This is a genomic window from Limimaricola pyoseonensis, assembly GCF_900102015.1.
Taxonomy (GTDB): domain Bacteria; phylum Pseudomonadota; class Alphaproteobacteria; order Rhodobacterales; family Rhodobacteraceae; genus Limimaricola; species Limimaricola pyoseonensis.
The window spans coordinates 1-49,262 of record NZ_FNAT01000005.1 but is presented as its reverse complement, the minus strand read 5'-3'; the positions used below and the strand labels follow the sequence as shown (position 1 = coordinate 49,262).

At 66.0% G+C, this 49,262-nt stretch carries 57 protein-coding genes and 1 pseudogene; 46 read left to right on the top strand and 12 right to left on the bottom strand.

All coding sequences use genetic code 11. The features are described from left to right. Nucleotides 1-258 precede the first annotated feature (258 nt). Nucleotides 259-1,515, top strand: coding sequence for a site-specific integrase (locus BLT43_RS12020; protein ID WP_090113194.1), 1,257 nt, complete (start codon nt 259-261; stop codon nt 1,513-1,515). A 601-nt stretch (nt 1,516-2,116) separates the two neighbouring features. On the opposite strand, the gene BLT43_RS12010 is transcribed toward BLT43_RS12020, so the two are convergent. Continuing rightward, nucleotides 2,117-2,995 carry a transglutaminase family protein gene (locus BLT43_RS12010; protein ID WP_090113192.1) on the bottom strand — a complete coding sequence of 293 codons (879 nt, stop codon included), beginning with the start codon at nt 2,993-2,995 and terminating at the stop codon, nt 2,117-2,119. Between the two features lie 327 nt (nt 2,996-3,322). Beyond that, entirely contained in the window at nt 3,323-3,559 is a 237-nt protein-coding gene (locus tag BLT43_RS12005) for a hypothetical protein (RefSeq protein WP_090113190.1), read from the bottom strand. 151 nt (nt 3,560-3,710) lie between these two features. Between BLT43_RS12005 and BLT43_RS12000 the strand changes: the two genes are divergently transcribed. Then, nucleotides 3,711-4,445 carry a Crp/Fnr family transcriptional regulator gene (locus BLT43_RS12000; RefSeq protein ID WP_242652289.1) on the top strand — a complete coding sequence of 245 codons (735 nt, stop codon included), beginning with the start codon at nt 3,711-3,713 and terminating at the stop codon, nt 4,443-4,445. Nucleotides 4,446-4,903: 458 nt separating this feature from the next. Here the strand turns inward: BLT43_RS12000 and BLT43_RS18930 are convergent, their stop codons facing one another. Then, the gene (locus tag BLT43_RS18930) at nt 4,904-5,326 is read right to left on the bottom strand and encodes a hypothetical protein (protein ID WP_131802652.1); all 423 of its coding nucleotides are present in this window, start codon (nt 5,324-5,326) and stop codon (nt 4,904-4,906) included. A 351-nt stretch (nt 5,327-5,677) separates the two neighbouring features. On the opposite strand from BLT43_RS18930, the gene BLT43_RS11995 reads away from it, so the two are divergent. From BLT43_RS11995 to BLT43_RS19450, 4 genes are all read left to right on the top strand, one after another. Continuing rightward, nucleotides 5,678-5,965: a hypothetical protein gene (locus BLT43_RS11995; protein WP_090113188.1), complete on the top strand. Its 288-nt coding sequence runs from the start codon at nt 5,678-5,680 to the stop codon at nt 5,963-5,965. 105 nt (nt 5,966-6,070) lie between these two features. Next, nucleotides 6,071-6,208, top strand: a complete 138-nt coding sequence (locus BLT43_RS19150) for a hypothetical protein (protein WP_165612605.1) — start codon at nt 6,071-6,073, stop codon at nt 6,206-6,208. 74 nt (nt 6,209-6,282) lie between these two features. Next, nucleotides 6,283-6,798 carry a hypothetical protein gene (locus BLT43_RS11990; RefSeq protein WP_242652288.1) on the top strand — a complete coding sequence of 172 codons (516 nt, stop codon included), beginning with the start codon at nt 6,283-6,285 and terminating at the stop codon, nt 6,796-6,798. A 337-nt stretch (nt 6,799-7,135) separates the two neighbouring features. Beyond that, nucleotides 7,136-7,264 carry a hypothetical protein gene (locus tag BLT43_RS19450; RefSeq protein WP_278245656.1) on the top strand — a complete coding sequence of 43 codons (129 nt, stop codon included), beginning with the start codon at nt 7,136-7,138 and terminating at the stop codon, nt 7,262-7,264. 243 nt (nt 7,265-7,507) lie between these two features. Here the strand turns inward: BLT43_RS19450 and BLT43_RS18715 are convergent. After that, a pseudogene (locus BLT43_RS18715) lies at nt 7,508-7,660 on the bottom strand (IS5/IS1182 family transposase); the annotation flags it as partial. 628 nt (nt 7,661-8,288) lie between these two features. Further along, the gene (locus tag BLT43_RS11980) at nt 8,289-8,741 is read right to left on the bottom strand and encodes a cold-shock protein (protein WP_090113184.1); all 453 of its coding nucleotides are present in this window, start codon (nt 8,739-8,741) and stop codon (nt 8,289-8,291) included. A 76-nt stretch (nt 8,742-8,817) separates the two neighbouring features. On the opposite strand from BLT43_RS11980, the gene BLT43_RS19145 reads away from it, so the two are divergent. Together BLT43_RS19145 and BLT43_RS11975 are read left to right on the top strand one after the other, a co-directional pair. After that, nucleotides 8,818-8,994 (top strand): hypothetical protein, encoded by a 177-nt coding sequence (locus BLT43_RS19145; protein WP_165612604.1) that lies wholly within the window; start codon nt 8,818-8,820, stop codon nt 8,992-8,994. Nucleotides 8,995-9,172: 178 nt separating this feature from the next. Beyond that, nucleotides 9,173-9,748, top strand: a complete 576-nt coding sequence (locus BLT43_RS11975) for a Got1/Sft2-like family vesicle transport protein (protein WP_090113182.1) — start codon at nt 9,173-9,175, stop codon at nt 9,746-9,748. A gap of 17 nt (nt 9,749-9,765) precedes the next feature. On the opposite strand, the gene BLT43_RS11970 is transcribed toward BLT43_RS11975, so the two are convergent. Further along, a complete protein-coding gene (locus tag BLT43_RS11970) occupies nt 9,766-10,008 on the bottom strand; it encodes a hypothetical protein (RefSeq protein WP_090113180.1) in 243 nt (80 codons plus the stop codon). Next, complete coding sequence (locus BLT43_RS11965; protein ID WP_131802651.1) at nt 10,005-10,433, bottom strand: hypothetical protein; 429 nt, start codon at nt 10,431-10,433, stop codon at nt 10,005-10,007. The genes BLT43_RS11970 and BLT43_RS11965 overlap by 4 nt, the downstream gene beginning before the upstream one ends. Before the next feature lie 184 nt (nt 10,434-10,617). On the opposite strand from BLT43_RS11965, the gene BLT43_RS11960 reads away from it, so the two are divergent. Continuing rightward, nucleotides 10,618-10,947, top strand: coding sequence for a hypothetical protein (locus tag BLT43_RS11960; protein ID WP_090113176.1), 330 nt, complete (start codon nt 10,618-10,620; stop codon nt 10,945-10,947). 211 nt (nt 10,948-11,158) lie between these two features. Here BLT43_RS11960 and BLT43_RS11955 read toward each other — a convergent pair whose 3' ends face one another. The 3 genes from BLT43_RS11955 to BLT43_RS11940 form a co-directional block, all read right to left on the bottom strand. Next, nucleotides 11,159-11,491 carry a YbjQ family protein gene (locus tag BLT43_RS11955; protein WP_090113174.1) on the bottom strand — a complete coding sequence of 111 codons (333 nt, stop codon included), beginning with the start codon at nt 11,489-11,491 and terminating at the stop codon, nt 11,159-11,161. 201 nt (nt 11,492-11,692) lie between these two features. Continuing rightward, entirely contained in the window at nt 11,693-11,923 is a 231-nt protein-coding gene (locus BLT43_RS11950; RefSeq protein ID WP_090113172.1) for a hypothetical protein, read from the bottom strand. A gap of 308 nt (nt 11,924-12,231) precedes the next feature. After that, the gene (locus tag BLT43_RS11940) at nt 12,232-12,855 is read right to left on the bottom strand and encodes a helix-turn-helix domain-containing protein (RefSeq protein WP_242652287.1); all 624 of its coding nucleotides are present in this window, start codon (nt 12,853-12,855) and stop codon (nt 12,232-12,234) included. Between the two features lie 92 nt (nt 12,856-12,947). Here BLT43_RS11940 and BLT43_RS11935 point away from each other — a divergent pair, with 92 nt between their 5' ends. Further along, complete coding sequence (locus BLT43_RS11935) at nt 12,948-13,181, top strand: hypothetical protein (RefSeq protein WP_090113165.1); 234 nt, start codon at nt 12,948-12,950, stop codon at nt 13,179-13,181. 204 nt (nt 13,182-13,385) lie between these two features. After that, the gene (locus BLT43_RS11930; RefSeq protein WP_090113163.1) at nt 13,386-13,829 is read left to right on the top strand and encodes a hypothetical protein; all 444 of its coding nucleotides are present in this window, start codon (nt 13,386-13,388) and stop codon (nt 13,827-13,829) included. Between the two features lie 19 nt (nt 13,830-13,848). Here the strand turns inward: BLT43_RS11930 and BLT43_RS18925 are convergent, their stop codons facing one another. Continuing rightward, the gene (locus BLT43_RS18925) at nt 13,849-14,097 is read right to left on the bottom strand and encodes a hypothetical protein (RefSeq protein ID WP_131802650.1); all 249 of its coding nucleotides are present in this window, start codon (nt 14,095-14,097) and stop codon (nt 13,849-13,851) included. Between the two features lie 425 nt (nt 14,098-14,522). Between BLT43_RS18925 and BLT43_RS11925 the strand changes: the two genes are divergently transcribed. The 35 genes from BLT43_RS11925 to BLT43_RS11760 all read left to right on the top strand — a co-directional run bounded on the left by BLT43_RS11925 (nt 14,523) and on the right by BLT43_RS11760 (nt 47,810). Continuing rightward, on the top strand, nt 14,523-15,374 hold the full coding sequence (locus tag BLT43_RS11925; protein ID WP_090113161.1) for a ParB/Srx family N-terminal domain-containing protein: 852 nt from the start codon (nt 14,523-14,525) through the stop codon (nt 15,372-15,374). After that, complete coding sequence (locus BLT43_RS11920) at nt 15,371-15,940, top strand: hypothetical protein (RefSeq protein ID WP_090113159.1); 570 nt, start codon at nt 15,371-15,373, stop codon at nt 15,938-15,940. Before BLT43_RS11925 ends, BLT43_RS11920 begins: the two co-directional genes overlap by 4 nt. Further along, nucleotides 15,937-16,272: a hypothetical protein gene (locus tag BLT43_RS11915; RefSeq protein ID WP_131802649.1), complete on the top strand. Its 336-nt coding sequence runs from the start codon at nt 15,937-15,939 to the stop codon at nt 16,270-16,272. Before BLT43_RS11920 ends, BLT43_RS11915 begins: the two co-directional genes overlap by 4 nt. Continuing rightward, the gene (locus BLT43_RS11910; RefSeq protein ID WP_131802648.1) at nt 16,265-16,597 is read left to right on the top strand and encodes a hypothetical protein; all 333 of its coding nucleotides are present in this window, start codon (nt 16,265-16,267) and stop codon (nt 16,595-16,597) included. Before BLT43_RS11915 ends, BLT43_RS11910 begins: the two co-directional genes overlap by 8 nt. Before the next feature lie 13 nt (nt 16,598-16,610). Beyond that, complete coding sequence (locus BLT43_RS11905; RefSeq protein ID WP_242652286.1) at nt 16,611-17,738, top strand: DUF7146 domain-containing protein; 1,128 nt, start codon at nt 16,611-16,613, stop codon at nt 17,736-17,738. Beyond that, entirely contained in the window at nt 17,735-19,591 is a 1,857-nt protein-coding gene (locus BLT43_RS11900) for a DNA primase family protein (RefSeq protein WP_090113151.1), read from the top strand. Before BLT43_RS11905 ends, BLT43_RS11900 begins: the two co-directional genes overlap by 4 nt. Before the next feature lie 405 nt (nt 19,592-19,996). Beyond that, entirely contained in the window at nt 19,997-20,701 is a 705-nt protein-coding gene (locus tag BLT43_RS11895) for a hypothetical protein (protein ID WP_090113149.1), read from the top strand. Nucleotides 20,702-20,972: 271 nt separating this feature from the next. After that, nucleotides 20,973-21,596 (top strand): hypothetical protein, encoded by a 624-nt coding sequence (locus BLT43_RS11890; protein WP_090113147.1) that lies wholly within the window; start codon nt 20,973-20,975, stop codon nt 21,594-21,596. Continuing rightward, on the top strand, nt 21,596-23,599 hold the full coding sequence (locus BLT43_RS11885) for a phage terminase large subunit family protein (protein ID WP_090113144.1): 2,004 nt from the start codon (nt 21,596-21,598) through the stop codon (nt 23,597-23,599). Before BLT43_RS11890 ends, BLT43_RS11885 begins: the two co-directional genes overlap by 1 nt. Further along, nucleotides 23,589-23,804 carry a gpW family head-tail joining protein gene (gene gpW / locus BLT43_RS11880; RefSeq protein WP_090113142.1) on the top strand — a complete coding sequence of 72 codons (216 nt, stop codon included), beginning with the start codon at nt 23,589-23,591 and terminating at the stop codon, nt 23,802-23,804. Before BLT43_RS11885 ends, gpW begins: the two co-directional genes overlap by 11 nt. A gap of 41 nt (nt 23,805-23,845) precedes the next feature. After that, entirely contained in the window at nt 23,846-25,396 is a 1,551-nt protein-coding gene (locus tag BLT43_RS11875) for a phage portal protein (RefSeq protein WP_242652285.1), read from the top strand. A gap of 5 nt (nt 25,397-25,401) precedes the next feature. Beyond that, nucleotides 25,402-26,733 carry a S49 family peptidase gene (locus tag BLT43_RS11870; protein WP_090113138.1) on the top strand — a complete coding sequence of 444 codons (1,332 nt, stop codon included), beginning with the start codon at nt 25,402-25,404 and terminating at the stop codon, nt 26,731-26,733. Nucleotides 26,734-26,801: 68 nt separating this feature from the next. Then, the gene (locus BLT43_RS11865) at nt 26,802-27,176 is read left to right on the top strand and encodes a head decoration protein (protein ID WP_090113137.1); all 375 of its coding nucleotides are present in this window, start codon (nt 26,802-26,804) and stop codon (nt 27,174-27,176) included. Between the two features lie 64 nt (nt 27,177-27,240). Continuing rightward, nucleotides 27,241-28,272, top strand: a complete 1,032-nt coding sequence (locus BLT43_RS11860; RefSeq protein ID WP_090113135.1) for a major capsid protein — start codon at nt 27,241-27,243, stop codon at nt 28,270-28,272. 66 nt (nt 28,273-28,338) lie between these two features. Next, the gene (locus BLT43_RS11855; RefSeq protein WP_090113133.1) at nt 28,339-28,608 is read left to right on the top strand and encodes a hypothetical protein; all 270 of its coding nucleotides are present in this window, start codon (nt 28,339-28,341) and stop codon (nt 28,606-28,608) included. Then, the gene (locus tag BLT43_RS11850) at nt 28,605-28,916 is read left to right on the top strand and encodes a head-tail joining protein (protein WP_090113132.1); all 312 of its coding nucleotides are present in this window, start codon (nt 28,605-28,607) and stop codon (nt 28,914-28,916) included. The genes BLT43_RS11855 and BLT43_RS11850 overlap by 4 nt, the downstream gene beginning before the upstream one ends. Next, nucleotides 28,913-29,557: a DUF6441 family protein gene (locus tag BLT43_RS11845; protein WP_090113131.1), complete on the top strand. Its 645-nt coding sequence runs from the start codon at nt 28,913-28,915 to the stop codon at nt 29,555-29,557. Before BLT43_RS11850 ends, BLT43_RS11845 begins: the two co-directional genes overlap by 4 nt. Further along, the gene (locus BLT43_RS11840; RefSeq protein WP_090113130.1) at nt 29,557-29,985 is read left to right on the top strand and encodes an acyl-CoA transferase; all 429 of its coding nucleotides are present in this window, start codon (nt 29,557-29,559) and stop codon (nt 29,983-29,985) included. The genes BLT43_RS11845 and BLT43_RS11840 overlap by 1 nt, the downstream gene beginning before the upstream one ends. Nucleotides 29,986-30,017: 32 nt before the next feature. Beyond that, a complete protein-coding gene (locus tag BLT43_RS11835) occupies nt 30,018-30,965 on the top strand; it encodes a phage tail tube protein (RefSeq protein ID WP_090113129.1) in 948 nt (315 codons plus the stop codon). Between the two features lie 10 nt (nt 30,966-30,975). Continuing rightward, complete coding sequence (locus BLT43_RS11830; protein WP_090113128.1) at nt 30,976-31,428, top strand: hypothetical protein; 453 nt, start codon at nt 30,976-30,978, stop codon at nt 31,426-31,428. Nucleotides 31,429-31,499: 71 nt separating this feature from the next. After that, the gene (locus BLT43_RS11825; protein WP_242652284.1) at nt 31,500-31,658 is read left to right on the top strand and encodes a DUF7697 family protein; all 159 of its coding nucleotides are present in this window, start codon (nt 31,500-31,502) and stop codon (nt 31,656-31,658) included. Beyond that, nucleotides 31,655-33,727 carry a phage tail length tape measure family protein gene (locus tag BLT43_RS11820; protein ID WP_090113126.1) on the top strand — a complete coding sequence of 691 codons (2,073 nt, stop codon included), beginning with the start codon at nt 31,655-31,657 and terminating at the stop codon, nt 33,725-33,727. The genes BLT43_RS11825 and BLT43_RS11820 overlap by 4 nt, the downstream gene beginning before the upstream one ends. A 10-nt stretch (nt 33,728-33,737) precedes the next feature. Next, a complete protein-coding gene (locus BLT43_RS11815) occupies nt 33,738-34,364 on the top strand; it encodes a hypothetical protein (RefSeq protein WP_090113125.1) in 627 nt (208 codons plus the stop codon). Beyond that, nucleotides 34,361-34,954 carry a hypothetical protein gene (locus tag BLT43_RS11810; protein ID WP_090113124.1) on the top strand — a complete coding sequence of 198 codons (594 nt, stop codon included), beginning with the start codon at nt 34,361-34,363 and terminating at the stop codon, nt 34,952-34,954. Before BLT43_RS11815 ends, BLT43_RS11810 begins: the two co-directional genes overlap by 4 nt. Continuing rightward, nucleotides 34,951-35,352: a DUF6950 family protein gene (locus BLT43_RS19140; protein ID WP_165612603.1), complete on the top strand. Its 402-nt coding sequence runs from the start codon at nt 34,951-34,953 to the stop codon at nt 35,350-35,352. Before BLT43_RS11810 ends, BLT43_RS19140 begins: the two co-directional genes overlap by 4 nt. Further along, a complete protein-coding gene (locus tag BLT43_RS11805) occupies nt 35,349-42,290 on the top strand; it encodes a phage tail protein (RefSeq protein ID WP_165612602.1) in 6,942 nt (2,313 codons plus the stop codon). The genes BLT43_RS19140 and BLT43_RS11805 overlap by 4 nt, the downstream gene beginning before the upstream one ends. Next, nucleotides 42,287-42,994 carry a DUF4376 domain-containing protein gene (locus BLT43_RS11800; protein WP_090113121.1) on the top strand — a complete coding sequence of 236 codons (708 nt, stop codon included), beginning with the start codon at nt 42,287-42,289 and terminating at the stop codon, nt 42,992-42,994. The genes BLT43_RS11805 and BLT43_RS11800 overlap by 4 nt, the downstream gene beginning before the upstream one ends. After that, nucleotides 42,991-43,344: a DUF1353 domain-containing protein gene (locus tag BLT43_RS11795; RefSeq protein WP_090113119.1), complete on the top strand. Its 354-nt coding sequence runs from the start codon at nt 42,991-42,993 to the stop codon at nt 43,342-43,344. Before BLT43_RS11800 ends, BLT43_RS11795 begins: the two co-directional genes overlap by 4 nt. Next, a complete protein-coding gene (locus BLT43_RS11790; RefSeq protein ID WP_090113117.1) occupies nt 43,341-43,919 on the top strand; it encodes a hypothetical protein in 579 nt (192 codons plus the stop codon). The genes BLT43_RS11795 and BLT43_RS11790 overlap by 4 nt, the downstream gene beginning before the upstream one ends. A 65-nt stretch (nt 43,920-43,984) precedes the next feature. Beyond that, nucleotides 43,985-44,611: an N-acetylmuramoyl-L-alanine amidase gene (locus BLT43_RS11785; RefSeq protein WP_090113115.1), complete on the top strand. Its 627-nt coding sequence runs from the start codon at nt 43,985-43,987 to the stop codon at nt 44,609-44,611. A gap of 2 nt (nt 44,612-44,613) precedes the next feature. Next, nucleotides 44,614-44,934 carry a ubiquitination-like system serine protease family protein gene (locus BLT43_RS11780; RefSeq protein ID WP_090113113.1) on the top strand — a complete coding sequence of 107 codons (321 nt, stop codon included), beginning with the start codon at nt 44,614-44,616 and terminating at the stop codon, nt 44,932-44,934. A gap of 2 nt (nt 44,935-44,936) precedes the next feature. After that, nucleotides 44,937-45,158 (top strand): hypothetical protein, encoded by a 222-nt coding sequence (locus BLT43_RS11775; protein ID WP_090113110.1) that lies wholly within the window; start codon nt 44,937-44,939, stop codon nt 45,156-45,158. A 178-nt stretch (nt 45,159-45,336) separates the two neighbouring features. Next, complete coding sequence (locus tag BLT43_RS11770) at nt 45,337-45,708, top strand: hypothetical protein (RefSeq protein WP_090113108.1); 372 nt, start codon at nt 45,337-45,339, stop codon at nt 45,706-45,708. A 24-nt stretch (nt 45,709-45,732) separates the two neighbouring features. Beyond that, nucleotides 45,733-46,218 carry a hypothetical protein gene (locus BLT43_RS11765; RefSeq protein ID WP_090113106.1) on the top strand — a complete coding sequence of 162 codons (486 nt, stop codon included), beginning with the start codon at nt 45,733-45,735 and terminating at the stop codon, nt 46,216-46,218. A 2-nt stretch (nt 46,219-46,220) separates the two neighbouring features. Next, nucleotides 46,221-47,810: a phage fiber-tail adaptor protein gene (locus BLT43_RS11760; protein ID WP_090113104.1), complete on the top strand. Its 1,590-nt coding sequence runs from the start codon at nt 46,221-46,223 to the stop codon at nt 47,808-47,810. A 528-nt stretch (nt 47,811-48,338) separates the two neighbouring features. Here the strand turns inward: BLT43_RS11760 and BLT43_RS11755 are convergent. Continuing rightward, complete coding sequence (locus BLT43_RS11755; protein ID WP_090113102.1) at nt 48,339-48,713, bottom strand: response regulator; 375 nt, start codon at nt 48,711-48,713, stop codon at nt 48,339-48,341. Nucleotides 48,714-49,262 lie beyond the last annotated feature (549 nt).

The window sequence follows — 49,262 nt, the reverse complement described above, 5'->3', positions numbered from 1 at the left end:
GTGCACAAATTGGTTCACGCGTGGCGGATCGCACATGCAAATACAATGATTTAGGGTGCGGGATGCTGCCGTCGCAATCCCTCTCGCTCCGCCACATTTTATGCAGAAAAAACCTAGCAAGCATCTGAAGTGGTTTGGAAAATATCTGAGCCTTCTTACAGGTGTTTTTGCAACGACCTAAGTTGATGCACAAATTGGTGCACATTTTGGTGCACATGGCCCCTTGTGCCCACCCTCGAAACCCGCGCATCTGTACTCATGATCTACCTGCGCGGCACTACTTGGTTCATGCGGCGGCGGCGGCCCAAGCGCTATGCTGCGGTCGACCCCCGCGAGATTCTCAACATCAGCTTGGCGACCGACAGCGAGAGGATTGCTCGCGAGAAGGAGGCCGCCGTCTGGGGGGAACTGGTCGAGGGTTGGGAAGCGAAGCTCGCCGGCCGTGATGGCGATGCTGAGGAGCGCTATCAGGCTGCCCGCGACCTGGCGCAGCAGCGCGGCTTCCGCTTCCGGCGGATGGAGGAGGTGGCCAAGATGCCGACGGCCGAGATCCTCGATCGGGTCGAAGCGATCTCCGACGTGAAGGGTAAGCCCGATGAAATGGAGGCAGCCGCGCTTCTCGGTACCGCCCGGCCCCCGGCGCTGACCATCAGCCGCGCACTAGAAGCCTACTGGACGCTGGCCCGCGACAAGACCCTTGGCAAGTCGGCCGACCAGCTGCGGCGCTGGCGCAACCCGCACATCAAGGCGATCCGCAACCTGATCGGCGTCGTCGGCGATGTCGAGCTCGAGCGGCTCACGCCCGATGACATGCAGGACTTCCGCGACTGGTGGATCGATAAGGTCGAGGAGGGCGACGTGATCGCCGCTTCGGCGAACAAGGACTTCACCTATGTCGGCGCGGTGCTGCGCCTGGTCGCGGCGCGCAAACGGCTCGGCTTCGTGCCACCGACGCCCGAACCCATCAAGGCAGGGCGCCAGAACACGCGGCTGCCCTTCTCGGTGGACTGGATCCGCGACAGGATCATCCCCGGCCTTGGCGGGCTGAACGGCGAGGCGCGCGCGATCGTCCTTGTGATGGTCAACACGGGCATGAGGCCGAGCGAGATCGCCAACCTGGGTGGCGATCGGATCCAGCTTGAGGGCAGCATCCCGCATGTCCAGGTGCGACCCGAAGGGCGTCAGCTGAAGAACGATGTCTCTGAGCGTGACGTACCGCTTGTCGGCGTCTCGCTCGAGGCCATGCGCGGCTGCCCAGAGGGCTTTCCGCGATATCTCGACAAGGCGGGCCTGTCGGCGACCGTGAACAAGTACCTGCGGGAGAACGGGCTGTCCGAGACGCCGCGCCACACGCTCTATGGTCTGCGGCATTCGGTCGAGGATAGGCTCTTGATCGCTGGGGTGGATGAGCGGGTGCGCCGTGACATCCTTGGCCATAGCCTCAATCGGCAACGCTATGGCGACGGGGGCGGGTTGCCGATGAAGCTCGAAGCGCTGCAGCGGATCGCGCTCTAGTCTGAGCTTAAGCTGCTCAGGAGTTTTAGCACTGCGTGCTGCTTCTTTTCAGGCACGGCCTGCACTGCGCACAGCAATTCTACGGTTTCTCGATCCATGGCCCGGTCTACTGGAAACATTGCCGGCTGCTCATCGTCGTAGAAGGAAGACACCGGTAGATCCAGCGCTCGGGCGATATCCCATAGCCGTGAAGCGGAGACCCGGTTCGTACCGGCTTCGACTTCTAAATTCGCTGAAACTTGCAGCCAGCTGCATTGCCAAGCTGCATCTGCGTGATCCCCCGACCCGACCAATGTCCGCTTCGAGCCCCATCTGACCATGGCGTCCCAAGTCGAGTTCGGGCGTACCAACGACGTGCGATTCGACGCGAACGGCCCATTGCCGCCATTCGGCTGGCTTGCAGCGCATGTCCGTTTTGCCGAACATGACAGCATTGTTGTACGGCAGCGCTACCGCCTCGTGAGCGGCACGCTATGTAGGGCGGTGCTGCCTGGTTCGGGTTAGCTCAGCGGTTTGTCTTGAAGGGTGACCTTTTTCCGGAAAACCGAACCACCCGATAGGGGCAGGCCAAAACGGTTACCCCAGACCGGTGTCGCTGTAGTCAGTATTCGACTACAGCGTGGCGTACCTCTACGGTCATGCTTCGCAGTACGTTGCCCGATCCTGAGAAACTCCCAGCCACCGGGACGACCTGGTGAATGCCACGGGCGACTGCGATGGGGATGAGGTTTTTTGCTCCGACGCTGCGATTTGTAGGGTCAAACGCGACCCATCCCGCGCCGGGAATGAAGACTTCGGCCCAGGCATGGGTAGAACCCGACCCTTCGGACCCGGTAAGGTTCGTTTTGGGATCGAAGAGGTAGCCGGAAACGATGCGGGCCCCCAAGCTGAGCGTGCGCGCCGCTTCAGCAAACAACAACGCGAAGTCACGGCACGAGCCCCAACCGCGGGTAAGCGTTTCCAACGGCGACTGCGTCCCTTCCATCTCTCGGTTTTGGTATGAGATCTGCGTCGACACCCCGTTGGCGATATCTTTGAGCAGAGACAACGTATCCGTGGGGCGTTGAAGGACGAAGCTTTCGACCCAACGAGAAAACCGGGCCTCGGGGTCGGGATATTGCGGCGTGGTCAGGGCGCCGAGGTCGGCCCAGTCGTCGCCTGAATAGTGGAAGGGGAAGCTGATCGCCTCCGCCGCAATGGCGAATACCGGCCAAATCGCCGCGGTCAGGACGACTGTTGAACGGCTTTCGATGATCAGATGGTTGCTTAGCTGATTGAAGTGCGCCGTGGCGACAGCATTGCCCGCAACGTCATGGGCCCAAGTAATATCGCCATCTGGATCTGGCGTCAGGGTGATCTCATGCGACACCAGCCGCAGATCCCGTGCTTCGCGCGGGCGCAGCATCATCCGATGGGGTCCAAGCAGAACGGGTTCGCCGTAGCGGTATTCGGTCTTGTGATAGGTCGTCAACGTGGTCACGGCCTATGTCCTTCGGCTGGAATAAAGTCGCACGGCGTCGGATCGGCTGGGCGGTGGCAATAGGTCAGGCGGGATTGGAGCACAGAGGTGTCGCCTCCGGCTGCCGTCTTAATCGGCGCCACCGGACCAAAAGCCAGCTTCACATCGGGGAGCCAGCCGTCCAGCAACAGCAACAGCAACAGCAACAGCAACAGCACCGGCCCGGGCATAATAGCGGAGCCTCCGCCTGGTTCGCTCTCTTGATCCGGATCTTGTACCCCGAACCCGCTACTCGCAAAGTCATGAAAACCCCCGTCAATTTGGGAGATGTTCGGGACAAGTCCATGCTCAGCGGTGCCGAACCGATATCTTAGTGACTCTGATCTCTCGGATGAGGCCTGCAACTGCACGGTGCGTCTGAACGTCGATACCAACCCCAGTCGCATTTTCATGCGTGGTCGCAGCATCCTGCAAGACACCTTGGATCTCGCTTTCTGATAACAACTGACCATCACCGAGCGCGAGAAGGAGCGCTTCGCAGATCGAAAGTGCGGCCATGCCGGAAAGGGCGTTCTGATCGGTCATTCGAAGAATCCTCTCTGAACGAAACGCCGCCAGAAAATTCCGTACGCCGCACGATCGTCGCCATGTTGGCATGAACTGCGGTATAGAAAACTGATCGAGAGCAGCCATCGCGTTCGAAGTTCCTGCTATTCCGGCACATGGAGGAGAACGTTTGGCCATCAACATATCTGACGCCTTTGCCCGCAAGCTCGGCGCCTTCGTTGCCTTATCGGCGACGGAACTCGACGTACTGTCACGCTTGCACCGCCGTCGCAGGACCTTCGTAGCTGGGCGCGATCTCGTGCATCAGGGGCAATCAGAGCAGGCCGCCTACATCCTGGCGTCAGGCTGGGTCTGTTCCTACAAATCGCAACCGGATGGGTCACGCCAGATCATCGATTTCCAGATCCCGGGCGACTTCCTCGGCTTGCGGAGCATCCTTTTGCATACTTCTGATCATGGCATCCAACCTATCGTGGAGATCGAGGCTGCTGAGGTTCGGAAACAGGATCTTCTGGATGCGTTTGCGCATACTCCCCGCTTGGCGACAGCCGTCCTCTGGGCTGCCTCGCGGGACGAGGCGATGGTCGTCGAGCATTTGGTGGGGCTTGGACGGCGCAGCGCGATGGAGCGCATGGCCCACATGCTGCTCGAACTGGGAGCCAGGCTGGCGCTGGTCGGCATGGGAAACAAGACCGGCTATGATTGTCCTTTGACCCAGTACCATCTGGCGGATGCTCTGGGTCTGAGCGCGGTGCATGTCAATCGCGTGCTTCGGCAGTTGCGCGAGGAGGGGCTGGTGACCTTTCAGGGCGGCCATGTCGCCTTCAATGATTATCCGGGCCTTGTGGCCCTGGCCGAGTTCGACCCGACCTATCTTGATCAGGTGGGTCCTCTTCTCGATTGAGAACGCGCCCACGGGGGTCATGAGTATCGATGCCCCCATGAGGTTCTGCCGTGGTTGTCATGCAAAGGGCGTCTGTTGATGCGAGACTCGCAGCCAGCCTCCGTCCCGCAGGTGAAACGAGGACATGCAGAGCGCTTCGAATATCTCACTACCCGGCCGATCGGCCGACACACGGTAGGCGAGAGCTATTGTATCGCCATTGCGCATGCAGCTTCTGTCCAAGAAGGCGACGGAGCGCCAGCGCGCCTGATCCAGCCAGACGGTCCAAATGTCGATGCCCCTAAGAGGGCACGGGTCCTGAGGAAGGAGGAACACAGCATCTGCCGCCGTCGAAGCGCGGGCTTGTGAGAGGCCACCGCTCCATAGGCTTTCTTCCATTTTCCAGAGCCGCGCCTCCTGCGGTGGGAGGGACTTCCGCGCTGAAGCCGGAAACGGCCGGAGGTTGGGAAAGGGCAGGATCATTCCCCGGCTCCAGCGCGACCAAAATACAGGATCTGGGCGAGTGCCAACAGGATCATGAGCAGCCAGAAGATCGGCAGTGAGGAAAGCGTTGGACTTCCCAGGGGATCTCCATGGCGCAATGCGGCTCGCGGCCTAAATCGTTCCGGAAGCAGCAAACTTAGTCGTTCCGCCGTGGCAGCGTGCTCGCGCTTGAGCGTCGGCACGTCGCGGAATCGGGTCAACAGCCGATCCAGTCGTTCGCGCGCGACCGATCGCGGCATCGTTGCGAGGTCTGAGGCCTCTTTCCACGGATCGAGGCCGAGCCTTGCGAGGGCCGACAGAACGGTTACGACGTAGCCATTCCTGTCTTCTCCCACTGGAGCGAAAAGAAACCGGTCGCAGTCGTTTGCGCCGGGATGAAGCAGGTTGGAGCTAGGCATGGAAGTCGCCTTTCGGGCTCTCTATCGCCACGGCACAAAGGCCAGATTGGCATGTGAAGAAGTAGGGATTTTGGGCTGCTTTGATGAGCAGTTGGGTAAGAACAGGCCCAATCTCGCAGAGTTGGCGCGAAGCGGCGCTGATGCAGATCAGTCATTTGATCTAAAACGCCATTCGCAAGCTTGGCAGTGGTTGCGCCCCGGTTTCGTTGAAAAAGCATGGTCGACGCTAACACCGGTCAGTCTCCCGCGCAGAGCTGGGCCGTATGGTGCTCCTGTTGGTCGGGCGAGGTACGATCCTCGCCTCGCGACTGGTGCAGGCCATACCTGTGAGCAATCTGGGAGAGGCCCGAGATGACAGTGCGATCTTCCGAATCGGTGGTGACGTTTACTCATCCGTTCCGCATCTCCGGCTATTCGGAGGAGTTGCCTGAAGGCGATTACATGGTGGTTGTCGAAGAGGAGCTCCTTCAGGGGCTCAGCTTCGAGGCCTATCGAAGAACCGGCACATACCTGACTGTTCAGGGCAGGGGGAACCGGGCCGACAGTTCAGAGACGCGCCCGGTTACTCAGAAAGCACTGGAGGCCGCCCTTGATCGTGACCGGATGCTCGCTGCGGAAAACGACAACTCTTCGGCCTGAACGACGCGAGGCGGGACGCTGGCCTGTTCATTCCATGGTGCTGGCTGGTCCGTTGAGCGTCCTGCTCTTGATTGATCCCCGCACACACCGAAAAGGAGACACACGATGTCCTTCAAAGACCTGTCCAAAAAGACGGCGCAGCCGCCGAAGGCGGCCGAAACCAAAAGCCCGAACCAAAGCCCTGCCACGAAGGATGCCGCCCCGGCACCGGACTACACGGCCCATTCACCGAAGAAGTCTTGAACGCCGTGGCTCGCTCAGTCCTGCCACGTCGAGCGACGAGGGCGGACGGGATGGCAATCATTTCGAAGGAGGTTTTGGACGACACGATCCGCAAGGCCACGGCAACCTTCTCGCGCGCCTTCATGTTTCCCGGCTTCGACGAGATGCTGCCGGCAGGAGAGTACGACATCGAGACCGAGCTGTCCGCCCCGGTCGATCATCTGAGCCCCGAAGACTGGAAAGCTTCGGTCCTGATCCACTTGCATCCACGGGAAACGCATCCGGGACTGGCGCGGAGCCTGACCGTATCACTTGCCGATCTGGAGTTCGCCCTCATGCTGGACGGCCTCTCGACGCAGGAGCTGACGCTTGCCTTCCTCGAGGAAATGCTGGTCGACCCCCTCGTCCGGCTGCTGATGCAGGCCGACGAGGTTTCGGAAGCGGAACTTCGATACTTTTACGCAAGTCCGCGGCCTCATGAGGCACGAGGTGCCGAGGCGGTAAACCGTTCGCCCGTAAACAAAGCGCAGAGAGCGCTGGACGATAAGTTCGCCATCCAGTCGGCCGAAAACGAGGGCATGCCGATGCACTACCGCCGCGCACCGAACTGATCGTTCGAAGTTGCTGCACCACGGATGCCCGCGGATGCCCAGCACCAACCCGAGGTCGTGCCGATCAACAGGAGGGACGACCAAACATGTCCAAGGGACACAAGCGAAGCAACAAGGAAGCCAAGAAGCCAAAGCAGGAGAAGGTCCCGCCGGTCGCGCCGTCGAGCGTATCTTAGGCGACGCCGCCTTGCCGAAACTCAAGAAGAAGCACTGAGCCGGTTTCTTCCCCTCGCGGAGCGTATCCCGCTCCGATCAATACCGCGCGCAATGCGCGGGTCTTGGCGCATCCGCGCCACCCACATCTCAATCAGCTTCGAGATCGAAGCAGGAGACCAACATGAACGTGACGCATTCTCGCAAGAACATGGGCATCATCGCCGCCGTTCTCATCGGTGTCGTCGTGATCGCCGCCTATGTCTTTGGCTGGTATGGCGGCGATCCCACGGTGGCGATCCCCGCGAACTGAGACGACCGCAGCCGTTCGGGTGATCGGAGCGGCCGGTCGAGGTGTGCGGGCAAAGGCCCGATCATTTCGGGCGGCTTCGCGGACCGTCTGAATAGAATTTTCAACAAGGCGGGCCGCGATGACGTTTCATGCTGAGGTTGTTGCATATCACGGTGAGGGGCGACCTGATGCTGTGGACGGCCTCTGCACCACCGTGGTGTGCGATGATTTGGCCGTTGAGCCAGAACTGTATCGCACCCTCGGAAAGACCGGCGGACACCCCAGCTGTCCCTCATGCGGTGCGAGCCACATCATCTCCCGGTCCAGCCAGATCAACAGCGAGCCACGCTTCTGCAGCGCCGCGTTGTAGGCGGACCAGTTCGTCGTGCGATAGCGGGCAGGTGGAGGCTTCGTCATGCCACCCACCTAAGCGGCGGCTTCGCTGTGTGAACCGTAAGGCCGGGAGTTCTGCAACGGCACCTCCAATATGGAGATGTCGGCCTGCGACGAGCGGGGCATGGAAGGAAACTTCCATATCGATCACTACCGGCTGCCGGAGTGACCCGGGGAGGCCCACAACTAACCTGACTGAAGCCCCAGTAGCGAACGTTGGGCAATCTCGCAGCGAATGACTGCTTTCCGCCCCTTCCTCCCGAATACCTTCGCAGGCGCAGCAGGAACCGAGCGCACGCAGCAAAGGTCTAGAAAGTTCGCATAGCGGACCAACACGGTTTGCGGACACCCCCAATAGTAAAGGTTGGAAAGATTGGATAATCGTTAGGCCATGAATGAGCCTACAGTGCGAAAGGCAGCGATGAGTGGGCGGAACTTCTGACCATAGCTACCTCAGCGGATCGCACGCTGAGCCGCTGCGAGTTCGTCACGAAGCCGGTTGATGAGGGGGATGTAGGCTTCGCCGCCTGGTGCCGCTGCGATGCGCTCGACCTTCAGCAGTGCGGCTTCAATGCGCGCTGCGAAAGTCTCAAGCGGGGAGGGGCGGTGAGCAGCTGGCATCAGAGGCACCCGTGTTCGGCGAGCTTGCTGGTCATACCCAGTCTCCGACCGCCTCGACCGCGAGGCCATGGGCATTCCGCATGACGATCACGGCCAAGGCTTCGCCTGGCGTCGCGCTGTCGCGCCCGCTGATGCGCAGCACCTCCCGGCCAAGGAACACGTCACCCGGCTCGCCGAGCAGCTGTATGAAGCCGTAGCCTTTCATCGTGTCAAACCACTTCACGCGGCCCGGGCGGAGGGCGCCGGCTGGGGTCACGATATCGATGCTGACGATGCGCTCGATCTGGGGACGACCAACAGCGGTCCGGATCTCGGCCATGACACTTGTGCCGGCGGCGATCGAACTCCGGCCGGCGGCGATGAGCCTGCTGCCTGGCAACAGGAGATCTTCTGCGAAGTCCGGCGCAGTCGCGAAGCCGAAGCCGCGAGCGGGATCGAAGAACTTGATGGTCGCGCGAACAGTGGTGGGGGTCAGGGCGTTCATGCCGTGTGCTCCTTCATGCCGCGCCCCGGCGGGCATGCGCCCATTCGAGGAAGGGTTGTCGTGGGCCATAAGTCTGATGCCACTGCTCGATGAGGCGGCGGCGCAGCGCGTCGCGGACGGCTTCGACTTTCGGGTCGGTTCCGTCGACCAGATCGGCAAGGATCGTCTCGGCATCCGCGGCGCGGCCGGATTGCAGGGTGCCGAGCGCCAGCTCGATGCCGCTCTCGAGGCGGGCAACTTCATCGGCGCATAGGCACGGCAGACAGCGGCAGGGCTCAGACATCGACCAGCTCCCCGCTCAAGTCACAGTTGTAGCACGACTCCGCCGCAACTAACGTCAGGTGCAGGCCGCGCGCCGCAAACGCGCGACCTGCCACACCCCCTAGCCCACGAAAGCCGACAGGAGGCATGTTCAGAATGAGAGAGAGCAGATGCGCGAGACCCACGACACCCGTAGCCCCGCCCGCGCCGTCGAAGCCGACGGGGATGCCGCCGGGCATCAAGCCGCCTCGGCCACGGTAGATCTGCAGCGCTTCGAACTGCTGCGAAGTGCGCTCTATCACGAGGACCGGGAGGACTGGTACGGGCGCTACAGCCGGATGATCACCTTCATCGTGCTGCTGCTCGGCAGTAGCGCCGTGGCCGCATTCGGCGCCGACCATGAGATCTTCGGCCAGATCGCTGGCGCGATGATTGCCGTCCTGTCCGGCATCGCGCTCGTCTGGGACATGGGCGGGCGCATGCAAGCTCACGCCGTGCTCAAGCGCCGCTTCTTTTGGCTGATGGCGGAGATCGAGCGCGGCCGTGCCCCTCATGCGATCATGGCCGAGGCCACCCTGATTTATGCCGATGAGCCTCCAGCGATGTGCGCCGTGAACGCGGTCGCGCACAACCGGGCGGGGCGGAACATCTACGGCGACGACTTCGACCGGGTAGCCCTCTGCTGGCGCCAGCGGACCTTCCGCCACTGGCACGCTTTTCGCAGCCTGGAGGAGCCTCGACCCTGACGTGGCAACCACGACCCTCATAGCGCGATCTCGCGCATCATGAGCGCCGGCAGGTCCGCGAGCAGCGAGGCGGCGAAGATCAAGACCAGCACGACGGCGATGATCGTCACCCCGTTCGCGATCAAGGACATGATCCGGCAGGGCAGCGAATCCGCTTCCGGCTGGCCCGGTGCCGGCGGCCGGTTGACGTTGGCGAGCGGAAAGCCGTGTACGATCGGTGCGGCGGGCGTGGCGCGGGGGATGCGGGCGGGCTGGGTCATGCCGCGGCCTCGGGTGTTCCGAGATACTGGCGCGCCGCATTGCGGACCATCTGGTTGCCGGACCAGAGTGCAGCGATTACGGCCGCCTTGCGGCGCAGATCCTCAGGGTCGAGGAACAGGGCAACCTGCGCCCATTCGAGTTGAGCGCGCCGCAGGGTGGGGTCATGGTCCGGCTCGGCCCAGCCGCCGATCGCGCTGCGCGCGTTGATGTGCCAGTTCATCGCGGCATGAGCAGCGTCGAAGCCGAACACTTCGATGCCGTGAAGGGCGATGGTGAAGCAGGAGCGGCCGTCGTCGGAGGGCGGCTGCCAGCTACCGCCGGTCTCGATGATTTCGTTGGCGATGGCCTCAGTGCGGTCTTCAGGGGTCATACGGTCTAGCGCATGAACCAGGCGAGTTGCTCGGTTGTGTAGGTCGAGGGGCATCTGCGGTCTCTCCTCTGCGCCGCGAGGTGCGGCTTATAGGGGGAGACTAATGTAGGTTAAATCCTACTTCAATCCAACAATAGGAAAAAACCTACGTTCCGGCTTCTTGCCGTGCTTTACACCCCTGCCAGCGGCGGGCGGTGGCGCACGAAAAAGCCCGCGCGGGGGCGGGCGAGGAGGGGTGATGCTGGAAGTGTTTCAGCTGCTCAGCATCTACATCGCAGGAATAGGTACGGGGATCTCGGTTGTGGTGCTTTCGATTGCGGACCGCAAGGCCTCCATCGAGACGCTGATGAGAACGCTGCTTGCGCGTTCAGCCTCGGGAAGTCGGATAACCACCGGTACCTCAATTACCGAGGCGATCGAGGTTGGTGACTTCGGATGCCCGATCAGATCAAGCGAGAGAACTGAGGAGAAGTCGTCGGGCTGGCGGCCCAATTTCGGCGGATATACCGACTTGTCTACTTTCGACAGCATCTTGGCCGAGACCTGTCTGCGGCCCTTATCGGCTTGAATCGCCACTATCCTAACGGAATGATCGGTATGGTTTTCGACCCTCACTATTACGGTAGCCCCGGCCGCACCGCGACCCTGCAATTCGACCCAGACCCTCGGCCACTTGGGTGGCAGCGTTCGGCGATAAGCCAGCCATGAAACGGCAAGAGCAGCGCTCGAGATGACGATTGGCAACCAGTTCGCCAGCGCCGGCAGAAGCCCGTCTGAGTTCACTGCCGCTCGGGCTTTGCCAGCTTCACGGCAGTGCCTGTCGCTGCGACTAGGAGCATCGACTTATGCCCACCGCTGATCTCGCTGTAGTCCAGATCGACAGCGATGACGGCATCCGCTCCGAGCCGGCCTGCCTCTTGCTTCATCTCATTGAGGGCGGTCGTCCGAGCTTCCCGGAAAGAGTTCTGCGAAGAGACTACCCGGCCGCCGGTCGCGTTGCGTACTAGGCCAGCAAGATCTCGGAAGACGCTCACGCCCAAAACGCACTCAGCACTGACGATGCCGAGACGCTCCTCGATCGGAAGGTCGATATGGGTTTCGGTCGTGATCATCAGGGGCGGGGCCGGCGGAGGTGGGGCTACCCTGTTCGCCGATCTGTCCGGCCCCAATGCGTTCAAGCGTTGCTCGTACGCCGGGCGGCACTTGGCGCACCGGTTGTTGATCAGAAGCCAAGCATCGACTGCCTCTCGGCAATCTACGCACAGGTTAAGCGCTATGGTTCCTCCACAGCTTTCTATGACCCCACGCCTCCATCACTCGTCCTCCTGCTCTCCATGAGACCTGTCACCGCCGCGTGTCCGCCGCTTCTGTAACCACCACCCCTGAAGCACCGGCGTCAGCGCCACGAACAGGCTCAGCACGAAGACCGGCCCCATTACGATCAGCACTATCGGGAAGATGTGATAGAACGGCCAGTTATCCCACAGCGTGATGCCGACCACGGCCGGCGTCGCGGCCAGCACGAGCGCGGCGATCAGGATCATTATCCGCCATGGTTGAGTGGGGCGCCAGGTCACTTGCCGAAGTTCCTCAGCTGCTTAGCCGTCGCGATAGCCAAGCGCACGAACTCGGGATCGGCGCCGAGCTCCCTGGCCTTTGCTTCCAAAGCCTGAGCCGCATTGAGCCTCTCGTTGACCGACAAGCTCAAGGTCTCGACTATGCAGGCGACGACATCTAGTGCCGTGGCAGGGGGGACGGAGGGGGTGTCGACGGGCTCCTCATGCATAGATGATACCGGAGGCAGCAGTGTGTGGCTTTCTGTGGCGCCACGTATGGACATCGGGGGGCACGCTCATCCGATTTTCCGCGCGAGATCCGCAGGCCAATGCAACCGAACTGGCGCGGCCCACTTTAGCCGTACATCATGCTGGTTCTCGGCGCCGGGGTTCAGCGAGATTAGGTTGAAAAGGCCCGGCTCGCTGCCGAGCTTCACCTGCTTGACCCAACCCAGGCCCTTCTCGCACTCGCAGACGCAGCGGCGGCCGACGGCTTCGGTGGGCACGCCCTCGGCGACAGCCCGCGTGTAGAACAGCAGATCCCCCGCGCTGTAGATCGGCTCCATGGAGTCGCCCTCGACCTCGACCGCGACGATGCCTGAGATCGGCAGGCCTGGCGGCGCCTCTACCTGGGGGCCGTCACCTTCCTTGCCGTAGGCGTCGAACACTGGGACTTGCGCGCCGGCGCCGACTTTGCCGGCTATGGCGATGGTGCGGAGACTGGGAGGGTCGCCTACGATCTCATGTACGGAGACCCCAAGGACGTCCGCGATCTTTACAAGATTCGCAAAGGTCGGGTTCTTCGTCTTTCGTGTGATGATGTCTCGGACGCCCGTGGCGCTCATGCCGGCAGATATCGCCACAGCTCGGTTGTTCATCCCGCGCTCAGCGATCAATGCCTCAATCCTCTGCGCGATCATGTCACCTGTATCCATGTAGGTAATTTCCTACACGCAGCATCTGGGGGCAAATAGGTTAAATCCTCTTGTCATGGTAGGATAAAACCTACATCATGGTGCTCATGATGATGCAGCAGTTCAGAAGCGAGATAGAAGCCTACCTGCGGCGGACCGGCACGAAGCCGTCCACCTTCGGTCGGTGCTTCGTCTGTGATCCGGGTTTTGTGTCGCGCATCCGCGCGGGCGGAGAGGCCCGCCCAAGCACAATCGAGAAGATCCGCGACCTGATGCACAATAACCCGTCGGGTCCGAAGGGCGACTCCGCACCCGATAACACCACCGCCTGATCCACCCTCCCTTGCAGCCCTGAGCCCCGTACATGCCCCTTTCGCCCGGACATCGCCAAACTGCGCCCTGCGCCCACAACCAGCGGGATTCTCGTACGGCTGCACAGTCGCACAAGGCCATTTACCATCAATGCATTGCGTCCGTCTCATACCGCTATGGTGGTGCGAGAAAGAGCACGCGGCAAAGCAATAAGGTTGCATGTCATGCCTGATAGCCGCTCTTACCTTCATACGCTGATGCGCGGCGCGGTGCGTAAGCACTTTCCGAAGCAAGCCTGCGCGGCCCTCGAGATCGCCGAATACTGGGGCGGCATCGGCGCGACGGTCGATTACGCCGCGTTTTCGCGCAAGATGAACGGCACCCGAGAGTGGGCACTCGCTGACGCCGTGGCCATTTACCACCTGACCGGCTCGCAGCGGATCCTCGATGCTATTAAGGCCGAAGGCTCCGACGATCAGCCCACCGATCCTTCGGCCCTACTGAACCTTGCGGCCGACCTTATCAAAGAAGGCGGCGAGGGCAGTGCAGCGCTGATCGAGGCTGGGCAGGGCGGTTGCTTGACGGTAGCCGAGGCGCAGTTGATCGATATCGCAGAGGCAGCCGCACGAGCGCTTGCCGCTGTCCGTTCGCTACGGGGGGCGGCGTAGTGACCGCCATTCGCTTCGCTCAGACTCGGTGGCTCTTGTCCACTCGCTTCAGAATGGAGTGGAGAACCTGGGCCTCGCCGTGGCTTCCGGTCGTCTCGAGAACGGCAATGAGTTCCATTATCCGAGGTCTAAGGATTGGCCACGCTGCCGTTTCGCCGATGAGAATGGTGGTCAGTGCTTCTCCAAATACCTCTTCGGCTTCAGCTTGCGCTTTCGCAGCGCGGATCAGGTCGTCGGCCTGCTTCGACCATACGGGTTTCGTCTCCATCGTTGTCTCACTGCACTCCCAAGTTGCTGGAATATTCCCAGAGGTTGTTCAGCGAATTGACATTGCATGCCCCAATCACGCAATCAGCGGCGGGCTTAACCTTTGTAAAGTTGGTTCGCTCTGTGGCGGTTTTGCCCGGAGAAACCGATGAGCGCCCCCGTTCCCTACATTGGCGCGTCCCTCTCCTTTCGAGAGCAACCGTTCGCTCTCGCCGATCTGCCGCTCTCACAGACTAGCGGCCGCATCGCCGCTCCTATCTGTCGACCAGGCACGGCTAATCGCGATTTCGACTTATCGCAAACGCTGTCTCGTCGAACGGCCGCGCCACCGGACGGGGCCACGAGCCACATGGCTCTGACAGCATCCGGTGTAATTGCCCGGTTCGACACGCTGCCACCGCTCAAGCCAGCCGGAGAGAATTTCGCATGACCCATTATCGCGCCATCGATGTCAGTGGCCGGACGATGCCGGAGGAGATCCCGATCGAGGATCGCCCCGAGCTCGTGTGGATCCCGATCGCGCGGCTGGTGATCGATGATCGCTACCAGCGGCCGCTCCTCGAGGGGAACTGGGAGATCATCCTCCGCATCGCGACGAACTTCACCTGGAAGCGCTTCTCGCCGGTCATGACCGCCCCCCTCGACGATGGGCGCCTGGCGCTGATCGACGGGCAGCATCGCACCCACGCCGCGGCGCTGGTCGGTCACACGGCGGTGCCGGGCGCGATCAACGATCTCGCGCCGGCCGAGCAGGCGGCCGCCTTCGCCGGGATCAACGGCGACATGACACGGGTCCATCCGATCCAAGTCTACAAGGCCGCGCTGGCGGCAGGCGAGACCTGGGCGGTCGAGTGCGACCGCGTGGTACGTGCCGCCGGCTGCGAGCTGATGACGGTGCAGGCCAGCAGCGACAGACGGCAGGTCCGGCAGGTCTACAGCGTTTCGGCGATCCGCCAGATGGTCGAGGCCGGCCATGGCGAGATCGTCACACGGACCCTGACCGCGCTGTCGCGGAGCTGCTTCGGCGCGAACTTCACCGAGGCCTGGACCAACGAAACGTTGAAGCCGCTCCTAAGCGCCGCGATCGCGGTGCCAGATGTACGGCTCAGTACGCTGGTCGGGTTCTTCGACAGCCTCGATCTGGTCACGACGAATGCCAACGCCGCGAGGATCCGGACCCAGCCCGGTTACTCGCAGCGCAGCCACATGGCGGTCTTCACCCAGCTGCTGACGGCCATGCTGCAGCGCTGGCACCGCGAAGGAGGAATCCCACGATGACCATCGACATCCTGGCCGCGCTGCGCGCCGCAGCGGCCGCGCCGGCCTCGGCCGCCCGTGCTGGCACCGACATCCTCGCCGATCTTGCCGCGCTGGATGGTCCGCGGGGCCGGTCGGCTCCGGCAAACCCTGCCCAGGCACCGCTCTCGGCCAGACCGGGCGGGCAGGGTGTCCGTCCCTCGCTTCGTGACGCTATCGAGGCACAGGTCGCGGCTGCGAACCGCGAGGCGCGCACTAACGCCGAACGGCGCGAGCCCTGGCCGGAGCATTGGTGGGCGGGCACCGACAGCGCCGATGTCTCGCGCTGCCAGATGCTCTGGCAGGAGGTCCTGCGTCACTGCCTGATGTCTGTCACCGACGACGTGCTCGAGGCGCAGCGGCGGGGTCGCCCCGCGCGCCCGACATGGATCGGCACGCCCGACTTCGCACTGGTCTGTGACCTTGCCGGGTTCGACTCCTCGGCCGTGGCCGAGCGCGTCGTCGCCCGGCTGCGCGATCCGAATGGCGCGCTCACGCTGCGCCGCCACCTGGCGATCGCGCCGCGTGCCTCGGAGGAGCAGGAGTGAGCGATATCAATCCCAGCATGGCATTCGGCTACCGGGCACTGACGATCGCTCTCGAAGCGCGCCAGCGTCCGGTGACAGCCGGCGAGATCGAGGCCTTCTCGACCTACGCCCGCGACCTGGTGCCGGACGACGAGCTGGCGATGTCGGCGGTTTCCGTCTTCGCGGCAGACGCGCCCGACGACCACGAAGGGGCGGGCCTCGCGCTCTTCCACTTCGTCTGCGACTGGAAGGACGGCGCGGTGCGCAGCGATGCCGAGCGGACCGAACAGCTCCTGCGCGAGGAACTGCCCCGCGGCTTCGACGCCTGGCAACGCGAGGTCGCTCATGGCTGAACGCCAGCGCCAGCCCGTGGATCTCGCGGCCGTGGCGGCAATGGTCGAGACCGCGGTCACCTACGCCTTGACGCCCGCCCGCTCGGACGACGTGCGTGCCAGCCTGCGCGCGCGGCTGCGCGAGGTTCTGGACCGGCTCGGCAAGCCGAACGACGAGCCGCTGGCCGAGCCGATCGAACTCGTGCGGGTCCAAGCGGGCCGCGTGGCGCATGGTGTCGCCGGCATTCGACCGGAACAGGCCGATGAGCTGCTGCGGCGAGCGCTGCTGATGCTCTATGCCGGGCGCTCCGACGCGGCGCAGCAACGCTTTTCCGGCGGGCTGTGAGGCGGACATGGGCGTGCAGGACGACACCCGGCTTGAGGAGGCTCGCGCGATCCCCATCGTGGAGGTCGCGCATCGGCTCGACATCCGCGGCCTGAAGCCGTCGGGGCGCGAGCAGGTCGGCCCGTGCCCGGCCTGCGGCGGGACCGACCGCTTCTCGATCAACCCCGATCTCGGCGTCTTCAACTGCCGGCACTGCGGTGGCGGCGACGGCGTGCGCCTGGTCGAGCTCGTGCTCGCCTGCGACTTCAAGGCGGCGTTGGCCTGGCTCGTGGGCGAGGCGGAGCGCGAGATCGATCCGGTGGTCCGCCGGCAGCGCGAAGAGGCCCGCGAGCGCGACCGTGCGAATGCCGAGCGGGTGGCGGAGCGCAAGCGCGCCGAGGCCGTCTCGGCCGCGCGCTCGATCTGGGATGCGGCCGCCCCTGCCGCCGGCTCGCCCGTCGTCGACTACCTGCGGCTGCGCGGGCTGCCCGATGCACTGGCATCGAGCCCGCCGCCCTGCCTGCGCTACGCGCCGGCGCTGCCCTACATGGTCCCGGCCGAGGATCGCGGCTGGCAGGAGGTCCATCGCGGCCCCGCCATGCTCGCGGCGATCCAGCTGCCCTCAGGCCAGTTCTCGGCCGTGCATCGCACCTGGTTCGACCTCGACCAGCCGCAGGGCAAGGCGCGGATTATGCATGAGGGCGCGGTGCTCAAGCGCAAGAAGAGCCTCGGCTCGAAGAGGGGATGCGCGATCCGGCTGACGCATCACAAGCCGCGGCCGGGCGACTTCGACACGCTGGTGATGGGCGAGGGGATCGAGACGACGTTCACCGCGCTCGCGGCCGACGCGCTGCCCGGCACGGCCTACTGGGCGGGGATCGATCTCGGCAACATGGCCGGCAAGCGCGTGCTGCGCGGCAAGGGCATGAAGTATGCCGGGATCCCCGATCTCGAGGACGACAGCGCCTTTCTGCCGCCGCCGTGGATCCGGCGCCTGGTCTTCATCCAGGACGGCGACAGCGATCCGCGCGCGACCCGCGCCCAGCTTCTATCCGGCCTGCGCCGCGCCCGCGCGCGGATCCGCGGGCTCAACAGCATCTCCATCGTCCATGCGGGCGAGGGACAGGACTTGAACGACATTCTGACGAGGGACCCGAAATGACGGATGAGACCGATCCGCTGCGCGAGGTGCGCGACCGCATCGCCTCGGCCGAGGAGGTCGACATGGGCGGCGTGCCGACGGCGGCTGAAACCCTGGACCCCGATTGCGATGCCGGAGATCCGCAAGGCCAGGCGCCGGGCGACCCGAATGACCCCGGCCGGCCGGATGACACACCGGCGCTGGAGATCGAGGGATCGGCATATCCGCTCAACGATGTCGGCAACGGCCGTCGCTTCGTGCTCTATCACGGCAGCGACGTGGTGCAGGTGCCGCGGGTCGGTTGGTTCGGCTGGGACGGGGCTCGCTGGGCGCAGGACAGCAACGGCCTTGCCGTGCGGCGCCTGGCGCAGTCGGTCAGCGACCGGATGCTCGAGGAGGTCCGGTTCCTCGCGCTCGACGACTGGGAGCGGCAGCGCCTCGACGCGCTGCCTGCCGCCGAGGCCGAGGTGCGGCGACTGCGCGCGATCGAGGACCGGACCGACGAGGACGAGGCGGCGCTCGCTGCGGCGCACCAGAAGGTCAACGCCGCGGTGGCGGTGAAGAAGGCCCTCGGCAAGCGGAAGACCGAGCACCGCACCTTCGCCAAGTCGACGGGCAACACTGGCAAGATCGATGCCATGCTGACCGAAGCGGGCGTGACCCTGTCGAAGACGCTCGACGAGTTGGATGCCGATCCGCTGGCGATCAACACCGCGTCCGGCACGCTGCACTTCGTGGTGCACGAGGCAAAAGGCCAGCCGAAGCGCGCGGCCTGGGAGATGCGTGACCACGATCGCGAGGACTACCTGACCAAGTGCATGCCGGTCGAGCACGACCCGGAGGCGAAAGCGCCGCTGTTCGACGCCTTCCTGCGCAGGGTGCAGCCCGATCCGCAGATCCGAGGCTTCCTGCAGCGCTGGTTCGCGCTTTCGATGACCGGCGTGGTGGTCCAGAACCTCGTGTTCTTCTACGGCCATGGCGCGAACGGCAAATCGGTCCTGGTGGACCTGATGGCGAGGATGATGGGCGACTACTCGGCCACGGCCAAGATCGAGTCGCTGACCGGCCAGTCGAAGCGGGGCGGAGCCGATGCCACCCCCGACCTGATCCCGCTCATGGGGGCGCGCATGGTTCGGGCCTCCGAGCCCGAGCAGGGCGAGCGGCTCAAGGAGGGCACGATCAAGGAGCTGACCGGGGGCGAGCCGATCCTGGTGCGCGCCCTGCGCGAGGACTTCGTCGAGGTGAACCCCAAGTTCAAGCTGGTGATCTCGGGCAACCACAAGCCGGAGATCCGCGGCACCGACGACGGCATCTGGCGGCGCGTGCTTCTCGTGCTCTTCGGCGTGCAGATCCCCGAGGAGGAGCGGGATCCGCATCTCGGCCGGAAGCTCTGGGAGGAGCGGGCCGGCATCCTGAACTGGCTGATCGAGGGGCTTGAGGACTATCTCGAGCTTGGGCTGCAGGTGCCCGAGAGCGTGGCCGAGGCGACCCGGGCCTATCGCGAGGAGAGCGATCCGGTCGGCAGCTTCCTCGACCAGTGCTGCGAGGTCACGGGCAACCCAGAGGCCTTCACCCGGACCAAGGATCTCGTCACCGCCTTCAATTACTGGATGGACGAGCGTGGCGACAGCCAGTGGACGCCCCGCACGGTGCAGCTGCGGCTGAAGTCCAAGGCCGATCACTACCGCGATCGACGCTCCGGCCTGACCTTCACCGACGGCAAGCGCAGCATCGCCGGCTATCGCGGCCTGCTGCTCTCGGACGAGTTCAAGAACCGCATGGCAGCGGGCGCCGACACCGGCAGCTATGGCGGTCCGCCGGCCTCGTCGTCCTCCAGCGGTGCGCCTGCGGACTGGGCCCCGGACCCCTACTGATGAAAACAGCCGGGAGGATGGGGAGGATAGAGCCTCCGACGGGAGGAAGGCGTAGCCAAGGGGGTGCGGGGGAAATGTAAGAAGACCAATAGCTTGGGGGCAGGAGAGGGAGCCGAGGGAGGATAGGGAGGATGATTTCGGCATACGCGTACGCGCGTATTTCCAGCCACCAAGCCAGCAGCCAAAGGCCCTCATGCGTATACCGGAATTATCCTCCCTATCCTCCCTATCCTCTACTCCGTCCCATTTTATTCAACGAATACAGCCAACTGGAAGGATCGGAGCCGAGGGAGGATGGCGTATTCACCACGATCTATCCTCCCGTTCCTCCCGTACCTCCACAAGTCGACGCAAGACCTAGTCAGGCATCCACCATCGACACCAGATATTGAGAGAGACCTATCCATGTCGCAGCACTTCTCCCTCCTCGGCCTCACCGCGCGCCCCGTCACCGGCAAGGACCGTCTCTCGGACGAGGTAGACCGGGTGCAGGCGCTGCTGGCCCAGGCGCAGCCGCCCGCCGACTGCAGCCCCGAGATCCACGCGGCGCCGGGACGCGGACCAATGCGGGTGCTGCGCCAGTACGAGACGGTGATGACGCAATCGGGCCTGCGCACCCGCCGCGCCACGGCCGAGGGCTTTCATCCGGCAGCGACGGTCGATGCCTTCGACCGGATGGAGTTGCAGGCGCGCCGCCGTGATCCCGAAGGCCAGCCGCTCTTCACCGTTGCGCAGGTCGAGGCGGGACGCACCTATGCCGCGCTGGTCGAGCGGGTCGAGGCGGCCGGGGTGCGCTGCTCGTCGATCGAGGGCCAGGACCGGGCGGGCGATGGCTCGGCGTCGTGGATCGACGCGCTGATCCACGACATCCAACGCTACCGCGGGATGCTTCGCGCCATCGGCGACGAGGTCGTTCTCACGCCGCAGCGCCGCCGGGCCGACGATCCGCGCAGGACGATCCGGGCGCGCCAGCTGGTCGATGCCGTGTGCATCGAGGGGCGCACCTCGGCTGAGGTCCGCAAGGCCCAAGGTTGGGGCAATGCGCGGTCTGCGAATGCGGCGCTGATCGACGGGCTGACCGGCGCCCTGGATCGGCTCTATGCGCTCTGAGTGAAATTTGGGGCTTTTCGATTAAGCAAACCGGATGTAGCCCTTGGGGCATCATCACGAAGTGCGCCCGGCGGGACCCGAGACCCGACCGGGCGCTTTCGTATCCGGCCGCTGGCCGGGCCTCCCGTGCACCCCCCGTCCTTCGGGTCCTTCCCGCCGGCAACTCCGTATACGGGGGCGCTGAGGGCATGGGTTTCGCGGGGGTAAACAAGTCCGAGAGCCTAAACGGGCGGGTCTAAACGAGGGGCCACCAGTTAGACAGGATCCATCGATGACGATGCTGAGGGCGACCGAGCTGGCCACGAGACTGAGCGTCTCCAAGGGACGGGTCAGCCAGTACGTCGCCGAGGGCAAGCTCGATGGCTGCTACCAGGGCGAGGGTCGGGCCCGACGGTTCGATCTGGGCAAATGCGCCGAAGCGCTCGGGCGGCGGCTCGACCATGGCCAGCTCATGGGCAATGGTGCGGGGACACGCCGCGCGCTCGGCAGCATCGAGAGCGATGCCGGCAAAGTGGGGCAGGAAGCAGGCCCGAGCGAAGCGCGTCAGCTCAGGGACAACGATCCCGATCGGTACGAGTTGGCGCGCACGCTCAAGGCGGAAGAGGAGGCTCGCCGCCTGCGGCGCCAGAACCTCGAGGCGGAGGGCACCTTCGTCCTCGCGGCCGAGGCGCGGCGCCAGGCGGCGCGGCAGATCGGCCAGGAGATCGCCGAGATCGAGACGATGCTGCGCGACGGCGCGCGGCGCGTCGCCGATGTCACCGGAACGGACTACAAGCAGGTCCGGCAGCTTCTGATGGAAACCTGGCGGGCGCACCGCGGGTCGCGGTCGGATGCGCTGGCACGGCAGGCTCGTGTGGCGCCGCTCTCCGGCGTCGAGTCCGAGGCGGATGTCTGATGGGCTTTCTCTCGTCTGCCGAGGCGGAAATCGCGGCGGCCCTGGCCGAGGCCCTCGCGCCGCCTCCGCCGCCCGACATCACGCGCTGGTGCGAAGAGAACATCGTCTTCGACGAGCGCTCGCCGATGCCCGGGCCGTTCCGGATCGACCGCTTCCCGTTCCTGCGGGAGATCCACGAGGTGCTGAGCCCGGAGCATCCTGCGCGAGAGGTGAGCGTCCGCGGCAGCGCGCAGTGGGGCAAGACGGTTTCGGTGGTCAACCCGGTGGTGGCCGCCTGGCACGAGTACGGTCCGCTCGATAGCCTCGTGGTGCATCCGACGACGTCGTCGGCGACCGAATGGGTCGACAACAAGTGGCTGCCGATGCGCCGCCAGGCGCCAAGCCTGCGCGCCATTTTTGGCGACGGCCGGGGCGGCGACAACAAGGACGCGAAGTTCAATCAGGAGACCCTGGCGCGGAACGGGTCGCTCAAGATCGCCTCGGCCGGGTCGCCGGATGATCTCGCCGGCACGTCGCGTCGCCTCGTGGTGCTCGACGACCTCGCGAAGTTCGAGATGACGCCCAAGGGTGACCCGGAGGCGCTGGCGCTGTCGCGGGCATCTGGCTTCGAGGATGCGAAGATCCTGCGGGTCTCGACACCGCAGATCGCGGGCACCTGCCGGATCACGCGGGCCTACAACCGCTCCGACCGGCGGCTCTACCACGTGCCGTGTCCGCATTGCGGGCACTTCGCGCCGCTGACCTGGGAAAATTTCCGCCGCAACCTCGACCCCGAGCGGCTGCATGCGGCGCATTTCACGTGCGAGGACTGCGACGCGGTCATCGGACACGAGTGGAAGGAGCAGATCATTGGGCGGGGCCGGTGGGTCGCGGGACATCCGCAGGGCGACCACCCCGGCTTTCACCTGTGGCGCGCCTATGCGCCCCAGCGGGATTGGGCCTCCATGGCGGTCGAGTTCGCCCAGGTCATGGGCTGGACCAGCGTGTCGGTGTCCGGCGCCTCCGAGGATGCGGCGAAGGCCACGACAGAGGCCGAGACAGAGCAGACGTTCTGGAACGACGTGATCGGCCTGCCGTTCGAACAAGCCTCGAAGGGGCCGGACTGGGAGAAGCTGCGCGACCGCGTCGAGAACGCGGCCGACGACGAGGTGCTGCCCAAGGGGATCGTACCCGCGCGCGGCGTGATTCTCGCGGCCGGCGTCGACTGCCAGCTCGACCGGACCGAGGTGCACCTCGTGGCTTTCGGCGCCGGCTACCGTCGCTGGGTGGTCGACTACATCGTAATCCCGCATCACATCGACAGCGACGAGGGTCGCCACGACCTCGACGCGCTGCTGAAGGCGAACTGGCGGACCGAGCGTGGCCTACAGCTGCAGGTCGACATGATGGCGATCGACGCGGGCACTTACACCGAGGCCGTCTGGGCCTATGCGAAGCGGCACCCGTGGAGCCGGGTGATCCTGGTTAAGGGCTCTTCAAGCCAGATCGGCCCAGTGCTGATGCCGATGAAGTTCGAGCGCCGCCGAGACGGCAAGGCGAAACGCGCGCAGAAGCGGGCGTTCATGCTGAACGTGAGTCAGATGAAGGCCGATTTCTATGCGTGGTTGGCGAAGGACGATCCGCTCGAGCGCGGCTATGTGCACATGGCCCGGGGGCTGGGAGACGAGTTCTTCCGCCAGATCACCTCGGAGGTCCGGATCCTGAAGCGCAACCGCGCCGGGGTGGTGACCAGCGCCTGGGAACTGGTCGAGCCGAGCCGCCGGAACGAGGGCCTTGACACGATGCTCTACGCGGAAGCGGCCGCGCGGCGGAAGGGCTGGGCGTCGATGACCGAGGAACAATGGGCCGTGCTTGATGCGGAGCGCGGCACGGCGCCCAAGGACCAGCAGGGCGATCTGTTCGACACGACCATTCCTGCGGTTGGCCCCGCAACCAGTACCGACGCAGGCGCATCGCCTGCGCCGAAACGCAGAACACTCTCGGAGATCCTGAATGGCCGATGATGCGATCCTGCAGGCCCGCCTCGACGAGGCGGAAGGTGCCCTGCACCAGCTGATGACGGGCTCCCAGGTGGTCGCGGTCGGCTATGACGGTGACCGTCAGGAGTACAGCCGGGCGAACGAAGCCGGGCTCAGGCGTTACATCCGAAGCCTCAAGCGGCAGCTGGGCCAGGCCGTCGGCACCCGCAGCCGTCGGGTGATCTACTAATGGCCAGCGCTGCAGCTCGCATCAGGCCGGGGTCTGTGCGCTTGAAGGCCGGCGCGCAGGGGTTCGGCGAGACCTCCTACGTCGCGGGCGGAGACAGTTCGGATGCCATGCTGGCATTTCAGCCGCCATTCAGGTCCGCTGATGCGGAAGTGCTGCCTAACAGGGAACGGATCGTATCGCGATCGCGCGACCTTGCCCGCAACAACGGTTGGACGGCCGGCGGCATCGTCAAGGAGGTCGATGCGGTGGTCGGGAGCCGGTTCCGACCGCTGCTGAAGCCCGACTGGATGGCGCTAGGGCTGAGCAGCGAATGGGCTGCGGAGTTCAAGAACCGGGTGGAGGCGCGTTGGCGCAACTACGCGGAGGATCCGCGAAAGCTGTGTGACCTCACTCGCAGCCAGACGGTGGGGCAGATGTTCGCGCTGGCCTATCGGAACTACATCATCGAGGGCGAGGCTCTTGGGATCGTGAGCTGGCGACCCGAGCGCCCGACCGCCACCGTGCTTCGGGTCGTCGATCCGGATCTCCTGTCCACGCCCGCCGATCTGGCCGACGAGACGCGTCTGCGTTCTGGGGTGGAGCTCGATCGTCACGGCGCCGCATTCCGCTATCACTTCCGCCAGGCGCATGCGGCATCCCCATATGCCGACGAAGGGCAATTCACCTGGAAGGCATTGCCTCGTGAGAAGGGGTGGGGCCGGCCGGTGGTGATGCACTTCTTCGACAAGTTTCGCGACGGCCAGACACGCGGTGTTTCGCGGCTGGCTCCGATCATCGAGACGCTCCGGATGGAGGACCACTACGGCCGGGTCGAGCTGCAGGCGGCGGTGATCAACGCGGTGCTCGCCGCCTTCATCAAGTCTCCCATGGGCCCGGAGGCGATGGACGAGCTTTTCGGCGAGGGCGATGGCGGCAATGCAATTCTCGGCTACCATGAGAACCGTCAATCCTACTACGAGGCGCGCGACGGGGTGAGGATGGGCAATGCCCGCATCACCCAGCTCTTTCCGGGCGATGAGATCGGCATGGTCTCCACCTCTCGGCCGGCGGCGCAGTTCGCCGAGTTCGAGGGCGCGGTGCTGCGCAAGATCGCAAGCGGGCTTGGCATTTCCTACGAGCAGCTCGCGGCCGACTGGTCGAAGACGAATTACAGCTCCGCCCGCGCGGCCCTCGTCGAGATATGGCGGGGCTGGACCTCGCGCCGGGTCTCCTTCGCGCAAGGGTTCTGCCAGCCGTTCTTCATGGCGTGGCTCGAAGAGGAAATCGACACGGGCCGCATCACGTTGCCGCGGGGCGCGCCTTCGTTTCGCGAGAACTGGTCGGCTTACAGCCGGGCCAAGTGGATCGGTCCCGGCAAGGGCTTCGTCGATCCGGTCAAGGAAGCGCAGGCCGCGGCCATGCGGGTGGCTCTGGGTCTCTCGACACTCGAGGAAGAGGCAGCCGAGCTGACCGGCAGCGACTGGCTCGAAAACATGGAGCAGATCAAGCGCGAGATCGGCGTGCTGCCCGAAGGCTCCCTGCATCCGGTGCAGGAGAGCTTCGCGCGCCTCCTGGGGCAGGTCGGCAGCCCACTTCTCGATGAAAGGACCTGATGGGAATGGATCATCCGCAGATCTTCGCCAAGGCGTTCAACACGCCGCTCCTGGTCGACATGCGCAAGGCCCAGGCCTTCGTGTCCGGCTTCGGCCAGCGGCTCTTCGGGGCGGCGCCCGAGATCGTGGGCGGCCTCGATGCGCTGCCCGATGCGACCTACCGCACGGCCAAGCCGTTCGCCTCGCTGCTCGACAACTCGCTTTCGGATCGTATCCGGGAGAGCGGCCATGGCTACGCCATCCGTGACGGCGTGGCGGTGGTCCCGGTGACCGGCGTGCTCGTGCACCGCGGCGCCTGGCTCGGCCGCTCCAGCGGGCAGACCTCCTATGAAGGTCTGGCCGCGCAGGTCGAAGCTGCGGCGGAAGACAGCCGCGTGCAGGGCATCGCCCTCGAAATCGACAGCTTCGGTGGTGAGGTGGCGGGCTGCTTCGGGCTTGCATCCCTCATTCGCGAGGTGCGCGAGCACAAGCCGGTGCAAGCCTTCGTCGCCGAGCATGCATTCTCGGCCGGCTATGCCCTCGCAAGCCAGGCAGGGCGGGTGATCCTGCCCGCGACCGGTGGGGTCGGCTCGATCGGCGTCATTTGCATGCATGCCGACTACAGCGGCGCGCTCGACGCCTCCGGCATCAAGGTCACGATCATTTCGGCCGGTGCGCACAAGGCGGACGGCAACCCCTATGCGCCATTGCCCGATGAGGTGCGCGAACGGATCTCGGCCGAGATGGAAGCTCTGCGGGGCATGTTCGCGGCGGAGGTCGGGAAAGGGCGGGGCAGTCGGCTGGATGCATCGGCAGCCCGTGCGACCGAAGCGCGGAGCTTCATGGGCGACGAGGCCGTGGCCGCCGGGTTGGCCGACGAGGTCGCCGAACCTCGATCGGCCTTCGAGGCCTTCGTGGCCGAAATCCAGGGCGGGGCCAGCGCAAGCCTGACCCGGCCTCGAGTCATCAGCAGCAGAGAGGGTCCGCAGATGAAGGACGACGACAAGGACGAGACCGCGCCGGAAGAGCAGATCTCCGGCGGAGACGACGTGACCGAGGACGACGAAGATCAGCCCACGAATGGTGCATCGGCGTCCTCGGAGCGGCAGCGGATCGCCGCGATCTTCGCCCTCGCGGAGGCCGATGGTCAGGACAGGCTCGCGCGCCACCTGGCGTTCGAGACCGAGCTCGGGCCGGACGCCTGCGCCGGCATTCTGAAGGCAGCTGCGCAAGGTGTGTCGGGCGGCGCGCTCGCGGCCGCGATGGCCGGAGACGACACCGACATCGACACGCCCGAGGCGGGCGCGCCGAAAGGCCCGCGCGCCGTGGACGCGGTGAAGAAGCGCTACCAGACCTGACGCGGTCGGCGGCTTTCATGCAGGGCGTTCCACGCGACCTGCTTTCCCAATCGGCATAGGAGAGAACCATGCCCGTCAAGACGGAACGGAAGGTGCTGGGCGACGTCCTGCTCTTCGAGGAAGACGACTTCTACAGCCGCGAGACCGGCACGCTGAGTGGTGGCGGCAGCTACGAGATCGGGCTCGTGCTGGGGCGCGTCACCGCCACGGACAAGCTCGTGCCCTACGATCCGGCCGTGGCGACCGGCGCGGAGACGGTCGTGGGCGTCCTGGCCCAGAACATCGACACCGCCGCGGGCGATGTCGACGACGTCGTCTTCATCGCCCGCCATGCCCGGGTGAAGCGGCACGCGCTGCTCTACGGCACCAGCGTCGATACCCCGGCCGAGCGCGCGACCGCGGTCGAGGGCCTCAAGGCCCTCGGCATCCTGACCGACGTCTGATCCGGGCCCGCCTCGAGGGCGGCCCGCTCGCGTCATTCCCGACATCACTGAAAAGGATATCTCCATGCTCACCATGGACATCTTCCGGGACGACGCGTTCCGGGTCTCCGAACTGACCGAGGCGGTCAACAACATCCCGAACCAGTGGGGCCGGATCGGCGAACTCGGTCTCTTCGGACCGCGCTCGATCCGGACCACGACCTTCGAAGTGGAATCGAAGAACGGGGTGATCCAGCTGGTGCAGTCGAGCCAGCGCGGCACCGCGATGCCCGGCGCGCGGCGCGGCAAGCGCGAAATGCGGACCTTCCGCACGCCGCGCTTCGGCCTGTCCGATACGGTGATCGCCGACGACATCCAGGGCATCCGTCCCTTCGGACAGACGAGCGCGCTGGCGCAGGTGATCGACATCGTCATCGATCGGCAGTCCGAGATGCGCGGCTCGATGGACATCACGCGCGAATACCTGCGTGCCGGCGCGCTTCAGGGGCAGGTCCGGGATGCCGACGGGACGGTCCTGGTGGACCTTTTCGATGAGTTCGGCATCACGCAGAAGGAGGTCGATTTCGTCCTCGGCACCGCAAGCACCGACATCATCGGCAAGGCGGCGGAGGTGAAGCGGCACGTGGAACTGAACCTGCGCGGCGACGTCATGCGGGGAGTGCATGCGCTGTGTTCGCCGACCTTCTGGGACAAGCTGATGGCCCACGACGACTTCCGTGAGGCGCACCGGTACTACCAGTCGGTGGCCGAGCCGCTGCGCAACGACGTGCGTGGCGGGTTCCGCTGGCAGGGCATCACTTGGGAGGAATATCTCGCCGAGGGCGAGGTGCCCCAGGAGGACGGCAGCATCGTCACCTCGAGCTTCATCCCCGACGGCGAGGCGCGGTTCTTCCCGGTCGGCACCCGCCAGACCTTCCGCCAGTACAACGCGCCGGCCGACTACATGGAGACGGTGAACACCCCGGGTCTCGACTTCTACTCGAAGGTGATGCCGGACCCGAAGGCGAACCGCTTCGTCGAGATCGAGGTCCAGATGAACTCGATCCCGTTCTGTGTCCGACCCGGCGTGCTGGTGCGCGGTCACTCCTCGAACTGAAGCCGGCCGTGAACATCAGCGGCGGCATTCCTGCGCCGCCGCTGCCATCCAGAAGGAGACGAAGGCATGGGAAAGTCGCCCGACGAAGTGAAGGTGCAGCTCGATCGCTCGTTCACCTATCCGATCACGGGGAACCGCCGCCGCACCCTTCCCGCCGGCTGGCGGGGAAGCGTGCCCGCTGACATTGCCGCACGGATCGAGAAGGGCTTCGGCCGAAAGATCTCGCGCAAGGCGTTGGGCCAGCCGAAGGCCGCTGAGCCCGGCAAATCGAAGTCGGCGGCCAAGGCGGCCCTCGACGAAGCCGACGATCAGGCTCCGACCGGGCCCGCGAAGTGATCGATCCCTTCCGGCGCGGCATCGACGCCGTGTTCGAGCGCATGGGACAGAAGGCCCACTGGTTTCAGGGTGGATGGGGGGCTGGTCTCGGCTGTCGCGTGATCCCGCGGGCGGCTGATGAAGAGACGAGCTTCGGCGGCACCCGACTGATCTCGGACGCGATGACGCTGAAGGTGCGCGTTTCGGAGATCAACGCGCCGTCAGAGAACGACGCGTTCGAGATCGAGGGGCAGCGCTACATCGTGCAGGGCGTGCCGACACGGGACGCGCGACGCCTTGTCTGGTCGATGGAAGCCCGGCCGGCATGAAGCTCGCGATCGACAGCGATCTCAAGTCGCTGTCCGAGCAGCTCGCGCGGGAGTATCGCGCGGGCGAGCGGGCAGTCACCCTATCGATGCGCCAGGCGGGCAGGGACCTCCAGACCCGCTGGCGTGAACAGGTGACCGTGGCCGGGATTGGTCGCCGCCTGGTCAAGAGCATTCGCAGCGAGGTCTATCCGAAGGGAACCGACAGCGCCGATGCGGCGGCGGTGGTCTACACCAAGGCGCCGAAGCTGATCGGCGCTTTCGACAAGGGCCCCCTGATCAAGTCGAAGGACGGCTTCTGGCTCGCCATCCCGCTGCCGGCAGCCGGCCGCGGGTTCTACGGCCGCCGCATGACGCCGCTCGACTGGGAGCGCCGACACGGCATGCCGCTGCGCTTCATCTACCGCCGCGGCAAGTCGGCGCTCCTGGTGGCCGACGATGCCCGCCTGACCAAGCGCTCGGGTCAGGCCAGGCAGAAGAGGGGGCGGCGGCGGAGAGACGGCACTCTCACAGGCGCCCAGACCGTGCCGATCTTCGTGCTCGTCCCGCAGGTGAAGCTGCGCAAGCGGCTCGACTTCAAGCGCGACGCCGACCAGGTCGGGGCGGGGTTGCCGGCCCGGATCGCGGCCAACTGGAGGGACTGATGCCCACCACGATCGAGACGATCCTGCAGGCGCTCGAGGCGACGCTCGCGAGCACGATGTCTTGTGAGACCGGGCGCGGCGGTACGCTGCCGACCCGCGTGCCGCCATCGGGCCTTCTCATCCTGCGCGACGGCGAGCCGGGCGAGCCCGAGATGACCATGGGGCCGCTCACCTGGCACTACGAGCACCGCGCCGAGGCCGAGATCTACCTGTCTGGCGACCCGGAAACGCGGACCTTGCGGTTCGATGCGCTGCGCGCAGCGCTCGGCCAGGCCATCGCGGCCGACCGGACGCTGGGCGGGCTCTGCGAGTGGGTCGAGGCGGAGGCGGCCTCGGCTGAGGATCTGCCGGTCGAGGGCGGCCTGGCGATCTCGGCCGCCTCGTTTCCGATCCGGCTGCACTACGCCACCACCGATCCGCTGGGCTGATCTAGCCCGGCGCCTTCCAAGAGGATCCCATCATGGCACGAGCAAAGGGAAGCCGCGCGCAGGTCGCGGTCGGCTTCGAGACGACCTATGGCACGCCGCCCGCGGCCGGCAAGTTCTGGCGCATGCCGTTCTCGCGCGAGGACGTCGGCGGCACGCGGGGCCTGCTGGCCTCCAACCTGCTCGGCTACGGCCGCGACGAGCAGGACCCGGTTCTCGATGGCCAGGTGGTCGACGGCGGCGCCACCATCCCGGTCGACAAGCGCGCACTCGGTGTCTGGCTGAAGGGCCTCCTGGGCGCACCCACCACCACCGGCACCGGGCCTTACACGCACGTCTTCAAGTCCGGCGCGCAGGTGCTCCCGTCGATGTCGATCGAGATCGGGATGCCGGAGGTGCCCTCCTTCGCCATGAACAAGGGCGCGCGGGTCAACACGCTGGGGATCGAGATGCGCCCGCGCGGCCTTATCGATGCGACCGTGGCGGTTCTGGCCAAGGGCGAGGTCAAGGCGCCGACGACAGCGATCGGCACCCCCGTCGATTTCGAGGTGGAGCGGTTCTCGTCCTTCACCGGCTCGGTGAAGCGCGACGGTGGCGTGCTCGCGAACGTGGTCGGCGCGTCCTTCAACTACTCGAACAACCTCGAGGGCGTCGAGACCATCCGCGACGACGGCGAGGTCGAGGACATCGATCCCGGCATGTCCCAGCTGCGCGGCTCGATCACAGTCCGCTACGCCTCGCGCGACCTGATGGATCTCGCCGAAGCCGCCACGCCGATCGAGCTCGAGCTCGGATATCGCGTCAGTGCGTCCGAGGCCTTCACGCTGGTCGCGCACCGCGTGTTCCTGCCCAAGCCGAAGGTCTCGATCGACGGCCCGGGGGGCATTCAGGCCGAGTACCAGTGGCAGGCGTCGCGCGACGCCACCGAGGGCGTCGCCGCGACCTTCACCCTCGTCAACGACATCTCCAACTACAGCCTCTGAGGAGCCGCGCATGATCCGTCTGAACCTTTCCTCCACCGGCCCCAGCTGGCTCGATCTCGGCCCCGGCGTGCGGGTCCAGGTGCAGCCCCTGACTTCGGTGCTCGTAGGCGCGGCCAGCTCGGATCCGCGCGTCACGTCCCTGTCCACCGACGCCTCGGCCGAGGAGCGCGCGGTGGCCATGGCCAAGGCCATCGGCGTTCGGGCGATCCTCGACTGGGAGGGCGTGGTCGACGCAGGCGACGCCGCGATGCCGGTCTCGCCCGAGGCGGTCGATGCGCTGATGGATTTCTATCCCGCTTTCGAGGCCTTCCAGATCGGCTACGTCGCCGCGGCGATGCAGCTGCACCTCGAAAAAAAAGGCTCTGCGCTCTCGCCGAATGGTGGTTCGGCGGGGGCGCGGCCTACTGCGACGCCTGCGCCGCGCCGTGCGAAGGCTGCCCGCAAGTCGAAAGCCGCCCGCTGACCATCGAGGGCGAAGGGGTCTGGCAACTCGTGCTGCGCATCGGTGGCCAGCTGCGCGTCTCTGACGGCCGAGTGCTGGGCTACGACCTCGGCGCCGCGCTGGCACTCGGATCCGCGCTCGGCGTCTGCCGGGTGGCGGCGGCGGAGCTGCTGCCGGCCATCGAGCGGGTCGTGGTGACCAAGATGAACGAACAGGCCGGGACAGGCGACGAGGGGAGGAGCGATCCATGACAGAGCGCCGCGTTTCCGTTCGCCTGGCTGCCACCGGCGGACAGCAGCTGAAGGCCGAGCTCGTCGAGATCGGGCAGGCCGGCAGCCGGGCGCTGGACATGATCGGGCCCGCGGCGAACGCCGCGTCGAGTGGCCTCGACGGCGTCGGGCAGTCGAGCACGGCCGCTCTGCAGCAGATGGATGCATTGGCGGCGCGCGCGACCCGGGTGGCATCCATCATGCGTGCGACCGGAGTGCACGACGGCTCGATCATGGACCGCGTGAACGCGGCGACGGGCGTCAATGCGGTCGTGGCGCGGGATCGCTCGGACATTGATGCCTATGGGCGGGCCCTCGATGATGTCAGGGCGAAGTACAATCCGCTCTACGCCGAGATCCAGCGCTACCGCGACGCCCTGGGCGGGATCCGGCAGGCGCACGCCATCGGCGCGATCTCGGCCGACGAGATGGCCCAGGCGATCTCGCGCGAACGGCAGGTGAGCCTGGCCTCGATCGCCGCGCTGAAGGGGCGCAGCGGTGCAATCGATCAGGTGTCTCGCGCCTCGCGCGGCGCGTCGCTGCGCCTGACGCAGCTGGGCTACCAGTTCAACGACGTCGGCGTGTCGATCGCCGGCGGGATGAACCCTTTCGTCGTCCTGGCACAGCAGGGTACGCAGATCGCGCAGATCTACGGGGACGGGCAGGGCGGTGTACGCCAAGCGCTTCGGGACACCGGATCGATGGTCGCCGGCGTGGTGGGGCGCTTTCCGCTGCTGACCGCGGCCATTGCCGGCGGCACGCTGGCGATCGCCGGCATGACCGCTGCGATCAACGATGGCTCGGGCGTGGCTGTCACCTTCGGAGATACCGCGCTGGCAACCTTCCAGGTGGTCCGCGATGGCCTGTGGGACATGGTGAAGCCGGCCTGGGAGGCGGTCGTGCCTTGGGTCGAGTGGGCCATGGACGGCACGGTCAACGCGGTGCTGTTCGGCGGCAACCTGATCATCAATGCCTTCCGGGTTGCGCTGGCGTCGGTGAAAGCGGCTTGGGAGGTTCTACCCTCCGCGCTCGGTTCGATCGCCATCTCCTCGGTCAACGCCATCATCGACGCGCTCAACTGGCTGATCGAGAAGTCGATCGAGAAGATCAGGCCGATCGTCGACATGGCGAACAACGTCCGCGAGATGATCGGCCTCGAAAACCAGCCAATAATCACGGTCGGGGCCCCGATCGAGAAGATGGAAAATCCCTATCAGGGCGCCGGTGCGGATCGCGGCCAGGAACTCTGGGGCGAAATCCAGGGCATCATGGCGTCCGACCCGCTGGGGACGTTCTTCGATGCGGTCGGCGCCCGGGCGCGGGACAATGCGCGCCGCCGTCTCGAGGACGAGCGCGAGGGCTCCGGGTCCGGCGGCAGGGCCGGCAAGAGCCGCGCGGCGAAGGAGCTGAAGGAGGTCGAGGAACTCGACAAGGGCTGGGGCGCGGTGCTGGGCAAGCTGGACGAATACTGGACCGGTGCACAGAACATCGGCCCCGCCGTGGGCGATGTGCTCATCAACGCCTTCAAAGGGGCCGAGGCCGCCTTCGGCGAGTTCGTGCAGACCGGGAAGTTCGGCTTCCGCGACCTGGTCGACAGCATGCTGATCGACCTCGCCAAGCTGTCCTTCCGGCAGAACATCCTGGCGCCCGCGGCCAAGGGGATCTCCGGGTTCCTGGGCAGCGCGCTCGGCAATGGTCTGGATATTCTGTTCCCGACCAACCCCTCGGGCACCGGCACGCTCGGCCTGCCGAGCTTCGACGGCGGCGGCTACACCGGCTCGGGCCCGCGATCGGGCGGCGTCGATGGCTTGGGCGGCTTCCATGCCATCCTCCATCCGAACGAGTTGGTGACGGATCTGAGCCGCGGCCAGGGGCGGGGCGATCGCGCCGCGCCGGTCATCCAGATCTCGCTCAATGGCGCGGCGGGCAACGCCGAAATCCGCGACATGATCGCGGCCGGGGTGCAGGAGGGTCTGCGGACCTACGACCGGGCGCAGCTGCCGCAGAGCATCGGTCGCGTGTCCGGCCGGCCGCGCGTGAACGCCGGCTGAAGAGGACCCCATGCCCCTGTCTTTCCCCATCTCTCTGGCCGGGTTCTTCGGCCCGGCCGCCATCGCGCAGGCCACGTTCCACCTCGCGCCGGCGCTGAAGCAGAACCGCACCCGCGGCGGCGCGATTATCCGGACCGGATACGCGACCCGACTCTGGCACGGCTTGGTGTCGGTGTCGGCGCGCAGCCACGCCGCCATGGCGGCGATCGAGGCGAAGGCCGACTGGCTGCTCGAGGCGAACGGCTCGTTTCTGGTCACCCCGAAGCACATGCCGACCTCCGGCACGCCGACCTGCTCGATCGCGTCCACGTCCGGGCTCAACCAGATGGCCTTCGGAGGTCTGCCGGCCAACTACCGCATCCCGGCCGGTTCGTTCTTCGCGACCGCCATCGCGTCCGGTGGGCGGACCATCCGCCACATGCACCGCGTCCTCGAGGACGCGGTCGCGAACGCGCAGGGCGTGACCCCGTCCGTCTCCATCCTGGCGCCCCTCGAGCAGCACGAGGATCCGGGCGCCACCGTCTATCTCGCGAGCCCCGTGATCGAGGCCGTGGTCGCCACCGAGGACTTCTCCCCGGTGCAGGCCTCCGGCGCGCTCTCGGACGGGCTCTCCTTTCGCTGGGTGCAGAAGCTATGACCTGGAACGCGCTGACGCAGGCGCATCTCGACGCCGGCAAGAACATCGACCAGCGGTGGCTGATCTGGGTCGTGGCCGAGAACAAGAGCACCGGCGCCGCCGCGCCGATGGGCCTCTGGACCGGCGGCATGTCGCGGACGCTGACGGTCGAGGGCGAAGCGCGGCTCTATCACGGGGCGCAGGGCGGCATCGAGATCCCGTCCTGGCGGCATTCGCCCGGCACGGCCGCGCTCGAGGAGCAGATCGTGTTCGCGGTCACTCCGGAGGCCGAGACGCTCGTCCGGAATTACCATGTCCGGTACCGGCCGGTGCAGGTCCATCTCGCGGCGTTCGACCCTGCCAACGGCGACCTGCTGGACATCCGCCGCGAGTTCGAGGGCGTGGTGACGGCCGCGCCGCAGGTCTCGCCCCCGATCAACGGGGTGGCGACGCTGACCCTGTCGGTGATGAGCTCGGCCTTTGCCGGCATGATCACCACCAACGCCATGAAGTCGGACCAGTCGCAGCAGCAGCGCGCGCCGGGCGATCGGTTCCGCCGCTACGGCGATGCCGGCACGCATGCCTCCGACCCGTGGGGGACATCGAAATGACCGCGCACCCCCGTCTGCCCGACTGGCAGCCGCGCCTCGGCGCTTATCTCGGGCAGCTGCAGGGTCGGCCGTTCCGCTACGGCCGGCTCGACTGCATGCTGTTCACGGTCGGCGCCGTCGTGGCCATGACCGGCCACGACTATGGGCGCGGCCTGCGCGGCTATCGCTCCCGCGCCGAAGGGCTCCGCAAGATCAAGCCGCTGGGCTTTTCCAGCCATGTCGAGCTCGCGGCCTCTTGGTGGCCGGAGATCTCGCCCTCCGAGGCGCGCCCCGGCGACGTGCTCGAGCTCGAGGGCCTCTCGATGGGCATCTGCCAAGGCCCCATGGCCTACGCGGTCGGCACGCAAGGGCTGACCGTCGTTCCCCGTTCTCTCTCTCTCCGGGCCTTCCGCATATGACCTTCCTGCTGCTGCTCGTCGCGTTCGTCGTCACGGCCTCCCCGGCGGCCGCCGATCCGATCTCGTCTGCGATCATCACCCACTTCGCGATCAAGTCGGCCGTGACCGCTTTCGCCGTGCGCGCGCTCGTGCAGGTCGGCGTCACCGCGCTCGTCTCGGCCGTGGTGCGCCAGAGGCAGAGGAATGACGCGGGCCGGTCGCCCGGGATCCGCACGCAGGTCACGACGCAGGGCGGCGTCACCCCGCAGACCACCGCGCTCGGCTACACCGCCACCGCCGGCAACCTGGTCTGCCCGCACTATGCACATGGCGTGGCGGGTGACTTCGCCAACGCCTACCGCACGACCATCATCGATCTGGGCGACATGCCGATCACCGCGCTCAAGGCGATCTGGGTCAACGGGCGGAAGTGCCGTTACCCGGAGGACTTCACCGGCGGCGATCACGCGGACTATGGCAAGAAGATCAGCCATCCCGACTTCAATGGCCGGATGTGGGTGAAGTTCTACCCGGGCACGCAGGAGGTCGCTGACCCCTACCTGCTGTCGAAATACGGCACCCATCCGGAGCGGCCCTGGTCGTCGGACATGATCGGTCGCAGCGTGCCGTATGTGATCATCACGCTCCGGGCCGATCCGGATGTCTGGCAGGGCGATCCGGAGTTCCGCTTCGAGATCGAGGGCATTCGGCTCTATGACCTGCGGCAGGACAGCACGGCCGGCGGCTCGGGCACTCAGCGCTGGTCCGATATCACGACCTGGGCCTATTCAGCGAACCCGGTGGTGCAGGTCTACAACCTGATGCGCGGGCTCCGCATCCATGGCGGCGCGCGGTTCGGGCTCGGGGCAAGCGCGGCGGATCTGCCCTACGCCAATTGGGCCGCGGCGATGGACAAGTGCGACGCCACGGTCGGGGGTGAGGCGCAGTACCGCGCGGGCCTCGAGATCAGCATGGCCACGGGCGAGCGCGGCGGCGACCTGCCGCTCGACGCCATCGATGACCTGCTCTCGGCCTGCGATGGCGAGGTGGTCGATGCCGGCGGGCAGTGGCGGATCCGCGTCGGCGCGCCGGACCTGCCCGCGGCGTTCATCACCGATGCGGACCTGATCGCGGACGAGCCGGTTGAGAGCTCGCCCTTCGACACCGTGGACGAGACCTACAACGCGGTCCGGATCACGCACCCCGACCCGGCCGCGGGCTGGGAGCCCACCGAGGCGCCGCTGCGGGTCAATGCCGCGGCCGAGGCGCGCGACGGGCAGCGGCTTGTCGGCGCGCTCGATCTGCGCGCGGTCTGGCGCGACAGCCAGGCGCAGCGGCAGGGCATTGCGTGGGTCGAGGACGCGCAGCGCATGGTTCGGCACGTCCTGACCCTGCCGCCGCGCTTCTCCTACCTGATGTCGCTCGAGACGCTGCAGTGGCAGTCGGACGAGCACGGCTATGTCTCGAAGCTGTTCGAGGTCACCGACCGGGCGCTCGACCCGGAGTCGCTCTGCATCAAGCTGTCCATCCGCGAGCGCGACCCGAACGATCACGCGGTGCCGGTGGACTACCTGATCCCCAAGACGGCGCCGTCGCAGGTCGTGGTGCCGATCTCCAAGCAGCCGCTGCCGGGCCTTCAGGCCGAGGGCATCGTCATCGAGGATGCGTCGGGTCTGTCGCGTCGGGCCGGGATCCGGCTCTCGTGGCCGGTCGCGCTCGCGCAGGGCATCAGTGCGATCCGCTGGCAGGTCCGGGTGAAGGCGACGCTGGCGCCGGTGCCCGGCGGGACGTTCTCGGACGTGGCCGAGGGTAAGCTCCGGTTCTCGGACGGGCTTGTCGGCTCGCAGACCTACGAGGTGCGGGCGAAGGGTCTGCGGCAGGATACCGACTGGTCGGGCTGGATCACCGTCACGACGCCGGAGGTGCATATCCAAGAGGTCGACCTGGCGCCGACCCTGAACGACAAGATCGCCAAGGGTCAGGAGGTCTTGGACAAGCACGACGCGCTGGTGCTGGGCTTCACCGGCGATCTGGCAACCCGCTTCGGCGCGGTGCAGTCGGACATCGACGCCAACGTGGCCTCTATCAACGGCGTGCGCGACATCGCCTATGAGACCCGCTCGATCAGCGCGTCGATCAGCGAAGGCATGTCGGTGCTGCGCGATCCGTTCTTCACTGAGGACGGCTGGACGCTGCGGCGCTGGGGCAGCGGTGGCGTGCTGACCAAGATCGACAACGAGGCCGAGGGGGCGACCGAGAAGTACCGCGTCGGCCAGACGCTGGAGTTCAACGTCACTTCCACCCAGAACGACGGCTTCGAGTTCGGATCGGACCTGTCCATCTGGAACGGCGCGACCAACGCTGCGACCTACGTGGTCGAGGTGGAGTTCACCCTGATCTCGGGCGTCCTCGGAGATTCCGCCGTGCGGATCGACTGGGAAACCGTCCAGTCTGCGGACGTGCATCTGGTCTACGCCAAGCTCGCGGATCATCTCCAGACGCCGCTGAAGATCGGCGTGCCGAACGTCGCGCGCATGGTGTTGCGGCGGCCTGCCGGGGCCGAGGGTCAGACCTTCCTGCGGCACGACGGGTATCTGTTCGTCAACTGGAACGGGGGCGGCCTGACCGCCCATTCCAAGCACCTGAAGATCCACCGCCTCGCGGTGAAGGCGCAGGATGTCGTGACCGAGACGGACGTTCAGGCGTCCGTCTCGGGCTACGCCTATGCCAAGGCGACCACGGATGAGCGGATCGCGGCGAAGGGCTTCGAGCTGATCTCCCAGATGTCGGGCGGCCGGGTCGCGGTGAAGGGCGATTTCGAGGATGGGAGCGTCGGGGAGTGGAGCGGGGCCGCTGCCGTCATCGCGAATGCTTCCGGCGTGCCGAACGGAGCGACCAAGGCTCTGCGCAGCATGGCCCGCGACGCCTATGAGGGCGACATGCGCCCCGGCGACATTTCTGGCCGCAGGTATCGCATCAAGGGCTACGTCTACACAGACGGCTCCACGGTACCCGCGCGGATCGGCTTCCATATCCACCGCCTGAGCGGTGAGAGCCGGTGGCATACCGAGCAGGCGCTTGGAGCGGATGTCACCGGCTGGCAGAGCTTCGACGTCGAGGTGACGATCAGCACCGCGGACTGCAAATCGTGGCGGCCGTTCATCCAGAACCTCGGCACGGACGGCACCGACTACATGCGCTCCTATTGGTGCGGCCTCGAGTTCTACGACATCACCGACAAGACCGAGATCAAGGCGACGCTCTCGCAGGACTATCTGACCTCGGCGGGGACCAACGATCTCATCACCGCTGCCAAGGACGAGCTGCGCGGCGAGATCGTCGCCGCCGATGACAAGGCCGTCGCCATGAGCGAAGACCCGGCGCTGGATCTCGGGCCGGAGACCCTGACCAACGCCACCTCCCCGGCGGAAGTCTTTGCGGCCATGACCGAGACGGCCGGACAGCTAGAGTTCGTTTCGGGCACGGACCCGGATGTCGGGGGCAAGGACCTGATCGCCACGGGTTACCGCGCCGTCCGCACCCGCCGTCGCTGGGCGGTCAACCGCAACCGCCGCTACCGCCTGACCGTCCGCATCAAGCTCAACGCGGCGGCGCAGGCCGGTAACCTCTACCTCGGCATCACTTGCTACGACGCGAACGGCAACTCGGCCTCGTGGAACCCGGCCTATGCGGGCGGGGCCAGCGTAAACCCGAACCACTATTTCGTCTATGGCGGCGGGGCCTCCAGCCTGCCGGTCGATCAGTGGGTGGAGCGGACCGCAGAGTTCGACGGCTCCCAGATCCGGCAGGACGCCGCATTCATGCGCCCTTTGATCTTCGCCAACTACAGCGGCGACAACTCGCAGGTCACCCGCGTCTCCATGGTGCTGCTGGAGGATATCACCGATGCCCATGCCCGCTCGACGCAGCTGCAGGGCGAGGTGGACGAGCTGAAGGGGCTCGACCTGGACGCGCTGGCGGGCACGGCTCTGGCGACCTTTGCGACCTCAGCGCGTGCGGCGGTCAAGCGCGGCGACGGCGTCTTCAAGAGCCAGTATTTCGGCGACGGGGCGATCTGGTGGTCCACCTCCCCGACGACCATCGACTATCTGGAGGAGGACCCGGATACCGGCCTGCCCGAGCGAAAGGTCCTCCAGTGGAACATCTCGGCGGCCAGCAGCGCCGGTGTCTACTACCTGAGCAATCAAGAGCATTGGGTCGGGCCCAAGGACTGCGAAGCCTTCCACATCGAGATCGAGTTCGAGCTGCTGTCCGGCTCCCTCGACGGGGCCGGGGCACGCTTCGATTTCGAGAACACGACGGGCGGGCAGTTCGTCACAACGGCCCGGCTGGACGAGATGATCCCGCAGAGCGAGGGGTCCTCCGGCAGCGGGCGGCGGACCGCTTCTGCGGTTCTGCGGAAGCCGTCCAACTTCAGCGGCACCTTCTCGCACATGCAGGCATGGTTCTTCGTCAACTACGATGGGAACGGGCTGGGGCCGAAGGCGGCGAAGAACATCAAGCTCTACCGCATGACCGTGCGACCGGCTTCTGCTGCCGAAGCGGAGGTCGTAGCGCAGGGCACGGTGCTGGCCGATATGCAAGGCAACGCCTCGGCCTCCTACGTGATCAAGGCGAGGACCGGGGGTGCCAGTGCGGGATGGGAGATCGTTGCCTGGGACGACCAGACAGGGCAGGGCACGGCCATCGTTGCCGATGCTGACGATCTCATCGCCAAGGGCTCCGTCTCGGCGCGCCACCTCGCCGTCACCGACAGCGGCCGCGTGTTCAACGGCACCTTCGCCAGCGAGGACGAGTGGGCGGACTGGATCATCAACTCTGGTGATGCGTCTGCGGCGAGCGTCATCACGGATAGCGGCTCGAAATCGGGCGGGCAGTCCCTCGCTGTCGGCAACAACTCGGGCAACGACGAAATCTGGGCCTACCATGGGACCAAGATCCCATTCGATCCGGACGCGCTCTACCGGATCGAGGTGCGCTTCGTTCGCACGGCGGGCAGCGGGGCCTGCTATTTCGGGATCGCCGGGTTCGATCGCTTCGGCAACCTGTGCAACACCTCCGGCGCAAACACGCTGTCTTCGTCGCACTATGTCGCGGCATCCGGCGTCACCCCCGCCCTCAACGTGTGGACGACCTATGTCGGCTATTTCAAAGGGCACGGGGTCATTGCGACGAACGCGTGGGATCCGAGTGACCCTTCGGGGTTGAACGTCAACGTTCGCGCCTTCGCGCCGATGTTCATCGTCAACTACGCCGACCTCCCGGGCGTGGTCCAAATAGACTACATCAAGATCGACAAGATGGCGGACGAGACCACCATCTCGCCGGAAGGCGTGGACACGCCGCATCTGAAGTCGAGGGCGGTCACGACCGAGAAGCTCGAGGTCGGCGTCGGCGCGAACAAGATTATCAACTCCGACCTCGCGATGGATGATCTCGGGTGGTTCTACAGCGGCACCGGCACCATCTGGTCGCAGCGCGAGTACATGGGACTTCGCAACGGCTCGTGGGCGGGCTTCGACTACCCGACCTACGAGCTGAGCACGACCGGGGCGGCCACCTCGAACGGCTATCTCGAGATGCAGCTCGTCCCGCCGAACATCAACGCCGGGCCGAAGCAGGGCTATTCGATCGACCCGGATGCCTACTACGAGTTCTCGGTCCAGCTGTCGCACCACCGGGTGAAGTCCGAGCTCCTGCTCGTCTATTACAACAGCGTGGGCACCCAAGTCGGCGCACACACCTACCTGATCGGCGCGGGTGACCAGTCGATCTCGTCCAACCCGGACGTCTGGACGCGGTATGGCTTCGTGCGCCGTCCGGGCGACGTGAACGCTAACGCCGCCTTCGTGCGTCCCTTCGTCCGGATCTACGAGACCACGGGGTCGGCGCGGGACTACCTGTTCATCCACAAGCCGTTCTTGGCCGAGACGACCGGGCCGAACGCGCCGCTCTCGAAATGGTCGCCGGGCCCGCAAACGGTGATCGGTGAGAACGGCATCCTGACCGACGCGGTGACCGCGCGCCATGTGCGGGCGCGCTCGATGACCGCGAACGAGATCGACACCGACACGCTGACACTGGACCTGTTCGCGAACGGCGTCCTTCAGGTTCCGCTCTACCCGCTGCATGTCGACTGGATCACCACCTCCGACAACGATTTCGCACCCTCAATGAACGGTCTGGCGCAGGTCATCGTGATCGGCGGCGGTGGCGGCGGCGGGGCCTGCGCCGATACGAACGACATCAGCTTGGCCTGCGGCGGTGGCGCAGGCGGCACCGTCATTGGCTTCATCCCGAACATCAGCACGGCGCATCGCTACAAGGCGATCATCGGTGGTGGCGGGGCCGGAGCCTACAACTTCTCCAGCTCGGGTACGAGCGGCGTGAAGGGGACGGATGGCGGAAACTCGCTGTTCCAGAACCACGGGGTGTCCTTCCACGCCTATGGCGGCAAGGGGGGCCTCGCGGATGCGTCGAACCGAAACACCGTTGTCGGGGGCGAGGGCGGCGCAGGTTCCGGGGGCCTCTACAACTACACCGGCGGCAAGGGCGGCAACGTGGCGATCCCCTCCGGCGACCGCCACGGGGCGTCCGGTGGTGGGGCGTGTCAGTTCGCTCTTGGGGGTGTCGTAAACGCCGGGAGCGTCACGGCGTGGCAGCAGTTCAGCCATCTCGACGGTGGACGCTGCATCCCCAACTGGTTCCCGACCGGCACCGAAGTCACCGGCTTTCCCCTGCACGGCTACGACACCTTCGAGGGCGGTGATGGCTTCGCGACGGCCGGCAACAGTCTGGTCGCCGCGCAGAACGGCGCGCGGGGTTGCGGCGGCGGCGGCGCGGTCAAGGGCGGCGGCGGTAGCGGCGACGCCCGGGGCGGTGCCGGCGGTCACGGCCTGATCGCGGTGATCTACTATGGCGCGGGGAACCTGAAATGAAGTGGCGGATCCTGAACGCAGACGGCTCCGAGGCGAACGTGATCCTCGCCTCAGAGGATCAGGTCGACGGCTTCGTCGAGCCGGGTCAGACCCGCGCGCTCATCTCCGAGCATGACAACCACGAGAGCCAGGAATGGGACATCGTGCGGCGCGAGCGCGACGCCCTCCTGAAGGCGAGCGACTGGATCGAGGGCGCGGAGCTCACCCCGGAGCAGCGCGCGGAATGGCGGTTCTACCGTATTGCTTTGCGTCGCTTTCCGGAGGATCTGGCGTCGCCCTACGCGCCGATCCTGCCGCGCCTCACGCCCTTGCGGGAGCTGGACCTGCCTTCGCTGACAGAAGGGCTGAAGCGCGAGCTCGTGAACACAGTACGCGACTGGAAGATCGAGGTTGGGTTCACCTGGCGCGGTGTCGCCTACCAGTACGACGAGACGTCGAAACTCCGGATGAGCGGCCAGTCGGTCGAGGCCAAGCAGGCGATCGACGACGGCGCCGTGCCCGGGGACCTTCACTGGTGCGACCCGGACCAGCCCTTCGGCTGGATCGCTGCCGACAATAGCGTGACGCCGATGGACGCGCATGAATGCTTTGCCTTCTGCCGGGCCGCGGGGGCGTATGAGCGGGCCTATGTCTTCGCCGGGGTGAGCCTGAAGAACATGACCCCTCTGCCCGAAGACTGGATCGACGGGCCCTACTGGCCATGAGCGTCTACACCAACTCCGGCCGGTGGGCCGAGCGCATCCACGGCATCTGTTATCGCGTGGTCGCGCCCGTGCGATGGGAGGTCGGGCGCGTCGGCTCCGGCTTGTGGCTCGAGGTGCCCGCGGGTCGCGTCTTCGACGTCTCGGTGCCGCGGCTGGCGCGCTGCCTGTTCAGCCCGCACGACCCGCGCTTCCGCAAGGCCGCAGCTCTGCACGACGAGGCGCTGCATCACCTCGGCTGGTCGCGGCTGACGGCCGGCGCCGAGTTCGCCGAGGCGCTGCGGGCCGACGGGGTAGGGGGCTGGCGACTGCTGGTCATGTGGGCAGCTGTAAGCCTCTGGAGGTGGCGTTGACGCACGAGAAGAAGACCACGCTGCGCGAGCGGACGGACCACTGGCTCTGGATCTGGAAGGTGTTCCAGACCATCGGCATGGCGGCGGGCACCGCGCTGATGATCTGGACGCATTTCCTTGGGCCCGGAATCCGGCCGGCCGCCCAAGCCTTCCTTGGCATTTCCGACCTGGCGACGCGGCTGAGCTGGGTCGAGGAGTTCATGCCGGCGCCGAGCGTCGTGGACTGGAACGAAGGCGCGAGCTTCCAGATCGGCGATTGCCGGCCGGGCAACTGCCGGTATGTCCTGGCCGGATCGCGCACGCCCTACGGCGAGGAGTGCGGCCGGCCGTCATCGGTCGTGCCTTCGCTTCGCCTCGATGATGGCCGGATTTACCAGATCAGCTTTGGAGCCAGGTGGGACGTGGTCGAGCTGACCCGCTCCGAGACGTCATTCACCGTGCCGCTCGAGATCCCGAGCTTCATCCCCGACGGCGCGCATCAGTTCCGCGTCAGGGTGCTCTACCCGACCTGCCCGGGCCGCAACGAGCCGATCCCGCGCTGGACGCCCTGGTTCCCGCTGCGCGTCAGCGGCTGACCCGGACCTTCTCGAATTTCTGATCACCGGCCCGCCTGCGGGCTCTCCAGCCATGGGAGATCGTCATGTCCTACCTGCCCGACAGACGCGTCACGACCATCGTCATCCACTACTCGGCCACGCCGATCGAGAAGAGCTACACCGCCACCGACATCGACGCGATGCACCGGGCGCGCGGCTTCAACGAGATCGGCTACCACTACTTCATCCGCCGCGACGGCACTGTCGAGACTGGGCGCGACCTGTCGCACCCGGGCCGCTTCGAGGTTGGTGCCCACAGCCAAGGCGAGAACGCGTCTTCGATCGGGGTCTGCTACGAGGGCGGCGTCCGCGCGTCCGCGCCCAACACCGGCTTCGACAGCCGGACCCCCGAGCAGATCGAGGCGATGATCGCGCTGATCCGCGAGCTGCTCAAGCGCTTCCCCGGCGCCGTGGTGCGCGGCCACCGGGAGATGCCCGCGGCGGCAACCCAGTGTCCGGGCTTCTTGGCGTCCGCGTGGTGGGACCATGTGATGCGGGCCGAGGCCGCACCCGAAGCCGCGCCGATGGACGTGCAGGTGCTGCGCTGGCGGCTGGCCGAGGTGCGAGATCGCGCGACGGCTGCGCTGGCCTCGACGCCGAGCGACCCCGCCGTGCTCAAGACTCGCCTGTCCGAGATCCGCGAACGGATCACCGACAGGATCGGGCGCTGACCATGCAGCTCGGCAGCAAGCTCCGCGGCCTTCGGGGCGGCCGGGTCGGTTTCATGTGTCCCGGCTGCGGCACGATGCATGTCGTGAGGGTCGAAGGGCAGGGGCGCCCCTTCTGGAATTGGAATGGCGATGCCGACACGCCAACCTTCTCGCCCTCGGTGCTGGTGAACACGCCCGACCCGGACCGGCCGGACGTGAACCTCTCGACCTGCCACAGCTTCGTGCGCGACGGCCGCATCCAGTTCCTCGGCGACTGCACCCATGCGCTCGCCGGGCAGACCGTCGACCTCCCCGATTTCGACCCCGCTCAGAAAGGAGCATGACCATGACCAACTACAAATCCGCCCTGCAGTCCTTGACCATCTGGGGCGGCCTCGCCGCCGTCGTCGCGGCCTTGGTACAGATCATCTGGGGCGTGGCTGTCTCGCCTGCCGACCAGGTCTCGCTGGGCCAGCATGCGGCGGAGATCGCCTCGGGCGTGGGCGGCATCCTGGCGATCATCGGGCGGATCCGCGCGACTGCGAAGATCGGCGGGGGCCGCGGCTGATGCCCGCCCGCGTCCTCTCGCTCGATCGCTGTCCGGGCCCTTGCCCCACGCAGGACTGACACCACGGCCCGGCGAAGAGCCGGGCTGACCCATGCCGATGACAAGCAACTCACCTCGCTTGTCAATCGTCCGCCAGCTCGCCCTCCGAGCCTCCCGCACCCTGACCAGAGGAAACTCCATGGCCTATCTGCACGACGACGTTCTCGACAAAGGACTGGAGGAGCTCCGGCTCAACGCCCAGACCATCCACGCCTGCTCGAGCGAGCCCGCGAGCTTTGCCGCGGTCGCTGGCGCTTCCCTCGGCTCGACCTCCGTCACCGCCGGCGCGATCGCCGATCGTGCGGCCGGGGGGCGCGAGGTGACCTGCACCCCGCAGGCGGGCGCGACCTACGCCACGGGCGGCACCGCCACGCATTACGCGATCGTCGACGACACCAATTCGCGGTTGCTGGCGACCAACGCGCTGGCGGCCTCGAAGGCGGTGAACGCCGGCGATGCCGTGACGATCGACCCGCTGGCGATCGGCTTCCCCGACGCGGTCAGCGCCTGACCCCAAACCTAGGAGGAGGGCGGCATGAGCCTGTCCCAGTTCCCGGCGGCGATGAGCCGCCTCTCCGCCACGGTCCTGGCCGCGGCTGCGGCGATCCGCGACGTGCAGGGGGGTACCGGCCCCCTGCCGTTGGCGCAGCTGGACCGCATCCAGTTCGCGCTGCGCAACGCCAAGCTGGCCAGCTACGCGGCGATCTCCGAAGGCAACAAGGCCCCGGTGCCGGCCGAGAGGCTGATGGCCGACATGGGCGGGCCGGCCGATCTAGCCACCTTCCAGGCGCTGGTGCAGGACATCGAAGTGAAGGCCGCGGCCTGGCACGCCGCGCTGGACGACCATCTTGCAAGCCTGACCGGGGCCGACCTGCTTCGGGTGGCCGAGGTCGTCGTCGACGGTGTCGCCGCTAAGGTTATCGAGCGCACCAATACGATGCCCGCGACCAGCGGCGACGCGCTGCGGGCCGACCCGAGCCTGTCCGAGCTGCTCACCGCCTTTGAGGCCGTCGGGGCCTGAGCATGTCGACCCGGCGCGCCCTCGTCAGTGCTTCCGCTGCCGCGGCCACCGGAATGCACTCCGCCACCGCGTTGGCCTTCTCCGGCACCGACCTCACGGTGTCGTTCTGGAAGCGCAGCGCGAGCGGCGGGCCATCTTGGGACACGCTCTGGACCAGCGGCACCCGTGCCTTGCAGATCTACAGCCAGTCCACGACTGAGCAGCTGAAGGCCAAGGTCAACGGCTCACCCATGGACACCACTGTGGGCTGCACCGATGGCGGCTGGGACCATGTCGTCTACCAGTTCGGGGAGAACCTCGCCGGCGACCACGACTGCCGCTGCTACGTCAACGGCGTCTATGAAACCTCGGAGGCGGCCACGCTCACCGGCCTCGACGCCAGCGGGGCACATGGTCTTCTTGGCAATCTCGAGGTCGGGCCCGACACCGATGACGGCTGGATCGGCGCGATTTTCGATTTCTGTGTCCTCAAGGGGGTGGTCGAGGTCGACGCGCTGAATCGCGACCCGGCCACTGGCAATTGGCGCGACCTGCCGGCCGCCGCCCAGAGCGCGGTGTTCTACCGGATCGACGGACAGAACCCTTCTGACCCGGGCGAGGACAGCTCCGGCCATGCCCGCAACTTCGTGGTCGAGAACGACGGCGTGGCCCTGGACGCCGCCGACGTGCCGCCGGGGGCCAATGCCGTCGAGGGGGGCGCCGCGCCGCTGGGGCTGCGCTCCACTCCGAGCTTGGGGCGAACCGGTCTGCCCGCGGCCACCAGCTTGACCCCCGAGGGGCTGATCCGCGCTCCGGTCCTGGGGCGGCCCGTGCTCCAATCGGGCACGCGTTTGCCGCCCGGCGCGATCACCACCCAGCCGCAGCTGGGCAAGGCCCGCCTGCAGACGGCCGCGGCCCTGGCTCCGTCCGATCTGGTCAGCGCCGCCGAGATCGCCCTCGCCGCGCTCACCGCCGAGACGCACCTGACCCCCGCATCGCTGCATGCTGATCCGATCCTTGCGCCGCCCGCGCTCGGCGGCGGCGTCAGCGCCGGGCCGCTTGGCCTGATGGCGGTCGCCGATGTTGATCGCCCGGCCGTTCGCGCCGTCGCCGATCTTGCGTCGCGCATCATCGTCGCCGTGCCGGTGCTCGGCCGCGCTGCATTGGACACCCAAACCGCGCTCTCGACGCTCCACCTCGACGTTGCCGCAAGAGTTTCGCGGCCGCGCCTGGTCGTCGCGCTCTACATCCCGCCGGCCCCGGCTCGTATCGCCGTGATGCCGTTCGAGCGGCGGGTCGTCACCTTGGCGCCCGAGCCGCGCCTCATCCGATCGGAGGATCACATGTCACGGTGGGCCGACAAAGACCCGGACGACGTACTCGACTATGCCATCGACTGGTCGAGGTTGCTGGAGGGCGACACGATTGCCTCGGCGGAGTGGCTCGTGCCGGCGGGCTTGACTTTCGTCCGGTCCGAGCACTCCGGCCCCCTTGCCATTGCTTGGCTTTCCGGCGGCGAAGTCGGCGAGACCTACGAGCTCACCTCGCGCATCACCACGGCTGCAGGACGCCAGATGGATCGGTCGGCGAGCTTGTTCGTCACGGCGCGGTAGCACAGGGGGCGATCAGCATCCGCTATGCCGCAGGTCATTAAGGGGCTGTGGCAACTCGAGGCATGGGCGTACGTCCTTACCAAGCGTCGCGGTGGCAGCGCGAACATCGTCATTGAGTCGAGCGCGATGTCGGCGGGATCGCGTCCGGGATCGGCTTCGAAATGGTCAAGTCTATGATCCGGGAACCGTGGGCAAATGCCGCTAAGGACCAGGTCGTTCGGTTGGTTCGTGATGTGCTGCGAGTCAGGCCCTGTTGTTTGAGAACTGACATCGCTGATTGCCGCCAAAATGCCGGCGCGGGAGCGCGACTGATCGCCGTCCTCGGCCTCTCATTCGATCGGCTCCGCCCCTTTTCCCACAGGGACTTAGCTCCATAGCCCGGCGCTAAGCAGGTTCCTCTGTGCCAATCAGAAGCAGATGAAAGCCGTCGAAAAAGGGTCAGAGTGCACCCTGACCCCTCACTCGTACCTACCACGTTCATGACGAAGAAATGGCAATTACTAGTATAGTCCCAAGGTGTAGCTTACCCTAGGTCACATCAAGCCGACTTTTCGACAGGTCTAGCTGTTGGTTGACAGCCTTTACGATGTCGGTGGGGCTTGCAGGTTTTGGGCAAAACCGTGATCCCGGATACCGTTTCGTGTATTCGACTTCGCGAACATGACCGGAGTGAAACACGATGGGTACCCCTGCTTCATGAAGCCGGCGTGCAACCTCATCCACCTCTTTGTCCCGCAGTTGAGCGTCTAGAAGCGCAATATCGGGCAGGTCGCTCCTAAGAGCATCTTCGGCTTGGGCCACTGTCATGTAGGGGCCATCGACCTCATGCCCAAGTTGCTCGAGCATTTCATACAGGTCCATAGCGATGAGAAGCTCGTCCTCAACCAGCATGATGACCGCCATCTGAACTCCTACTCGTAGCCGCTGATACTTCCCAGCGTCACTCGGTGACTGACACAACGATGGCGAGGCTTCGAAGCCTCGCCTAGCTGACTTAATGACTTGCTTCCAGCAGGTGAAAGATCACGTGGTCACATAGCGCGAGAGAAACTAGGTGGTTACAGAAAGATTGCCAGTGACCCGAGACAGACGCACGTCGCTGCATCCTGCGATTGAGCCGAGCGGAAACCGCCAACTCTTCTAGTTCGTGATCATGTCCCATGAGGTGGTGTGCCCTCGGGGCGCCCGGACTGGTATCCGCGGGCCAAGCTGATCAGGCCATCGGTGCGACATGCAGGCTAACGACAGAAAAGCATGAGCGCTTCTGGCACTTCGCCATGCGAGAACCTCACCGTACTACCTCGCGGTAATAGGGATCAGCGCCCTTCAGCAATGAGACAATCTGGTTCACATATTGGTGCACAAATTGGTTCACGCGTGGCGGATCGCACATGCAAATACAATGATTTAGGGTGCGGGATGCTGCCGTCGCAATCCCTCTCGCTCCGCCAC

Bases quoted from the DNA above. Each gene is read 5' to 3' on its own strand.
- BLT43_RS11755 (WP_090113102.1), bottom strand. From the start codon at position 48,713: ATGGCGGTCATCATGCTGGTTGAGGACGAGCTTCTCATCGCTATGGAC.
- BLT43_RS11895 (WP_090113149.1), top strand. From the start codon at position 19,997: ATGTCGCAGCACTTCTCCCTCCTCGGCCTCACCGCGCGCCCCGTCACC.
- BLT43_RS11900 (WP_090113151.1), top strand. From the start codon at position 17,735: ATGACGGATGAGACCGATCCGCTGCGCGAGGTGCGCGACCGCATCGCC.
- BLT43_RS11835 (WP_090113129.1), top strand. From the start codon at position 30,018: ATGGCACGAGCAAAGGGAAGCCGCGCGCAGGTCGCGGTCGGCTTCGAG.
- BLT43_RS11940 (WP_242652287.1), bottom strand. From the start codon at position 12,855: ATGATCGCGCAGAGGATTGAGGCATTGATCGCTGAGCGCGGGATGAAC.
- BLT43_RS11870 (WP_090113138.1), top strand. From the start codon at position 25,402: ATGGATCATCCGCAGATCTTCGCCAAGGCGTTCAACACGCCGCTCCTG.
- BLT43_RS11775 (WP_090113110.1), top strand. From the start codon at position 44,937: ATGACCAACTACAAATCCGCCCTGCAGTCCTTGACCATCTGGGGCGGC.
- BLT43_RS11970 (WP_090113180.1), bottom strand. From the start codon at position 10,008: ATGACCCAGCCCGCCCGCATCCCCCGCGCCACGCCCGCCGCACCGATC.
- BLT43_RS11780 (WP_090113113.1), top strand. From the start codon at position 44,614: ATGCAGCTCGGCAGCAAGCTCCGCGGCCTTCGGGGCGGCCGGGTCGGT.
- BLT43_RS11770 (WP_090113108.1), top strand. From the start codon at position 45,337: ATGGCCTATCTGCACGACGACGTTCTCGACAAAGGACTGGAGGAGCTC.
- BLT43_RS11930 (WP_090113163.1), top strand. From the start codon at position 13,386: ATGCCTGATAGCCGCTCTTACCTTCATACGCTGATGCGCGGCGCGGTG.
- BLT43_RS11865 (WP_090113137.1), top strand. From the start codon at position 26,802: ATGCCCGTCAAGACGGAACGGAAGGTGCTGGGCGACGTCCTGCTCTTC.
- BLT43_RS11975 (WP_090113182.1), top strand. From the start codon at position 9,173: ATGCGCGAGACCCACGACACCCGTAGCCCCGCCCGCGCCGTCGAAGCC.
- BLT43_RS11925 (WP_090113161.1), top strand. From the start codon at position 14,523: ATGACCCATTATCGCGCCATCGATGTCAGTGGCCGGACGATGCCGGAG.
- BLT43_RS12020 (WP_090113194.1), top strand. From the start codon at position 259: ATGATCTACCTGCGCGGCACTACTTGGTTCATGCGGCGGCGGCGGCCC.
- BLT43_RS11840 (WP_090113130.1), top strand. From the start codon at position 29,557: ATGCCCACCACGATCGAGACGATCCTGCAGGCGCTCGAGGCGACGCTC.
- BLT43_RS11920 (WP_090113159.1), top strand. From the start codon at position 15,371: ATGACCATCGACATCCTGGCCGCGCTGCGCGCCGCAGCGGCCGCGCCG.
- BLT43_RS19150 (WP_165612605.1), top strand. From the start codon at position 6,071: ATGTCCTTCAAAGACCTGTCCAAAAAGACGGCGCAGCCGCCGAAGGCG.
- BLT43_RS11785 (WP_090113115.1), top strand. From the start codon at position 43,985: ATGTCCTACCTGCCCGACAGACGCGTCACGACCATCGTCATCCACTAC.
- BLT43_RS11805 (WP_165612602.1), top strand. From the start codon at position 35,349: ATGACCTTCCTGCTGCTGCTCGTCGCGTTCGTCGTCACGGCCTCCCCG.
- BLT43_RS11890 (WP_090113147.1), top strand. From the start codon at position 20,973: ATGACGATGCTGAGGGCGACCGAGCTGGCCACGAGACTGAGCGTCTCC.
- BLT43_RS11960 (WP_090113176.1), top strand. From the start codon at position 10,618: ATGCTGGAAGTGTTTCAGCTGCTCAGCATCTACATCGCAGGAATAGGT.
- BLT43_RS18930 (WP_131802652.1), bottom strand. From the start codon at position 5,326: ATGCCTAGCTCCAACCTGCTTCATCCCGGCGCAAACGACTGCGACCGG.
- BLT43_RS11965 (WP_131802651.1), bottom strand. From the start codon at position 10,433: ATGCCCCTCGACCTACACAACCGAGCAACTCGCCTGGTTCATGCGCTA.
- BLT43_RS11795 (WP_090113119.1), top strand. From the start codon at position 42,991: ATGAGCGTCTACACCAACTCCGGCCGGTGGGCCGAGCGCATCCACGGC.
- BLT43_RS11950 (WP_090113172.1), bottom strand. From the start codon at position 11,923: ATGATCCTGATCGCCGCGCTCGTGCTGGCCGCGACGCCGGCCGTGGTC.
- BLT43_RS19140 (WP_165612603.1), top strand. From the start codon at position 34,951: ATGACCGCGCACCCCCGTCTGCCCGACTGGCAGCCGCGCCTCGGCGCT.
- BLT43_RS11760 (WP_090113104.1), top strand. From the start codon at position 46,221: ATGTCGACCCGGCGCGCCCTCGTCAGTGCTTCCGCTGCCGCGGCCACC.
- BLT43_RS19145 (WP_165612604.1), top strand. From the start codon at position 8,818: ATGCCACTGCTCGATGAGGCGGCGGCGCAGCGCGTCGCGGACGGCTTC.
- BLT43_RS11810 (WP_090113124.1), top strand. From the start codon at position 34,361: ATGACCTGGAACGCGCTGACGCAGGCGCATCTCGACGCCGGCAAGAAC.
- gpW (WP_090113142.1), top strand. From the start codon at position 23,589: ATGGCCGATGATGCGATCCTGCAGGCCCGCCTCGACGAGGCGGAAGGT.
- BLT43_RS11860 (WP_090113135.1), top strand. From the start codon at position 27,241: ATGCTCACCATGGACATCTTCCGGGACGACGCGTTCCGGGTCTCCGAA.
- BLT43_RS19450 (WP_278245656.1), top strand. From the start codon at position 7,136: ATGAACGTGACGCATTCTCGCAAGAACATGGGCATCATCGCCGCCGTT.
- BLT43_RS11980 (WP_090113184.1), bottom strand. From the start codon at position 8,741: ATGAACGCCCTGACCCCCACCACTGTTCGCGCGACCATCAAGTTCTTC.
- BLT43_RS11800 (WP_090113121.1), top strand. From the start codon at position 42,287: ATGAAGTGGCGGATCCTGAACGCAGACGGCTCCGAGGCGAACGTGATC.
- BLT43_RS11935 (WP_090113165.1), top strand. From the start codon at position 12,948: ATGGTGCTCATGATGATGCAGCAGTTCAGAAGCGAGATAGAAGCCTAC.
- BLT43_RS12005 (WP_090113190.1), bottom strand. From the start codon at position 3,559: ATGACCGATCAGAACGCCCTTTCCGGCATGGCCGCACTTTCGATCTGC.
- BLT43_RS11845 (WP_090113131.1), top strand. From the start codon at position 28,913: ATGAAGCTCGCGATCGACAGCGATCTCAAGTCGCTGTCCGAGCAGCTC.
- BLT43_RS11885 (WP_090113144.1), top strand. From the start codon at position 21,596: ATGGGCTTTCTCTCGTCTGCCGAGGCGGAAATCGCGGCGGCCCTGGCC.
- BLT43_RS11820 (WP_090113126.1), top strand. From the start codon at position 31,655: ATGACAGAGCGCCGCGTTTCCGTTCGCCTGGCTGCCACCGGCGGACAG.
- BLT43_RS11955 (WP_090113174.1), bottom strand. From the start codon at position 11,491: ATGATCACGACCGAAACCCATATCGACCTTCCGATCGAGGAGCGTCTC.
- BLT43_RS11995 (WP_090113188.1), top strand. From the start codon at position 5,678: ATGACAGTGCGATCTTCCGAATCGGTGGTGACGTTTACTCATCCGTTC.
- BLT43_RS11815 (WP_090113125.1), top strand. From the start codon at position 33,738: ATGCCCCTGTCTTTCCCCATCTCTCTGGCCGGGTTCTTCGGCCCGGCC.
- BLT43_RS11910 (WP_131802648.1), top strand. From the start codon at position 16,265: ATGGCTGAACGCCAGCGCCAGCCCGTGGATCTCGCGGCCGTGGCGGCA.
- BLT43_RS11765 (WP_090113106.1), top strand. From the start codon at position 45,733: ATGAGCCTGTCCCAGTTCCCGGCGGCGATGAGCCGCCTCTCCGCCACG.
- BLT43_RS18925 (WP_131802650.1), bottom strand. From the start codon at position 14,097: ATGGAGACGAAACCCGTATGGTCGAAGCAGGCCGACGACCTGATCCGC.
- BLT43_RS11855 (WP_090113133.1), top strand. From the start codon at position 28,339: ATGGGAAAGTCGCCCGACGAAGTGAAGGTGCAGCTCGATCGCTCGTTC.
- BLT43_RS11830 (WP_090113128.1), top strand. From the start codon at position 30,976: ATGATCCGTCTGAACCTTTCCTCCACCGGCCCCAGCTGGCTCGATCTC.